Genomic DNA, 57,671 nt, shown 5'->3' on the forward strand with positions numbered 1-57,671 from the left:
GGACCACCGCCGACTTCTCCCCGAGGTCCTGTTGCCACTGCTGCTGATCCTCGGTCACGGGGAGCAGGAACGGCTCCATCATGATCAACCGTGCCCCGTGCTGCGCGGTCTGCTCGAGCACGTGCCGGTAGTGGTTCTCGAACACCTCAGCAGGTGTCGGGTCGTTGCTGTCGAAACGGCGCCACACGTCGTTGATGCCGACCAGGACCGAGACCACGTCGGGTTTGAGGGCCAGACAGTCCCGGGACCAGCGCTCGCGGAGGTCGATCGCCCGGTCACCGCTGATGCCGCGATTGACGAAGCGCACGGGGGTGTGGGGACGGGTTGCGGTGAACCGGGCTGCGGCCAGTGACACGAACCCGTTGCCGAGCGAGTCTCGATCCTCGCGATCACGCCCGCAGTCGGTGATGCTGTCGCCGATGAACACGACGGTGCTGCCGGATTTGAGGGGGATGGTCATCAAGGCTCCTTGAGTCGGATGGGGAGAGGGGGATCCGGCCCTTCGGCTCCGAACGGAAGCCCGGGGTGATCCCCTTGACAGGGATGCGGAGTTCAGAGCAGGGGTACTCGCGCGCGAATGTCACCGAGGCCGCGGGCAACGAGGAGCTCACCGCGCATGAGCGGAGCCCAGGTGCTCGCATTCTCGTCCCAGCGGCGGAAGAGCCGTCGGTCGCAGGCGACGGTCACGGTGACGGCCTTTCCCGCAGGCACGTTCACGCCGGTGTATCCGGCCAGACGTACAGGTTGCGTGCTGTCGGCAGGCGCGAAGTACACCTGGACGGTCTCGTGGGAGTCGCGGGCCGACGTGTTTGCCAGCTCCACTTCAAGTGCCGGGGCCTGGGCAGCGGCGCCGGTGACGAGCCCGGCTGAGTGGTACTCCCACTTCTCCGTAACCGAGGCCGTGCCCGAACCAGAAGAGCGGGGCCGGGGCATGGCCCGCGTAATGGCCGCGGTGGCCGATCGCGGTGCCATCCGTGTAGTCGAGCCCGAAGTCGTCGTCGGGGGTGACGTTCCAGGCGGGGCAGGCCCCGTCGGCCACCGGATAGGTGGTGACGAGACGACCGGTGGGTTGGGTCTCACCGGTGAGCACCGCCGCGATCGCATGGCCGCCTTCCTGCCCCGGCAGACCGGCGACGAGTACGGCGTCGACGTCGTCGATCCAGGGCATGAGCACCGGAGCCGCGGCGTTGACGACGACGACCGTTCGCTCGGCGACCGCGGCCACGCGTCGCACGAGTTCGTCCTGGCGGCCCGGCAGTGCCAGCGTGGACTTGTCCGTTGCCTCGGTCTCGGACTCTTCGGTGAGGCCGACGACAACCACTGCCGTGGCGGCCGTGAGAGCGGCGGCCTCGGCCTCGGCGATGGCCGCGTCATCGGTGCGCGCCACGGACTCAGCGACGAGAGCCACGTACCCGAACGACCCAGTCTCGAGGAGGTGGCTCTCCTCGGCCAGATCGAGGTCCGGGTTGCCGGTAAGAACCTTGCGCCAGTCGATCGGATCAAGTTCGAGCCTTGCGGTCACCGTGACACCGGCAGGAAGGTCAAGCGTCTCGACAAGGAACGGCGGACGGAGCATGGATTGCGCGGGGTCGACGCCTGAGAGTGGCAGATCGGCGGAACCGACCGGGCTCGCGGCGGTGGAGATGCCCCAGCTTCCGGCACCGATGGCGCCCACGACAACCGGCCCGGCGCGATGTGCCAGGGCGGCGGTGAGAACCACGGCAGCGGGCTGCTCGGCCGGTTCGTCGTCCCAGCCGACCGTGATCGCCGTTGCGGTCTCGTGGCGGCTCTCCAACTGTCTGCCGTCGGCGGCGAGGAGCGTGACCCGCACGCCGTGCTCGCCCGTGACCGGATCGGTGACGAATCCCGGGTCCGCGGGTTCGGGGCGGTTGCGGACGGCAACACCGTCGACCACGGTCAGGCGGTGGCCGAGGCGCTCGGCGAGTCCTTCGGCGACGGTGACTTGGTAGGGCGAGTTGACATGGGCGGCGCCGCCGCCCATGGTCTGGGTCGCCATCCCGTGACGGCCAATGAGCGACACGGTGCCCTCCTCTGGGAGGGGCAGGACGCTTCCGTTGTTCTTGGCGAGCACCATGCCGCGAGTGGCGATGCGGCGGAGCTGCTCCTTACGCCGGGCCGAGTCCGGAGCAGGCATGCCCACGGCGAACGGACGGTGGCCCGACTCGTCGCGGTCCAGGCCGCCCGTGCGGTCGGCCAGCAGCAACAGGCGGGCCAAATGCTCGTCGACGGTCTTCTCGGCGACGTCCTGGCGACGGACTGCGGTGGTGAGCCGTTCGTCCCAAGGGCCTTGCGGGCCGGGCATGACGAGGTCGATGCCGCCGTTCGCGGACTCGACCGTGCGCTTGGTGGCGAACCAGTCGCTCATGATGAGCCCGTCCCAGCCCCACTCGCCCATGATGATTTCATTCTGAATGTGGTTCTGCTCGGTGGCGGGAACTCCGTTGATGTCGTTGTACCCCGCCATCATCGACCAGGCGTCGGCGTCCTCGACCGCCATCTCGAAGGGCAGCAGGTACACCTCGCGCAGGGCTGTCTCGGAGACACGGGAGTCCATGAAGTTGCGCAGGGTCCCGGACTCGTTGGCCACGAGGTGCTTGAGGCACGCGGCCGTGCCGCCGCCCTGCATGCCACGTACATACGCGGACGCGGTGCGGCCGGTGAGGTACGGGTCCTCGGAATACATCTCGAAAAGGCGGCCGCCGAGCGGGCTGCGGTGGAGATTGACCGTGGGGCCGAGGACGACGTGGATCTTCTGGCGCCGGGCCTCCTTGGAGAGCATCCTGCCCACCTCTGCGGCGACCTCCTCGTCCCAGGACCCGGCGATGAGTATCGCGTTGGGGAAGGGCGCGACGGCCTCCCCGCCCAGGAAGTTCAGTCCGCGCACCCCCGTCGGACCGTCGGAGAACGCCAGGGGAGCGAGGCCGATCGTGTCGTTGCCAGGCAGTGTGAACGCTGTCTCGCCGGTGAGGAGATGAATCTTGTCTTCGAGGTTCAGGCGCGCGATGAGGTCGACGTAGTCGCAAGGGGCGGTGCAATCCGCCGTGGGCTGAGTCATATGTGTCACTTCACGTTCTTGATCCGGACGATGACGAGAAATGAGCAGGGGATGCGGACAGCGAGACAGCGTGCGCAGACGGCTGTGATGGCCTGCGGATGTCCGACGTCATCGAGGTGACGTATGGAGCAGGTGAGGATGACGACGCCAATGCACTTCGGACAGTGGAGAAGCCTGCGGTGCGCCCCGGCGGCCGGCGCGGAGGGGAGGGGAACCGCGCCGGCCGCTTGCGTCACCGATCCGCAGCCGTCAACTCGACGGGTTGCGCCGGGCGGTCACGGTCCAGTGGTCGAAGTCGTAGACGAGCGACTCGTCGCCGACCGTGGCCGTGAAGATCGAGCCCAGTTTGTCCTGCTGGAGCCACGGCGTGTCGAACAGCTTGAAAGCGTCGTAGCCGATGGGCCGGCCGTTGACGAGGTGCGCGCTCCCAGGGGCTTGCGCCGCCGAGTCGAAGGTGATGTCGAGATCGTTGCCGCGCAGACTGTGATAGACGACGCGAGGATTCGACTCCTCCAAGTGGTTCGTGTCCAGGCGTGTCCCGCTGGTCAGCGCTGCCGCGAATGAGTCCAGGCCAGAGTACTCGGACGCATCCGCGGTCTCCAGTACCCACCCGTTGGTGTCGGCCTGGCTGCGCAGGATGTCGTAGCTGTAGCTCAGACCGGCGGTCGGGTGCAGCTGTGTTGTCGTCTTGACCTTGTTCGGTGGGTCGTTGGGAGTCTGGTGGTACCAGGTTCCGGGCTTGGCCAGCTTGTACGCGAAGTACATCGTTCCGGTGGAGGCGACGGTCCAGCCATCCACCTGACGGCGCTCCTGGATGGAGCCGTTGGCGGGGAACATGGCGTTGATGTAGTTCGACGTCTGGTCGCCGGACGACTTGTAGACGCCCACGGCCGTCGGGCCGTTCTGCATCACGCGCTGGTTGGCAGGCTGGTTGTACGCGCCGATCGAGGCGTTGCCCTGGTCGACGGAAAGCCGGAACAGCGGGTTTGCCTCCTTCGACTGCCAGCGCAGAACGACGGGTGCGTCCTCGATCCAGTTGTCGACCCGGCGGTACTGGACCTCGGTGCCCAGGCCCCAGGTGGGACGCACATAGCTCGTGCGGTAGACATCCATGGCGTGACCGCTGGAGTTCTGCAGGTTGGTCTTGTGTGCTGTGTAGGACTTGTCGGTCTTCGTGCCGATCTCCACTGCGGACTCGGGCGGTTCATAGGTCGAGCCCGGCCAGGCGAGGAGACCGGCGTACTCCAGGTCCGGACGGTAGGCCGAGGGCGCCGGGTTGTCCGACTCGCCCACGCCACCCTGAGCGCGATGCGCCCCGAAGTACGTCCAGGCGAGCGTCGAGTGGTCGGCGGGGCGCCAGGTCGGGTCGTTGACGGACGCCAGGTCGCCCTTGGCCCGGCTCTCCGAGGAGATCATGTAGCCGTTGTCCCAGTCGTTGGCCCACTCGAACCACATCACGTCCATGGCCATCTTTACCTGCTTGCGCAGCTGCTGGTCGTCGGACCACTGGTAGAGGGCGTTGAGACAGAAGTAGGTCATGATGGTGTACTCGGGGCTCTGGTACTCCGCCCAGCCCCGCTTCACCCCCGCCTCCACCATTTCCAGGATGTTGGCCTTGTTGATCTCCTTGAGCTTGGCTCCGGAGTTGCCGTTGAGGTCAACCACGTCCGGCAGGTACTGACCGACCAAATAGCCGGTGACGTAGTTGCTCATGCGCAGATTCTCCGTCTGCGAGAGCTTCTGGTAGCCGTACTTGGCGAAATAGCCGCGCACGTGGTCCAGCATCGCGGGGCTGAACTGATCGCCGGCCATGAGGAAGGCGTACATCTTCGCCACGCTCTTGTACTGCTCGTAGTCGTACCCCTGGAAGAGGTTGTCCAGCTTGGTGAGGTTCGATTCCACGTTCTCGTGGTCGATGAGCTGAGTGGTGTACTGCGCCACGTTGGTGGCGCCGTCCTCTTCCTTCATGGCCTTCGTCTTGTCCCACAGCCACTGGGCGCGCGTCTGCACGGTGCCGGGGTAGGGGGCGGGTGATGTGGGCTCGTACGGGCCGGTCGTGACGTGCAGCGCGGAGCTCATGGGGCTCACGTTGCCGAGCGCGTCCCTCGCCTGCACGGCGAAGTCGTAGCCGGTCGCGGGCATCAGGTTGGGGACGACCGTCGAGGTCGAGGAGCCACTGACGGAGACGACCTTGGTCCCGTCACGGAAGACGTCGTAGCCGCGCACGCCGGTGTTGTCGGTCGACCCCTCCCAGTGCAGCGGCACGCTGGTCGCGGTCACCGTGCCCGCGGCCAGGGACGTCGGTGCCGTCGGGGGCGTGTCGTCGGTTATCTCGCCGGCTTCGTAGACACCGAGATTGTCGACCGTGATCGCCTCGTCGGTGCCGCCGGTGTCGACACGCACCGAGAACCCCAGCTCCACCGTCGACACAAGCCGCTTCCCACCGTTCGGCACGATCGTGAAGCGGTATTCCGCGATGTCGCTGTCGTCGACCTGCTCCAGGGAGCCGGAGGTGCTCTTGTAGGCGGAGGTACTCGTGAGGCTCACGGCAGGGACGGGGAAGCGCGGTACCAGGACGTCGTCGAAGTTGCCGAACTGGATCTGGGCGTAGACGTCTTTGTTGACCGTTTTGTTGCTGGCCGCGCTGCGCTTCAGGTCGTATTTCAGGACGAATTGCCGGGCCGGACTGCCGACGGGCTCGCTGTATACGGCGTTGATGCGGTCCTTGAGAGTGCTGGTGGACCAGCGGTGGTAGAAGTAGCTGGAGAGAGCCGCTCCCTGGGAGGCGTCACGCAGCTCGAGCGCGGTGTCACCACCGGCACTCACGATCTGCTGGGTTCCTCCGGACGAGGCATTGGACAGGGTCAAGGGGCTTGTGCCGCTGTCGAGCCCGGTGTCCATGTCTGCTGCGAGGAGGTTGACCGGCGTGTCATCCGCGGTGACGGCGACGGCGCCAGGGGTTTGTGCCGCGAGAAGCACCGTGACGCACACAGATGCCACAGTTCCGTACCGGACTCGCATGGATCATCCCTTCGTTGGCACTGATTGACTACTTGACGGACCCCGTGACCAGGCCCTTGCTCCAGAACGACTGCAAGGACACGAACATGGCCACGACCGGCACGACTGACAGCAGTGCTCCCGTGACGACGGTGGTGTAGCCGATGGGATACCCCTGCATTTCGCGCCAGCCGACAAGGCCGACGGTCACGGGCTGGAGCGTGGAGTCGGCGAGCATGAGCGAGGGAAGGAGGAAGTTCGTCCAGATCGCCACGAACTGGAACAGGAAGACGGTGACCATCGCGGGGGCCATGATCCGCATCCCCATGGCGAAGATACGCAGCTCTCCCGCTCCGTCGATGCGCCCGGCCTCGATCAGCGCGTCCGGGATCGACGACGCCGCGTAGATTCGGCTCAGATACACGCCGAAGGGGCTGACGATGCTCGGGATGAAGACGGACCAGAAGGTGTTGATCACACCGATGTGACTGAAGAGGAGGTACAGCGGGACGGCGAGCACGGGCGCCGGCAGGAGCACGGCGGCGAGAACGGTGCCGAAGACCGCCTCGCGCCCGGGGAACGGGAGCTTCGCCAGAGCGTAACCGCACATGGCTGCCAGCAGTGTGGAGACGACTCCGCCACCCACGGCATACAGCAGCGAGTTGAGCAGCCAGCGCGAGTAGATGCCCCCCTGGGCCCGGAACAAGGTCTGGACGTTGTCCCAGAGCGCGAAGTGTTCGCCGAACCAGAATCCGTTGCCGGAGAACAGCTCCCCGCTGCCCTTGGTCGCTGAAACGATCAGCCACCACACCGGGAGCAGGAAGTAGATGGCAAAGAGCGTCATCACGGCCAGCACGAACAGCCGCGAGGCCGGGTTCACGGTCGTCAGCGGGCTGCCCTGCGTTCGCCTCGGCCTCGACTTCGCGGGCTTCGCCGTTGTGGGCGTGGGCGGGTGCATGGTGGCGGTCATCAGTCGACCTTCCTGGCCGAGGCGCGGAAGACGGCGACGGACAGCACACAGATCAGCGCGCCGAGTACCACCGACTGCGTGGCCGCGTAGTTGAAGTCGTTGGCCGACAGGGACCGCAGCGCGGCCATGATCGGTGTGTACGTGGACGACAGGTTCGGTGCCACCGATTTCATGGTGGCCGGCTCGTTGTACAGCTGGAACGTGCCGATGATGGAGAAGACCAGGGTGAGCAGGAGCGCCGGCCGGATCTGCGGGACCTTGATGAGGAGCGCGGCCCTCCAGCCGGAGCAGCCGTCCAGCGCGGCGGCCTCCATGGTCTCCTCGGGGACGGCCTGCAGGGCTGCGTACAGGAGGATCGTGTTGTATCCGGTCCAGGCCCAGGTCAGGATGTTCGCGATGGAGAAGGGCAGGGCGCCGTCGGTGACGAAGCCGAAGTCGATGCCGATTGCTCCCAGGCCTCGGGTGACGGGGCTCAGCGACGGCGCGTACAGGAACGACCAGACGAGTCCCGCGATCACACCGGGCAGCCCGTACGGGATGAAGTAGGCGACCCGGAAGAAGCGGCCGCCCTTCGTGGACGCCGAGTCGAGGAGCAGCGCGAGAACGAGCGCGATGCCCAGCATGACCGGCACCTGGATGACGCCGATGAACGCCACCCGCCCGAGGGAGGCGAGAAAGTCCCCGTCATGGAACACACGGACGTAGTTGTCGAAGCCCGCGAATGTGGTTTCCGCGCCACCGAGACCGAGGCCGGAGCGCTTGACGGAGAAGAAGCTCTGCGTCAACGAGTAGCCGGTGGGCAGCAGATATACGACGACGAAGAGCAGAAGGAAAGGGAGTACGAACGGCGCGGCTCGACGAAGCTCGTGAAGTCGGCGCCGCCGATTCGTCACGGAGGACACGGTCACCTTTTCTAGGGAGGAACAGGGGAGGTGCGGGCGTGGGCGCGCGGCTCGCGCCCACGCCGCGGTACTACTTGGCCACGGAGAAGCCTTGGGACTTCAGCGTGGAGACCGTCTCCTTCTGGGCACTGTCGAGAGCGTTCTGAAAGGTCGACTTCTTGGTGGGCACCCTGCCGAGGCCGTCCCCGAGGGCCTGGGCCGAGGTCGACATGACCGGCCCCCAGCGCCAGTCCGGGTTCACCTTGGCCGACTCGTCGCGGAAGAGCTTGTAGATGGGCTGGTTGCTGTAATAGCTCTCCGGCTTGTCGAGGGCCGAGTTCGCGAGCCCGGACTTGGATGCCGGCAGGATGGCGGCGGACTTGATGAGGTTCGACACGGAGCCGGCGTCCGTGGACATCCACATCGCGAACTCGGCGGCTTCCTTGGGGCGTGCGCAGTCCTTCATCACAGCCGTGGCAGATCCGCCCGAGTTGCCGACGGCGTCCGTGTTGCCCCATCGAGGCATGGGCGCCACGGCCCACTTGCCCGCGGATCCCGCCGAGTTGTCGCGAATGAGGGATGCCGACCAGACCGGGCCGACCTCGGCCCAGACTTCGCCCTTGCTCCAGGCCGAGTACAGCGCCGCGTCGAAGGCCGGGTGAGAGGTGAGGAGTCCCTTGTCGGAAAGCCCCTGCCAGTAGGAGGCGATCTTGCTGTTGGCGGCGCTGTTGAACGAGACACCCCAGGCATCGTTCTTGGTGTCGAACCAACGGGCGCCCTCCTGCCAGGCGAACCCGGCGTAGAGGTAGGGGTCCGTGGGAAGGTTCATGATGCGTGAGGAAGGGGCCTTGGCCTTCACGGCCTCCGCGGCCTTCGTGAACTCGTCCCATGTCCTGGGCACGGCAATGTCGGCCTTCTTGAACAGGTCCGCCCGGTAGAACATCGCCATCGGTGCGGTGTCCACCGGCACGCCGTAGGCCTTGCCGTCGACACCGACGTTGCCCCACACCCAGTCGGGGAATTCGGCCCGCTTCTCCTCGACGTAGTTGCTCACGTCCTGCAGTGCTCCGGCTGCGAGGAAGCTGGAGAACGTCTCGTATCCCACCTGCGCCAGGCAGGGAGCCTTGCCCGCCTTGGCGGCCGTGAGCAGCTTGTCGTAGCCGCCGGCACCGCCGTCGGTGATCTGTTCGTACTTGACCTTGATGTCAGGGTGCGACTTGTTCCAGAGGTCAGCGGACTCCTTGTACCCCTGGGCCCAGCCCCAGAAGGTGATCTCGGCGGGGCCGCTCGAATCTGCTTCCGGGGAGCCGCCGCACCCGGTCAGCATGATGCTGGTGGCGGCGAAGATGGCTGCGGCGGTGAGTCTCGTCCTTCGCATGACCATGACGTCCTCTCAGTCTCGCTCAATACAGCGCGGTTCGTAGTGGGTGGAGGGAGGGATCGGTGCTGGCCTCACGGCGAGGTGAGTGTGCCGACCTTGCCTGTGTGCTCTGTCTCGGGGCGTCGGGCCGTCCGAGTCGGCTGTGTAGGCGGCTGCTGGACGGGCGACAAGGAGGGGCGGGGCGGTGCGCGGCAGAGGTCTCGCCGAGGGACGAGACGGGGAATGTGGCCTCGCGCCACTGGTGTACCAGGCCGCAGACGCCTGAGTACGAAGGGGGAGGCCGACTGGTGCGGATGTTCCGGCGACCCTCAAGGGTGACGGTGGCCTACGGGGACGGATCGCACATGCCCGTGGACACTTTGTTTCCCTTCAACGACGAGCTGGTTAATGGCCGGATACTTGCATACAAGTATCCGGCGTGCAACGATCCCGACGTGAATCCCTCTCGACCAGCAAGCATTCAGCAGCAGACAAGGTCCGGCGGTGTCGGGGCTCTGTCGCCGATCACCAGGGACCGCACACGAACCCGTACCTCCGATCGCGTCTACGACGTGTTGGTCTCCGCAATCCGTGAACTACGGCTTGCTCCTGGGGCCTCCCTGTCGGAGACGGACATCGCCGAGCAGCTTCAAGTCAGCCGGACACCGATTCGCGAAGCGATTGCCCGGCTGGCAGACGCGGGACTTGTCCACGTCGTACCGCAGGTGGGCACGCGGGTCGGGCTGATCCGCCTGCGGGACGTGGAAGAGGCACGATTCGTTCGCGAAAGCCTCGAGGTCTCGGCTTTCGAAGCGGCGTGCACCAAGCCCGACTTGGATGTCACGGCTCTGCGCGACCTGCTTGTGCAGCAGGAGTACAGCCATCGCGCGGAGGACTACGACGCGTTCTTCGAGGCCGACGAGGCACTGCACAGCGCAATCTTCGCGCTGAGCGGTTACCCGGGAGCCTGGCAGGCCGTGCAGCGGATGAAGCTGCAACTCGACCGGCTGCGCCGGCTGGCCCAGCCCGACGCCGCCACGGTGCGCGAGTTGATTGACGAACACCGACTCATCGTCGACGCGCTGGAGAACGGCGACGCCGCGGGTGGCCGCGATCTCATCAGCCGGCACGCCCGTCGCGCACTCGATCGAGGACCGGCGCTCCGTACCCAGTACCCGGACTACTTCACTGAATGACCGCGATGAAACCGGTCGAGACGTGATCGGCCCGGGCATCGCTCTACCCAGGACCAGCCCGTTCACCCGGCGGCTGCTGCAGGCACATCGGGTGCGGGCTCGGCTCGAAAGGACGACACCACGTGAGCAGATTCGCCGGACGGACGGTTCTCGTCACAGGCGCCGGATCCGGCATCGGCCGTGAAATGGTGCGGCAGTTCCTTGACGAGGGAGCGAAGGTCTACGCGGCGGACCTCGATCCTGCCGATGTGCCCGAGGGCAGTGTCGCCCTCACTGTCGACGTCACCGATCCCGACTCCTTCCACGCGGCGGTCTCCCGCGCGGCGTCCGAGACGGGTGCGCTGCACGTGTTGTGCAACAACGCGGGTGCCTCCTCCAGCACGGACACGCTGTCCTGCAGCGTCGAAGAGTGGGAACGCACGTTCGCTGTCAACAGCCGGGGTGTTTTCCTCGGCACCAAGTTCGCCCTGCCGCACATGCTCGCCCAGCAGGACGGAGCGATCATCAACACCGCCTCCGCGGCCGGGCTCGTCGGACTCAAGGATCGCGCAGCCTACTGCGCCAGCAAGGGCGCGGTGATCGCCTACACCCGACAGGTCGCCGTCCAGTACGCGGGTACCGGGGTGCGCTGCAACTCCATCTGTCCGGGCACGGTCGACTCACCCTGGGTGGGACGGCTGCTCGAAGCGGCCGACGACCCCGCGCGGGCTCGTGCCCAGCTCGTCGCCCGACAGCCCCTGGGGCGTCTTGGATCTCCGGCGGAGGTCGCGGCGGCGGCACTCTATCTCGCCTCGGACGCAGCGGCGTTCGTCACCGGCACCGAGCTGGTCATCGACGGCGGTCTGCTCGCCGGCTAGCCGGCCCTATCACTGAACGGATCATCATGAAGCTCATGCGTATCGGCCCACTCGGGGCCGAACGGCCCGTTGCCCTGCTCCCCGACGGACGCCACCTTGACCTGTCCGGGCTCACCGATGAAATCGACGGCCGCTTCCTCGCCAGTGACGGCCTGGAAAGGGTGCGTGGTGCGATCGAGGCAGGTGGACTGCCTGATATCGATGTCACCGGGCAGCGCGTCGGATCACCGATAGCGCGGCCGGGGGTCGTGCTGTGCATCGGCATGAACTACGCGGCGCACGCGGCGGAATCGGGTGCTTCCGCGCCGACCCGGCCTGTGGTCTTCTACAAGTCCCCGCACTGTGTGGTGGGCCCCGACGATGAGGTCCTGGTGCCCCGTGGTTCGGTCAAGACGGACTGGGAGGTCGAACTCGCAGTCGTGATCGGACGCAAGGCCCGATATCTCGACTCTCCTGCGGACGCGCTGGCTCATGTGGCCGGCTACACGATCTCCAACGATGTGTCCGAGCGCGCTCTGCAACTGGAGATCAGCGGGGGGCAGTGGTCCAAGGGAAAGAGCTGCGAGACGTTCAATCCGCTGGGGCCCTGGCTCGTCACCCCGGACGACATCGAGTCCCCGCAAGCCCTGGGGCTGCGCTCCTGGGTCAATGGTGAGGCCCGCCAGGCATCCAGCACCAAGGACATGGTCTTCGATGTCGCCACGCTGATCCACGAGCTCAGCCAGTTCACGGTCCTGGAACCGGGCGATGTCATCAACACCGGCACGCCCGAAGGCGTCGCGCTGTCCGGACGATTCCCCTACCTCAAGGACGGCGACACCATGGAGCTGGAGATCGACGGGCTGGGCCGCCAGCGTCAGCAGGTCGGCCAGGCATGACCATACGACTCTCCCTCGGCCACATCGACACCTACGACGCACGGGTTGCGACCTACGCACACCAACTGGGGCTCAAAGGGGTACAGCTTCACACGCCGGACCTGCTGCCCGGCGACGGCGGCTTCTGGAGCCTTCCGGAGCTGCAGGCGCTGCGTGAGCGCTGCGATGCGGACGGCCTCGCCATCGACGGCCTTGAGAACGTCCCCCTGGCTCACTTCTGGAAGATCCAGCGAGGGCTGCCGGGACGCGACGAACAGATCGAGAACTATCAGAAGACGATCCGCAACCTGGCCGCGGTGGGAATCGACCTTCTCGGCTACAACTTCCTGGCCACCTATGTGTGGCGTACAGACATGTCGGCGCAGGGGCGCGGAGGCGCCAAGGTCAGCGCGTTCGATCTGGCCGACGTCTCCCGTGGCAACGCTCTCGCCGGCTATCGGCTGACGCCCGACCAGCCTGCGGACGAGCCGATCACAGCTGACCGGATGTGGGCGAACCACCAGTACTTTCTTGACGCAGTGCTGCCCGTGGCGGAGGAGGTCGGCGTGCGGTTGGCGCTGCACCCCGATGATCCGCCGACCCAGGAACCGCTGGGCGGCATCGCACGGATCTTCACCTCCCCGTCCGCCATCGCACAGGCCCGTCAGCAGGCCGGGAACAGCGCGTCCTGGGGGCTGAATCTGTGCCTCGGAACCGTGTCGGAGATGGCCGGCGAGGAGAGCGTCAACGAGGTCATCGATCTGCTCGGGCCGGCTATCTTCTACGTCCATTTCCGGGACGTCAGCGGAACCGTGCCGAGCTTTCGCGAGTGCTTCCTGGGCGAGGGAAACTTCAATCCGGCGCGGGTGATCCGGCGCCTGGAAGAATCCGGCTTCGACGGGTTCCTCATCGACGACCACGTTCCAGCCATGATCGGTGACATCGACACATGGGGGGACATCTCCTCCGAGGCGTACTGCAGCCGAGGCAGGGCGCACGCGATCGGATATCTGCAGGGCGTTCTCAACGGTCTGGGCCTCGATGATCCGGAGACTCGAGGCGGGGCGCCGACGCTGAGTCGCTCGCCGGTGGAGGCCTGAGCGACCACGACAGGACAGGGGCACCGCGCAACGGGAATGCCAGCTGCCGGAGCCCCTGTCCTGTCGTGCGGAAGTCGCTGCCTGCGGGCCCCACCAGGACCGTTGACCGCTGCCCGTAGCCGTCGCCTGCGGCCGAGTCGTCACGCAGCACGAGCGGTCGAGATCCGGCGTGGTAGCCGCGCAGGACGGAATGCCCTGCTCCATGAGCCCGACCGGCATCGCTCGGTCACCGGTCAGGGACCGCTCCGTCGTACGGCACGTAGCGTCCCGGACCCGTGAGGACGCAGCTCGTCGACTGCGTCGGCAACGAGGGCAAGGGGAAGCTGGTGAGGACCCGGAGCGGAGCGGTCACCGGCTCAGCGAACCTGCTTGAGGACGCGTACGCCCCCTCCGGGGACCTTCACCTCGTCCTCGTGGAGCGATCCGTCCAGCAAGTCGGTCCCCGCGCCGGTGAATGTTGCTTCGCCGGCGCCATGGTTGATGAGGAAGACGTAGCGGTGCTCCGCCGTGGAGCGAGTGACCACGTCCAGCTCCTGACCGGGCGATGCGATCGTTGCCCCGGAGCGCTCGACGAGTGCGGTGACCAGCTGTGAGCGGGCGTCGGGCTCAAGCTCCACACCGACGTACCATGCCTCGCCGGATCCCCGTGGTGCACGGGTGATGGCCGCTTCGCCGGTGAAGTCGCCGTCCGTGTACCAGGCCTCGGCGGTGGCGTCCGTGAGATCGATCTGCTCGTGCCAGGTCGACACCCGCGTCGCCCCGGTCACCCCGTCGACACCCACCGACTCTGTCTCCGTCAGCGGAGCGAACTCTTCCACCCGTACGCCCAGCAGATCGCGGAACGCCCCGGGGTACCCGCCGAGTCGCACCCGGTCGAGCGGGTCGACGATGCCGGAGAAGTAGGTGACCAGTACGGTCGCTCCCGCGTGGGCAGCTGCGGCAAGGGAATCCGCGTCCTGATCGGAGACGAGGTAGAGCAGCGGGACGACTATCAGCCGATAGCGCGACAGGTCTGCCGCCGGTGGAACGACATCGACTGTGAGGCCCGCATCCCGCAGACTCTGATACCAGCTCAGGGCGGTCTCTGTGTAGGACAGTCCGTTGTGCGGATGGGAGTCCCGCTCGGCTGCCCACCACGCCTCCTCGTCGAAGAGGAGGGCGCAGTCCGCAGCCACCTGACTGCCCAGCACTTCGGCGCAGGCCGCGAGCTCGGTGCCCAGGGCTGCAACCTCCCGGAACTTGCGGCTGTCGGCCCCCGCGTGCGGGAGCATCGCCGAGTGGTACCGCTCGGCGCCCGCCCGGGCGGCCCGCCACTGGAAGAAGCAGATTCCGTCCGCTCCCCGGGCGAGGTGCGTGAAGGTGTCCCGCCGCAGCTGGCCCGGACGCTTGGCAGGGTTGACGGGACGCCAGCTGGTGGCGCCGGTGGCTGTCTCCATCAGCAGCCAGGGCGAGCCCTTGGCCAGGCCGCGAGCCCGGTCGGCGGAAAAGGAGAGTTCGGCAATGGCGTCGGACGTCGGCCGAAGGTAATGGTCGCTGGAGACGAGGTCCATGTCGCCTGTCCAGGAGCTGTAGGCCATGTTCTTGCCGGCATCGAAGAGCACCAGATTCGTCGTGACCGGCACATCCGGGGTGATGCGCCGCAGCACGGCGCGTTCCGCCCGCAGCTGCTCCTGCAGCTGATCGGAGCTGAACCGATCGAAGTCCAGGACCTGGGTGGGGTTGGAGTCGGTGAACGTCAGCCGAGGGGGCTGGATTTCCTCCCACGCAGAGTAGGACTGGCTCCATACACGCGTGGCCCAGGCCGCATTGAGCGCGTCGAGCGAGTCTCCGTACCTCTCCCGCAGCCAGCGCCGGAAGGCTTCCGCACTCGCTTCGCTGTAGCAGCGTGAGTTGTGCCCCCCGAGTTCATTGGAGACATGCCACAGGGCGAGAGCCGGGTGGTCGCGGTATCGGGTCGCCATGGTCTCCACGAGAGTGAGCGCGCATTCCCTGAAGATCCTTGACGACGGCGACCAGGCCTGGCGCCCGCCCTGAGACATCGTGCGACCGTCCCGGTCGACGGGAAGAATTTCGGGATGCCGGGAGGTGAGCCAGGGCGGCGGGGATGCGGTGGCTGTGGCGAGATCGACGGCGATGTCGTGCCTATGCAGCAGATCGAGGACACGGTCCAGCCAGTCGAAGTCCCAGTAACCCGGCGCTGGTTGCAGCGCTGACCAGGCGAAGACGCCCACGGTGACGAGACTGACCCCGGCCTCGCGCATCAGCCGGACATCCTCGACCCAGATGCACTCGTCCCACTGCTCGGGGTTGTAATCGCCTCCGAAGGCCACCGGCTCGCCGCCGAACCGGGCCACGACGTTGGCGGGCCATCGAATCCACTGTGCCGTCACGAGTACGTCTCCTCACCGAGCAGGGAACAAAAGAGCATGAAAGGCAATGAAGTCGCCATCGGAGGCGGTCCCGGAGCGAGTGAGGGAGTGGCCACCCGAAATGCCTGGGGAGCGCCGCAGGCGTCACCGTTGCGTGCGTGACGATGACAGACTAGCGGGTCGAGACAACGTTGTTTAGAGTGTGCCCGGCCCCACTCGGGCCGTCGTCTCACCAGACCCTCGCGGTGGAGTGGCCTTCCTTGCTTCACCTGCGCGCCATGTTCTGGTGCGAGGCCCGTTCGGCACATGGTAGGGAGAGAACCGTGGCAGAGTTCGAGGGTAAAGTCGCCATCGTCACCGGTGGATTGAGCGGCATCGGACTCGCGACGGTCCGCCTGCTGACGGCACGCGGTGCCACCGTTGTCGCGGCCGGTATTCCACCGGAGCGCGGTGCCGAGCCGCTACCGACCGGTGTGGAGCAGGTCGAGACCGACGTCACCGACGAGGCCGCAACCGCGCAGCTCATCAAGCATGTTGTCGCCACCCATGGCGGGCTCGACATTCTGGTCACCGCCGCCGGCATCCAGCGCTATGGCGATGTCGCGGAGACCACGGCAGCGGAGTGGAACAAGGTGTTCGAGGTCAATGTGACCGGCGCCTTCCATCCGGTGAAGCATGCCCTGCCGCACCTTCGATCCCGCGGCGCGGGCGCGATCGTCCTCGTCTCGTCGATCCAGGCCTTCGTCACGCAGGCATCGGTCGCTGCCTACACCACCAGCAAGGGAGCACTCAACGCGCTCGCCCGGTCCATCGCGGTCGACGAGGCCAGGCACGGTGTCCGGGCCAACGCTGTCTGTCCCGCATCCGTGGACACACCGATGCTCCGGGCCTCGGCCCGCGAGTTCAGTGACGGCAGTGACGAGGCGGCACAGGGCGTCGTCGAGTCCTGGGGCCGGATGCATCCCCTGGGGCGGGTGGCCCGCCCCGAGGAAGTGGCCGAGGCCATCGCCTTCCTGGCGAGCGACCGGGCCACCTTCATCACCGGCATTTCGCTCCCTGTCGACGGTGGTCTGTTGTCCAAGGCCGCAGTGGTGCTGCCCGAATGACCCCCGAGATCGTGATTCCCGGCCGGGCCGCCGTGGGGGAGGGGCCGGTATGGGACGCCGCGGCCGGGCGGCTGCACTGGGTCGATATCCCGGCGGGACACATTCACAGCAGCGACCCGGTCACCGGCCGGACCGCTCGTCTTGAGCTGCCCACGTCCGTGGGCGCGGCGGTGCCCCGCCACGGCGGGGGCTTTGTCGCTGCGACGGCGGAGGGATTCGCCACCGTCCACTCCGACGGATCGATGACCATGCGCCGCGCGATCCTGCCGTTCGGCGAGCGCATGAACGACGCCAAGTGCGATCGCCGCGGATGGTTCTGGGCAGGTAGCACGACACTCGATTTCCAGCCCGGCAAGGGTGCTCTCCACGTCCTGCTGCCCGATTGGACGACCCGTGTCGTCCTGGAGGGAATGACGCTGCCCAATGGGCTCGACTGGAGTCCCGACGGCCGCACCTTCTATCTGGCCGACTCGATGACCGGCGAGATCTGCGCCTTCGACACCGACTCCGCCGAGCCGCGCATCAGCCGTCGACGCGTACTCATTCGGATACCTGCCAAGGCGGGGTTGCCGGACGGACTCACCGTCGATACGACAGGATGCCTCTGGGTGGCGCTCTGGGGCGGTGACAGCGTGGTGCGGATCTCACCGGAAGGGGACGTGCTCCAGCAGATTCCCATGCCCGTCCATCAGCCATCCTCATGCGCATTCGGCGGCCCTAGCCTCGATGCCCTGTATGTCACCTCGGCACGTGATGGCCTCGAAGTCGCCCCGGACGCTCCCGATGGATCGGTTTTCGCCGTGCGGCAGCCGGGAGCTGCCGGCCTCTCGCCCACCTGGTTCGCGGGATGAGCACGCGTAGTGGCCAGTCGGTGCCCTCCGCGGAGGGCACCGACTGGCCGCACGACGTAACTGACGGAAATGCTCAGCGGTGGCCCGGCGGCGCCGTCGATTTTCGTACGACGAGCTTGCTCGGAACGATGGTCTCGCGGGCCATGTCCGCGCGGCCGTCCAGCATGTCGAGCAGAACCTGGGCCGCGCGTCGGCCCAGATCCGTGCTCTCCAGGGCGACGGTGGTGAGCGGCGGATCGACCAGCGCCGCAGCAGCGGTGTCGTCGAACCCGGAGACCGAGACGTCGTCGGGCACTGCGCAGCCGCGCGCACGAAGCCAGCGCATCGCACCGAAGGCCATGGCGTCATTCAGGGCGAGCAGCGCCGTCGGCGGATCATCCCGGGTCATCAGGTGCTCCGCCGCCCGATGTCCGGACTCAGGGGTGAAGTCCCCCGAGACCACGAGCTCCTTCGGCAGCCCGGCCCGAGCATCGGCCAGGGCCCGGCGAAGACCCCGCTGCCTTGCCTGGACCGCCAACTGATCGTCCGACGGCCCGGCGATCACCCCGATACGCCGGTGGCCGAGCGCGAGGAGATGCTGGGTCACCGCGTATGCCCCGCCCTCGTCGTCAGGGTGGACCGACGGGACAACTGCGGTTGTGTGGCCAATGGCCACCATCGGATGGCCGGCGTCGCGCATGGTCGGCAGCGCACTCTGCCCTGCGCCCATCTCGATGAGCAGTCCGTCCACCTGCCTTCGCCGGGTGAAGGGGCGGAACGCCGACGTGGCATCGCCCGGTGTACTGACAGTCGAGATCAGCAACCCGTAGTCGCGGGCGGTCAGTTGCGCCTGCGCGCCGCCGATCAGCCGGAGGAGATGGTCGTTGGAGAACGTGAATCCGGGCTCATGGGGGATCACGATGCCGATCACCTCGGTGCGGCCGCGCACGAGGGCGCGGGCACCCGCGCTCGGCCGGTAGTCGAGCGCGGTCATCGCTGCTTCCACCCTGCGACGGACAGCATCCGTGACGGTCGGGTCGCCATTGACCACCCGGGACACCGTTTGATGCGACACTCCGGCCTCGGCCGCGACGGTGCGCATAGTCGGACGGACTGCCATTGTTTACCTCGCTCTTCGTGAACGTTCACTCGACCTTGATGCAGCTTAAACTGCGCCCTTTCGGGATCGCGTGCTTCCGGAATGTTGACACTTCCGCGCGGCCCCCTTACTTTCGATCATTGTCACGTGAACGCTCACTCACCTCTCAACGAGTCAAGTCGACCGGCACAGGGCGCTCTCCCGCGCCCGACCAAGGGCCTGGCCGTGGAAGGACAGTGTCTGCGCAAGGCGCAAGACAACCGGAACTCAAGCGCTCGGACGGGGAGCACTTCGTCAATGTGGAAAAAGGCCCCAGGTGCCGTTGTACTGGTGGCGCCCGTAGCGGCGCTTGCGGCACCGGTGGGGTTTCAGCCGGCCACCTGCTGCAGACGGCCGCCACGGCCGCCACGGCCGGCCCGCACGCCCGCCTCCCTGCGGACGCGACGGCCCTGGTGGCCGGCTGCTCTCTCTGTCCGGGGCGTACGGCGTGCGAGGTGATTGGCCTGGACGAGGCAACGTAGGTACCGTCACGACACGTGACAGCGTGCCGCCCCGAGGGGAGTTGACCGACCGATGAGCTCAGCCGGCCGGAAGGATGCCGGTTCCCACCGGCCGACCATGACGGATGTCGCCCGCGTTGCCGGGGTCAGCCTCAAGACCGTCTCGCGTGTGGTCAACCAGGTGCCCACCGTCGACCCCGAGCTGGCCGAGCGGGTGATGGCCGCCGTGTCCGAGCTGGGATTCCGGCGCAACGGTATGGCGCGCAGTCTGCGGGCCGGCTCGACCTCCGCCACGGTGGGACTGCTCATCGAGGACCTGGCCAACCCCTTCTACTCGGCCATAGCCGCCGGGGCGGCACGGTGCGCGCTCGAACACGATTCGATGCTCATCACCGCCAGCTCCGAAGAGGACGCCGAGCGCGAGCGTCGGCTACTGCTCGGAATGTGCGACCGGCGTGTCGACGGGCTTCTCGTGGTGCCGGCGGGCTCCGATCACCGGTATCTGCGCGCCGAGATCGACCTCGGCACCCCAGCCGTGTTCCTGGACCGCCCGCCGGTGAATCTCCGGGCCGACACCGTGCTCATCGACAACGCCCAGGGCGCACGCAGCGCCATCGAAGCCCTGCTGACCCAAGGGCATGAGCGCATCGGGGTGCTGTCGGACTGGCTGAGCATCCACACCATGCGCGAGCGCCTCGGCGCCGCAGAGGCAGCCCTGGAGGAGGCGGGTGTCCCTTACCGCCCGGACCTGGTCCAGTTCGGGCTGCACACCATCGAGGACACCGAGAAGGCGGTCGTGGAGATGCTGACTTCGACTCGGCCGCCGACCGCGTTGTTCGCGCTCAACAACCGTCTGACGTTGGGTGCGTTGAGTGCGCTGAATCGGCATGGGGGCGACACGGTTCTGGTGGGCTTCGACGACTTCGAGACCGCGTCGCTCATGCCCCGGCCGCTCACCCTGGTCACCTACGATGCGTACGAGCTCGGCCGGACCGGTGCGGAGCTGCTGTTCGCGCGAATCCACGGCGACACGTCACGGCCGAAGACCGTCATCCTGCCGACGGCGCTGGTGGAACGCAGTACCTGAGTTCACTGTACGAGTTGGCGTGCGCGGTGGCTCGTGCCGTCCAACAGTAGGGCGCACAACGGAAATTGACGACCCCGGTCCCACGCCCGACCTTGCCGTGCGCGATCTCTAGACAACGATGTCTCACATCGCTACGGTTCACCGCGTTGTCCCCGAGGATCGAAGGGATCCGACGATGGCGGACGTTTCACTGTGGGCCGACGGACAGACGATCCAGGTTCCTGGAGCTGTGATCACGCTGCTGACCGGTGCTCCCGCACTCCATGCCGAACAGGACAGGGACGGCACATCTGTGCACGTCCGGACCACCACATCCGAGACGACGATGGTACGCATCGATGTGCCACTCGGTGACGTTGTGGGCTACTGGCACCCCGCCTGCGCCTGGGATCGGCAACTGCCGGCCGACTGGACCGGGGACTGGCAGTGGCTCAGCGACCTCGGCACCACACCGCTCGGCTGCCTCTACGACAGCACAGGAGCCTCACTTCTGGCCTTCGCCGCGCGGGCACCGGGTGCAGCGGTACGCATCCGCTACGGAGTCTCCGAGGCGCGAGCACGCTTCGGTGTCTGGCTGGCGATCGACACCGCGGATGCCGACTGCCGCATACGGGTCGCGCGGCCACGTCGACGGCCGGCGGCGGCCGTCGTGCGCTCGCTCGCGGATTGGCTGGCCCCCACCGACGCACTGCCGGTGCCCGACGAGGCCCGCGCACCAGCCTATTCCACCTGGGGCGCTGTCACGTTGTTGAGTGTGTGCGTGCCTGACGGTGTGTCGGGTGTGGTGGGGCCGGGTTCCGGCTCCGTGCTCAGGCTTTGGCGGGCAGGCCGGCGGCGGCGGTGGCCTGGTCCCGGATGGCGAAGCGGGTGGTCATCTCGGTGCGGTATTCGGGGGCGGTCATCAGGTGGCGGCGGGGCCGGAAGTGGGGTGGGATGCCGCTGAACGCGGCCAGGAACTGCTGGGCTCTGCCGGCGGAGCGGAAGCCTTTCATGGCGCGTTCGCGCTGTCGGGTGGGCTGGTGGCTGTTCTCGGCCCGGTTGTTCAGGCCCTGGTGGGCACGGTGCTCGACGGAGGGCATCACCTCGCGGTGGGCCGCGCCGTAGAGCGGAGCTTGTCGGTGACGACCACCCTGGGCACCGTGCGGGTCGTCTTGAGCAGTGTGCGGAAGAACCGCCTGGCCGCAGCGGTGTCCCGCCGGTTCTGTACCAGGATGTCGAGCACGTTGCCGTCCTGGTCGACTGCACGCCAGAGGTACGTCTGCTCTCCGTTGATCCTGAGGAAGACCTTGTCCAGGTGCCCCTTGTCGCCCGGCTGCACACGTCGGCGGCGCAGGCCGTTGGCGTAGGCCTGCCCGAACTTCGTACACCAGCGGCGGACGGTCTCGTGGGAGACGAGCACACCGCGCTCGAGCATCAGCTCCTCGACCTCCCGGAACGACAACCTCGCGGAACGACGGCGGGAAGCGGAAGTACAGCCACACACAGTGCGCGATGATCTCCACCGGGTACCGGTGCCCCTTGTACGACGGCGGCGCGCTGTCCACGGACCACCCCTCCCGGCACGACCAACCAGAAGATCATCCCAACCGGTCAGCCAACGTGACAGTGCCCGACGGAGAGCACCTGGCACACGGACCGCTGTCCGCGCCCTCTGTCGACCCGGGCGGGCAGCAACGCCTCGAATGGCCGGAGACGGTCGTGAAGACGATGGCCTCGGTGGGCGCCGGCGAGTATGTCCTGACGTTGGAGGCCACCCTTGCCACTGCGGAAGCGTGGGCCGATGCCGGTCACGTGGTCGCCTGGACACAAGCCTGCATGAAGGTTTCGGCCGCAGCACGCGAAACCGCCCGGCGGCAACGGGCTGCACCGCATTCACCCCGCAAGGACGGCTTGAGCATCGCGCTGGGGGCGGCAGCCTTCGACGCATCGACCGGAAGTCTGCGGCGCATCGGTGACTTTGAGCTGGACGGCCCCCGGGCTGACGTCTGGCGTACCCCGATCGACAACGACCGTGGCTGGATCACGGAAAATACCTCGCTGGAGGATCTATGGCGCCAGGCCGGCCTGCACCGAATGCGACACAAGGTGCTCGGCATCGATACCGAAGCCGGTGGCCTCACCGTGCGCACCCTGCTGTCTCCGGCAGGGACGGATGTCGGGTTGTTCGCGGATTACCTGTGGACAGCGGACAAGGAGAACCCCCAGCGGCTCCGGCTCACGCTCGACGCTCGCCCCAGCCGTCCGTGGCCCTGGCCATTGCCCCGGCTGGGCCTGACCAGGACCTTGCCGACCGAGTTTGAGCATGTGGCCTGGTTCGGTCTCGGACCGGGCGAGGCATACCAAGACAGCTGTACTGCAGTACGGTTGGGACGGTATGAAGGCACGGTCGGCGAATTGCAAACACCATATGTGCGCCCGCAGGGGAACGGGAATCGCAGGCACGTGCGACGGGCGCGACTGAGCCGATCTCATGCCCTGCCGGGCGGCCTTGAGATCACCGGCGATCCGTGGTTCGACCTGACCGTGTGACCCTGGAGCACCGCGGCTCTCGAAGCAGCCCGGCACGTCTCCGATCTGCGGCCCGATGACCGGATTCACATCAACCTGGACCACGAGCAGCACGGAATCGGCAGCGGTTCCTGTGGGCCGGGCGTCCAGCCGCGTTACCACCTTGCGGCCGCCCCGGCCCGCTTTCGGATCGCGCTCGAAGTGTTGTGACCGTAGGTTCCAAGCGCCCGTGAGATGCCGGGTCTCGTCCGAGGCAACCGGGACCCTGCCGAGCAGCTCACGGACCTTGGCCACCGGCCGACCGACCACTGGCACGGTGCTTCCGTGGGCTGGGGCCGGCGGAATTGCTGCCCGCCGACACCGCACCGTGCCGTAGCTGCACCAGTGCATGGTCTGCTGCAACCTTGTGCCCCCGAGGAGGCTTCTTCGTCGCCCGTCCGGTGGTCAGGATCGGGGAGGCGAAGAAGCTCTCCCGCACGTCCGGGCTGCTGCCCGGTCAGGGCTTCCAGCGGTACAACAGCACCTTGTTCCACTGGTCGTCCTCGAGGTTGATGATGTACTCGCCGTTGGAGCGCTTGGTCGCGTTCATGCCGTAAGGGATGTCGACCCAGCCTGTTTGGTTGACTCCGCCGACGTTGCTGCCGGGCTGCCAGGTGCCCACGGCGGAGCCGTCCTTGGCCTTGAAGACCCAGACCTGGCCGCGGGTGGCGATGCCGGACATGAAGATGTAGTCACCGGCCCAGGCGAGGCTGCCCGGGGTGAGAACGGGGTCGACAGTGGTGTCCCAAGGGAGCTTGATGCTCCATGTGGGGGTGGGGTTGCCCGCGCTCCACTTGTCGTAGCGGGTCAGGACCTTTCCGGCCTCCTTCCAATGGGCGTTGTCGAAGACGTCGTCCGCGGTATATCCGGACATGTACATGACGTCAGAGGCCACGTCGTAATGCAGCCGTCGGACGACGGTGAACGGGGCCGGAAGCGGCACTGTCTTCATGCTGGCGTAGGTGTAGATCGGGTTCGCCTGTGAGTCGAAGCCCTGGATGGGGAAGTAGCGGAGGTTGCGGTCGCCGCCCTCCCAGAGGTTGAGTTTGTCGTCGACGAACCAGACCCAGCAGTTGCTGGGGGCGTTTTTGCCGGTACCGGGCGTGGTGAACTCGCCCGCCTCGAAGGCACCGTTGCCGCTGGTGTCCCGCCAGATCCACTCGCCCTGGGCGGGCTGGTTCGGGGGCCAGCCGGGGGCGTCCGTCCACGGTTTCTTGAAGATTGCGCCGGAGGGCTTGGCGATCTCGCCGTCGAAGCGGTAGATCAGCAGATGTCCGGAGTACATGCCGGTGATGTACATGTACAGCTGGTTGTTCATGCGCCGTAGGTACGGCGAGGTTGAGTTGTGGTGGTGGTCGGTGAGGAACAGCCGGCAGTCCTGCGGGTACTTCACCGAGTCCAGGGTGTGGCCGACCCAGGTGGCGTCCTGCCCGGGCGGCTTGGCCGGGTCGATCCGGTAGTGGTTCTGGGTGGTGTAGACGTCCAGCCCGTCGCTGGCCGGGTCGGTGTCCGCAGTCACCACAAAGCCGGCACCCTCGAGCTGCCACACCAGCTTTCCGGTGGGGTCGAACTTTCGGAGCCACACGCCGAACTCGTTGAGTGCGACATAGAGATTGCCCTGGGCGTCGGAGCCCACGCCGACGATGCCGAAGAGCTTCTGTGGGTCGGTGGCGTCGCCAGGAGTACCGGCCCCGATGCCGCCGGCCTTGCCGAAGCTGCTCACCAGCCTGGGGCTGCCGGTGGTCAGGGTGCCGTAGCGGTGCACCTGCCGAAGCGGGCCGTTGTCGCCGACCAGGAGGTTGTCATTGTGGTCGATCGCCAGCGATGTGGGGATCCATGCGGATGAGGGGCCGGTGATGGTGCCTGGCAGTGCTGAGCCGGTGTTGGAGAACCGGAGAACGCGGGCGGGTTTGGTGGTGTCGACCTGCCAGAAATGGGCGTCGCCGGGGTCTCGGGTGATGTTGGAGACCACCCAGATGTCGCCGTTGGCGGCGAGCGCGACGGCGCCGGGCTGGTTGACGGCCCAGCTGTGCTGGAGCGTACCGGTGGCGGCGTCGAAGACCTTGACCTGGTTATTCACCCGGTCCGTGGCGACGACCTGGGTGGCGGAGGCCGCGGCGGCGGCCGGGGGACTGCCGACGTTGAAAACGAGAGAGGTGGCGGCGCCGGCGGCGGTGAATCGGGTGAGGCCATTGCCGACGGTGAGGTAGGCGTACTGGCCGCCGTAGGCCACGGCGTCGCCGTTGGCGCCACTGCAGTTGCCGATGACCTTGGCGTCCTTGTAGATCCCGGCGTACTGATGGGCCTCGTCCCAGAAGCTGACGGTGTATACGGAGCCATCAGGGGAGACGGCGATATTGAAGACGAAGTCCTGCACCCACTGGGATGCGCCGGAGAAGGTGTTTCCGGTCCAGGAGGTTGTGGCGCTGAGTGGGGTGGTGAGGCCGGTGGGCGAGAGAGCTTGTGGAGTCGTCGGGTTGGCGGCGGTGAGCGAGGGGGCACCCGGGCGGCGGGCGGCTGCGGCCTGCTGAGGTGCAACCCCCAGGCCGAGGGCAAGAGCTGCCCCTCCACCCAGGGCCAGGATTTGGCGGCGGGTGGTGTGGGGATTGGGGCGATCCATAGTGAATCGATCCTTTGCGTTCGATGTCCCGTCCGGTCATGGATCAGAGTGACCGTTCACTTGACGCGGAACGTAGAATGTATCCGGCCTCCCGTCAATCCCTTGCGTAACAAGCGGTGTTGGATAGGGGAAACTTTCTGTGGTGCGTCCACTCCGGTGGTGCTCGCCGTCCCTGTCCACGACAATGCCTTCGGCACCGCCCCGTTTCGACAAGGTCGCGGCAGGCGCCGACGCCGTTCCAGCCGGTGGTGGGCGTCGGCCACTCACTCAAGCAGCACCTTCGCGGCGGCGCGGTCACCGATGTCCGCGCTCGTGACCATCACGCCCAGCAGCAGGCCGAGAGTGTCGACCACGACATGCCGCTTGCGCCCGTTGATCAGCTTCCCGCCGTCGAAGCCGCGGCTGTCGGCGCCGACCACGGCGTCCGCCTTGACCGACTGCGAGTCGATCACGCCGAGCGTCGGCGCCGCATCCCGCCCCGCCTCCTGGCGGACCCGGCCATGCAGCCGGTCGTGGAACCCGGCGATCAGCCCGTGCCTCGCGCCAGCTGTGGAGTGAAGTAGGCCGCCGACGAGGTGCCCGTGGCCCGGGTCCTTTTCCGACGGCCCCTTCCCGAACGGTGCGGGCTAAGGGCTGTCCCGTAATCCCCGGTGGATCAGCGCGCGGCGTCAGATGCGGTGCATCGCAAGGCGGAGGGGCGTCCGCATACTGGATGTATTCGGACGTTCCGACAACGCAGCGAGGTGCTGTAGCTGTCGTCGCGCGCCCGCCAGGGATTACGGGACAACCCTTAGCTTCGGATCATTTGCAGCTTGCCGAGCTCAGCTGAGGGCGCGTCTGGACCGTTCCAGCCAACCCAGCGGGTTCCACTGATGTCGGCGACAAGGGCGGAGTCAACGCTCCAGAAGCTGTGGCTGGGTTCTTCGAAGACGTACCAGCCGTCCAGCCAGAGCGGGATTGACTGGTTGGGCAGGGCCGCCGGCTCGCTGGTGGTGGCGAGGTTGCGGCATCCGAAGACCGTTTCTTGGAGCACGAAGCTCGTAAGGAAGTGTTCGAGAGATGGTGTCAGCGGGGTGTACTCGTCTTCCGAGCCGTCGTCCCACATCCAGTGGGCGTTGCTCAGCACGACGGGTGCCGCTGGACTGGCGGCTGTAACACGACATGTCCAGCTGTCCTGGTTCTCGCTGAGGAACTCGACCGTTCCATCGTGAAGGCTCAGGGCCTCGGCGCGTACGAGCACATCTTGTTGTTGGAAGATCCCGGGCGAGTCCGGCAAGTGCTCCTCCGGATTCGGGCCGGGCCAGCGTCCGGCATGACGATACAGGCGTTGGAGCGGCACTGGGAGGAACTCGGGTAGTTCCGTCTCGGTCAGGCCATAGCTCGGTTGACGTGGGCCGTGCCACGCAGTGATGAAGTCCTCAAGCCAATCAACCGAACCATCCGATGCTCGCATGACACCACAATAGACAAATCCCAAGGAGGGCGTGGGACGCGTGAACGGGGCGACGATGGTCACGCGAGTGCAGGGAGTCTCACAGCCAGGTGGTGATCGCTGCCAGGGCCTGTTTCTCGGATCTCCGGACAGGGGTGGGGTGTTGGGGTCAGAACGGTTCTATGGGCCGTGGGGATCTGACGAATGCAAAGTGGGACCGGCTGGAGTCGTTCCTGCCTCGTGGTGGTGTGCCTGGAGGCCGGTGGAGTGATCACCGGCGGGTGATCAACGGAGTCCTCTACCGGGTGCGGACCGGTGTGCAGTGGCGGGACCTGCCGGAGCGTTTCGGCCCGTGGGAGACGGTCTATAGCTGATCATTTCAGGATGAAGTTCGTTGTGAGTGTTGGCAGGTGGGAGGGGCTGGTGTGACTCCGTTCCGGAGAGCTCGTGCTGGTGGCGGGCGGCAGTCTGGACTGTAGATCGTCTGACTGGGAGGTCTTCGCCGGTTCCGGGCCGTCCGCGTGGACGGCCCGGAACCGCTTGGCGGTCACACTCCGATGAAGCTCACCGTTTCTGCCATGTCCGCCCGCCCGGTACGCAGCGGTGGCACGCCTTCCTTCTCGTACCCCACTGCGACACCGCAGAACAGTGCGAGCCTGTCATCGGGTCCGACCAGCTGGCTGACGGTCTTGCGATACATCGTCCACATCACCTGGGGGCAGCTGTGCAATCCTTCCGCCCTCAGCAACAGCATGACCGTCTGCAAGTACATCCCCGCGTCCCCCCACTGTCCGGGCCCCATCGTCCGGTCGAGGTAGCAGAACAGCACGACCGGTGCCCCGAACGCCCCCGAGTTCAAGGCGGCGATCTTCACGGGCCGGTCGGGGTCGTCGCGCTCGATTCCGAGTGCTTGGTACCGCTGGGCGGCCGCGGCGGAGAAGCGGTCCAGATAGGGCGAAGCCAGGTCGGCCGGGTACATCGGATACTCCCGCTCGTCCCCCGGGTCTCCCGCCAGTGCCCTGGCCGTCGTGCGCTTCTTCAGCTCGGCCAAGGGCTCGCCGGTCACGACATACACATGCCACGGCTGAAGGTTCCCGCTCGACGGAGCCCGCGTCGCCGCGGCCAGCACGCGTTCGAGTACCTCCTTGGATACCGGCTCATCGCCGAACGCCCGCACAGCCCGGCGACTGTCCACGGCCTCGTACACATCCACGTCTTCTCGTCCTCTCCCTCGACTGGCAACCACCTCTTACCCTCTTCGGCACGCACACGGAGTTTCATTGGGGGCTCGTGCTGGCGGGTGGCGGGGGCGACTGTGGTGATGGCCATGCCGGGTTTCGCTCGGCTCTCTCGATGGGGCGGGGCCGCAGGGGACGGGTGGGGTCGGCTGTTCGGTGTTCGCACCCGGCCGTGCGCTCTCACTCCTTGAGCGCGCCTGTGTTTCCGCCGCGCACGAAGTGGCGTTGAAAGACGAAGAAGACGATCGCGACCGGAATCGTCGCGAGGAGCGCGGCGGCGAGTTTCAGCGGGTACTGGGTGCCGGCGCCGAGCCCGCCGGAGACGAACTGTGCGAGTCCGGTGGTCAGTGTGGCGTGGTCGGCGGATTGTGTGGTGACCACGAAGTGGGTGAACTCGTTCCACGATCCCTGGAATGACAGGATCGTGAGCGTGATCAGGGCGGGCCTCGCCATGGGCAGGACCACTGACCAGTAGGTGCGCAGGATGCCGGCTCCGTCGACTCGGGCGGCTTCCTCGATTTCGCGCGGCACGGATTCGAAGAACTGCTTCATGATGAAGACACCGACGGCGTCCACCAGCAGCGGCACGATCATTGCGGTGTAGGTGTCGTAGATGCCGAGGTACTGCACCACCAGGAACTTGGGGATCATCAGGACGACACCGGGCACGGCCATCACGGAGATGAGCAGCACGGTCAGCAGTCCTCGGCCGCGAAAGCGCAGTCGGGCGAGCGCGTAGCCGGCCAGCGAGTCGAAGAAGACCCGTCCCGCTGTCACGGTCACCGCGATGAACGCGGAGTTGCTCAGCCACGTCGGGAAGGCGACGCCCTCGCTGTCGCTGAACAGTTCCTGGTAGGACGCCGACGAGAACGGGTGCGGCACGAGGCTGAGCGGTGCGGCGGCGGCCTGTGGATCGGTCTTGAACGTCGTCACCACCTGGATGACGAACGGCATCAGATAGGCCAGCGCCACCACCGACATCACGAGCATGCCGACGAGGGCCGGGGTACGGCGCCGCTCCCGCAGTCGGGTCCGCACGGCGTTCGACGGATGACTTGTCACGGCTGGAGCGGTCATCGGGACGTCCTCCTCGTTCGGCGCCGACCGTGGCCGTCGGACTCGCGCAGCACGAGGCGCTGGATTCCCGTCATCACGAGGATGATCGCCAGCAGCACGAAGGAGATCGCGGCGCCGGTCCCGTACTGCGCGTCCTTGAAGCTCAGGCCGTACGAGAGGAAGGCGGGGGTCAGGGTGGTGTTCGCGGGTTGGCCCTGGCTCATCACGTACACCTGGTCGAAGACCTGCCAGCTCCCGATCAGGCCGAGCGTGATCACCAGGAAGAGGACGGGGCGCAGGGCCGGGAGGATGACGTGGCGCAGTGTCTGCCGGCGGTTCGCGCCGTCGAGGCGGGCGGACTCCAGCTGGGCCTCAGGGATGTCCTGCAGAGCGGCGAGGAACATCAGCATGAAGGTGCCGGAGGTCGTCCAGACCACCAGCAGGATGATGGTGCACATCGCGACGGACGGTCCGGACAGCCAGTCCCACCAGGAAAGACCGAGCACGCCGTGGTCGGCGAGTGCGGAGGGCGGGGTGGCCGGGTCGACGAGGCCGATCCCGGCGAGTGACACCCACACGAGGCCGCGTGGGTCGGTGAACCAGTTCGGTCCCTGGACGCCGACCCACTTCAGCAGGCTGTTGACGGCTCCACTGCTCTGGAACAGGAAGAGGAACACCGTGGACACGGCGATGGAGCTGGTGACCGACGGGAAGTAGAACGCCGTACGGAACGCGCTCTTGCCCTTGAGGCGCCGCTGGTTGACGGCGAGGGCCAGGCCCAGCGCGAGCGCGGTCTGCAGCGGGACGACCAGCAGGACGTAGTAGAGGTTGTTGCGCAGGGACGTCATGAAGAGTGTCCGGGTCAGACCCTGGTCGGTGAACAGGCCCTCGTAGTTGTCGAGTCCGACGAAGTCGGCCGCTCCGGAGAACGGGTTCGACTGGCCGTCCCAGTTCAGCAGGCTCACCCACAGAGCCATGACGACGGGGAGCGCCAGGAACAGGCCGAGGACCGCGACCATGGGGCTGACGAAGATCCAGCCCCAGGTGCCCTGGCGGCCTTCACGGCGCGTGCTGTGGGACCGACGCGGAATGCGGCCCGCGACCGCAGGGGGGTGCGGCCCCGGACCGGCCCCCGGGGTGGTGACGGTGCTCATCGACCGCTGCCGCCCAGGACACTCTCGCCGTTCTTCTGCAGGTCGTTCAGCAACTTCTTCGGGTCGCTGTCGGCCAGTTGGGCGAGGGAGGTGTTGAACTCGGCCATGACCTGCCGCATTCCGGAGGCCGTGACGGGCAGCTGGGCGTAGGTGGCGCCGTCCGCCCAGGCGGCCGCCCGGGGGTTCTGGCTCTTGTACTCGTCGAGCAGGGTCTTCTTCGACGGCATCACACCGATCGTCTTGGCGAACTTCAACTGACTGGTGTCGCTGGTGAGGTGCTCGACCAGATCGACGGATGCGGCGTGGTGCTTGCTCTTGGCGGCGATGCCCCAGCAGTTGGTAAAGGCCATCGTGCCCTTGCCCGCAGGTCCTTCGGGCAGCGGAAGAACCTCGTACGCGGTGTCGGGGTAGTCCTTGGCCATCGCGCCGGCGAGCCAGTTGCCCTCGATGGTCATCGCGGCCTTGCCCTTGCCGAACGCCTCGCCGCCCCACCCGGCGCCCAGGTCCTTGGGATACTTGAGGACTCCTTCCTTCAACAGCTTCTTCACGAAGGTCAGCGCCTTGACGTTGGCGTCGTCGGTGGCGGTCATCCTGGTCTGGTCGGGGTTCGTCAGCCAGGAGCCGGCCTGCTTGAAGAAGGCGCCGATCTCGTTGTAGTCGGGGTTGAAGCTGAGACCGGTGACGCCGCCCCCGGTGAGCTTCTTGGCGGTGGCCTCCAGCTCCTCCCACGTCTTGGGGTGGTCGGCCTCGGTGAGCCCCGCCTTCTTCCACAGGGCGGTGTTCACGGCGAGTCCGAGCGTCGACTGGTCCTTCGGCGCGCAGTACAGCTTGTCGTTGTAGGTGAAGGCCCGGGTGAGGACGGGGCTGAAGTCCGCGCGGTCGTCGAGCTCGCCGCCGTAGGCGTAGAGCGCTCCGCGCCCGGCGTACGTGGAGAACTGGTCGCCGGACGTGTAGAAGACGTCCGGCGGGTTGCTGCCCGCGAAGGCCTGGCCGAGCTGCTGGTCCATGTTCTGCGCGAGGTCCACCGTGACGGTGTTGCCGGTTTCCTTCGCCCATCCTGCGGCTGCCTGCTTCACCGCGGCGGTCTCGGCGGGGCCGGAAGTGGCTATCAGGACCCGGATCTCCTGCTTGCCCGACTCTTCCTGCTCCGAGCCCTTGTCGAACCCGGATGAGCAGGCGGTGGCGAGCAGGGACACCGACAGGGCGCAGGCGACAACAGGCAGTTTGGTGCGGCTCATGAGCGTTCCTTTGGTGAATGCGAGGGTGGGGTGCTGCGAACGTGCGGTACCTGCGGTGTCAGCGGTCCGCCGCAGAGGGGGTGGAGCTGTCCCTGACCACGAGCCGGGGCGTCAACAGCCGCTGCTCGTAGGGGCGCCGGGGGTCGGCGATCCGGGCGAGGAGCATCCGCACGCACTCCTCGGCGGCTTGTTCGAGCGGTTGCTCCACGGAGGTCAGCGGCGGGTCGAGGAGTTCCACGAAGGGAGAGTCGTCGAAGCCGGTCACCGCGACGTCCCTGCCGGGCCGCTGTCCGCGCTCGCGCAGCGCGTCGTAGCAGCCCAACGCCAGGGCGTCGCTCACGGCCACGACAGCCGTCGCCCCCTTGTCCAGCAGGGTGCTCGCGGCTCGGCGGGCGGCGTCGGGCCGGTTCTCGGCGGTTGCGGAGAGCCTCGGCCCGGGTGCCTCGTGGCGCTCCATCGTGCGCCGCCAGCCCTCTGTACGGTCGTCACCGGTGCCGCTGCCGACGGGCCAGCCGAGCAGGCCGATGTTCCGGTGTCCCGCCGCGATCAGGTGCTCGGTCGCGGCCTCGATGCCTGCGGCGCCGTCGATGTCCACCCAGTCGCCGTAGTCCTGTTCGCCCCAGGAGCGGCCGAATGCGACGAAGGGCACCAGCCTGTCGTGCAGCCACTCGTGGCGCGGGTCGTCGTTGCCCGTGCGGTCCAGGACGAACGCGTCGACGGCCTGCTCCCGCAGCAGTTCGTCGTAGCGCTCGATCTCCTCCTCTCGGGAGTCGACCGAGAAGACCAGGAGCCGGTACCCGGCCGCCGCGGCCAGCGCGTGCAGGAACCGGTCGTTCACCGCGTTGGAGCGTCCGGCGACGCTGCGCGCGAGTGCGAAGCCGATCGTCCGTGACTCACGACGGCGCAGGGAGCGGGCCGCCGTGTGCGGCCGGTACCCGAGTTCCTCGATGGCGGCCTTCACTCGGGCCAGCGTCTCGGGACGCAGGAGTTCGGGCTTGTTCAGCGCGTTGGAGACCGTCTGCTTGCCGACCCCGGCAAGGCTGGCCACCTCGGCCATCGTGGGCGGCCTCGAGGCTGATCCGGGACCGGCACCGCGGTCGGCGGAAGCGTTCTCATTCATTTCAGTCCATACAGAACGTCGGGTACGGTGTGGACACGAACCGAATTGGATCGATCCAATACTTGCTTGGATCGATCCAAGCACGAATTTCCGCCACTGTACACGCCCCAGCCGGCAGCAACGAAGGCCAAAGGTCCCGCCTCGATGACACAGCAGTTCTCTCAGCAGACGCAGTTCCCGACGCAGCCACATGACCTCCCCACATCCGCCTCCCAGCCCGGTGGCCAGCCGTTCGTTCACGATGCGGTGCTTGTCCTGTGGGCGCCTTCCTTCGTGGCGTCGCGCCCCGGCGGCGACCTCACGGCACCGGTCGACGGCTTTTACCACGGCGACCGCCGCTTTCTGCGCTCCTTGCGCGTCGCCGTGGACGGGGTGCATCTCGTTCCCACGAATTCCGTACTCCAAGGGGCCGACCGCGCCACGTTCGACGCGGTTCTGCGCGGCGTGGCCCAGCAGACCCCCGACCCGACAGTGACGATGCTGAGGGAACGCACGGTCGCACCGCAGCAGTTCACCGAGACGCTGTCCCTCACCAACCACGGCTCTCTGCACGCCCGGCTGACCGTCCACGTCACCGCCGAAAGCGACTTCGCCGCCATGGACGCCGTCAAGAGCGGGGCCACCACTCCCCTGCTCGAACCACGAAGCGCGCACAACCGTCTGACCTGGTCCGCGCAGGACGCGCAGATGTCACTCACCGCCCGCCCCTCTGACGCCGCCGAGGCCGGTGTCTCGGTCCTCGGCACCTGCGGCACCTTCGCCTTCGAGGTCTCCCTCGCCCCCGGTGAGAGCTGGTCCTGTGTGCTCGAAGGCCGGGCCGTCGGGAGCATCTCCACCCCCTTCGGCCCGGCAGCGCACGAGAACAGCCTCTGGGCAGACCTCCGACTCGACAGTGCGGACAGCGACTTCACCCGACTCGTCGGCCGGGCCGAACAGGATCTCGTCCGGCTGCTGCTCTCCGATCCCGAGGCCCCCGAGGATCTGTTCGTCGGGGCGGGCGCGCCCTGGTACCTGACCCTGTTCGGCCGCGACTCGCTGTGGACGGCGCGCATGCTGCTGCCGCTGGGAACGCAACTCGCGGCGGGCACGCTGCGCACGCTCGCCCGCCGGCAGGGCCGCGTCAGCGTGGCCGAGACCGAGGAACAGCCCGGCAAGATCCTGCACGAGGTACGCGCCGAGACGCAGGAACTCGACGACGGCACACGGCTGCCCGCGCAGTACTACGGCACCATTGATGCCACCCCGCTGTGGATCTGCCTGCTGCACGACGCCTGGCGCTGGGGCATGCCGTCCGCAGAGGTCGCCGAGCTGCTTCCGAACCTCGAAGCCGCCCTCGACTGGATGGTGGAGCATGGCGATCCGGACGGTGACGGCCTGCTGGAATACATCGACTCCACCGGCACGGGCCTGGCCAACCAGGGCTGGAAGGACTCCGGCGACTCGGTGCGCTTCCGGGACGGCTCACTCGCGGAGGCGCCCATAGCCCTGTGCGAGGTGCAGGCGTACGCGTACGAGGCGGCCGTCGCCGGTGCCGCGCTCCTCGACGCCTTCGGCCGACCCGGCGCAGACCGCTGCCGGGCCTGGGCCGCGCACCTTCAGGAAGCCTTCCGTCGCGGCTTCTGGGTCCATGACGAGCACGGCCCCTACCCGGCCATCGCGCTCGACGCGGACAAACGGCCGGTCGACGCCGTCACCTCCGGCATGGGCCACCTCCTCGGCACCGGACTGCTGAACCCGGAAGAGGAGGCCGCCGTCGCCGACCGGCTCCTCACCCCCGGCCTGGCCGACGCCTTCGGGCTGCGCACGTATGCCACGGGCAACGGGGGCTACAACCCGCTCGGCTACCACATCGGCAGTGTGTGGCCGCACGACACCGCCATCACCGTGCTGGGACTCGCCCGCGCGGGATTCCCGGACCACGCGCGAAGGCTCGCGGAAAACCTGATCGCGGCCGGGCCCTCCTTCGACTCCCGACTGCCCGAACTCTTCGCGGGCACCGCCCGTTCGACCTCCGCCGGGCCAGCGCCGTATCCGGCCTCGTGTCGCCCCCAGGCATGGGCCGCCGCATCGTCCGTCGCCCTGATGCAGGCCCTCCTCGGCCTCCGGGCGAACGTGCCGGACGGAGTCCTGACCGTCCGCCCGGTCGCAAGCCGGTTGCTGCCGCTCACCGTCTCGGGCCTCAACGTGGCCGGACACGAGTTGACCGTCTCGGTCACGGCGGAGGGCTCGGTGCGAACGCACACGTCGGCGCCTGTCGGGGTGACCACCGGCCACCCCGCCTGAGCAGCCTCCCTCAAGCCGGGCACGAAGCGCAGCGCACCTGTCCAGGTCCCCGCCGACGCCGCGCTTCGTGCCTGTTCCCCCTCCGCCCCGCCGCCAGCCGCAGTGGACGGCGCGGGTCCCGTCCGGACTTCGGCCTGCGATGAGGTCTCCGGCCGTGCGCGTCCTTGTCCGCGGCACGTCCGGCGTGGCATCGGTCCACTGCTGCCGCACTCAGCGGGAGTGATCTCCCCGGCAGCCTGGACCGGTTCCCCTCACGAACAGCTCGCACTCATGCCCGCTCAACCGCAGCGAGCTTCCACCCAGCCGAAGGTACCGCCGACCGGGCGTGACGGATCGTCGGACCAGGTCCAACAGCTCGGGGTCGGTGGCGGCATAGCGCATGGCTGCGTCTTTGCCCGGCGAGGACCCGGGTGCCAGCGGTTTGCCCAGGGGCCCCGAGCAGCGATTGCCAGTGCCGCGGCAGGCAACGTTCGCCCCGTCGACTACGTCGCGCAGCCGCTCGACGGACGATCCGCAGCAGCCGCTCTCCCTCGCCACCGACCGGTGTCAATGACACAGAAGCGGTTGCCTTCAGGATCGGCGAGCACGACGAAGTCGGCTTCATCCGGACAAAGGTCCAGTCGACGGGTCGGCCCCAGGGGCACCAGTCGCTCAACTTCGGCGGCCTGGGCGGCTGCACCCCGGCACCAGCACCACCCAGCCGTCTTCCATCTCCTCGCGCGGGACGTACCCCAGGGCCTCCGTCCAGAACACGGCCGCACGTGACACATCCGAGACGCCCAGCACATCGGGCTGCGTGTCGGAAGAGGGGCGTCGCACGGTATGCGCCACCTCCGTACCAGGTGTGAACAGACCGGCAGGACAACGAGCTCCCCCGCCCGGTCGGGGATCGGGCGGGGGAGGCTCGGTGGCGGGCCGGGTCAGGGCTTGACGCGGACCACCTGCGGGTCGTGGTCGGATGCCTGGGTGGCGAACTCGCTATTGATGTGGACGACGTCGTAGCGAGTCTGCTGCGGCTTGAACGCGGGGCTGACCAGGATGTGGTCGAGCACCTGCGAGTTGCCCTGGTAGACGTACGAGTAGCGCTCGGACGCGGGCAGTTCGTTCACCAGGTCGCGCAGGACGCCGCCCTCGGTGAGGGTCTGGAGCGCGGGCGAGAACTGGTAGTCGTTGAAATCGCCGAGGGAGACCACCCGGGCGCCGGGGTCGGCGGCCAGGAGTTTGGCGACGAAGGCCCGCTCGATCTCGGCCTGCTTGACGCGCTGCACCTCGGAGCTGCGGGTCGGTGCCTGGAAGCGGCTGTCCAGGCCCTGGTCGCCGCCCTTGCTGTTGAAGTGGTTGGCGATCACGAAGACCGGCTTGTTGTGGAACTTGAACTGACCGACCAGTGGCTTGCGGCTGCTGTTCCAGGCCTCGTCGGCCGGGTCGATCCGGCCCGGGGAGGCGGTCAGCGAGGTGCGCTTGCCGGTGCCGGTCACGTCCACGGCGGTGGTGGAGTCGCCGCCGGGTATGTCGGTGAAGGAGACGCGGTCGGGGTTGAACAGGAACACCTGGCGGATGTTGCCGCCGGGCTCACCGCCGTCCTTGCCGTTCACCGGGTCGACGGAGCGCCAGTCGTAGGCGGGGCCGCCGGCCGCCTTGATCGCCTCGACGAACTTGGCGACGGTGACGTCGGACGTGACCGTACCGTCGTTGACCGGTCCGTTGTCGTCCTGGACCTCTTCCAGGGCCAGGATGTCGGGCGAGCGCAGGTTGGTGACGATGCCGGCCGCCAGCTCGGCGAACTTCTCGTCCGGGTCGCCCGGGTCGAGGTTCTCTACGTTGTACGTGCCGATCGTGAGCTCGCTCGGCAGGCCGGACTGGGTGACCTCCCGCTTCAGCCCGCCCGACTGGACGGCGCCGAGCCGGGTGGCCTGCACCGCGTAACCACCGAACTTGGTGTAGTCCAGGGGGCCTCCGGTGGCGCCGGTGAGCCGGTCGCCGACATCGGCGGCCGGGAAGTCGGCGGCCTCGCCCAGCGACTGGACCATGAGCCGGCCGGCGTTCTGCTGGTCGTAGCCGAGGTACACGGACCCGCCGCGGGACGAACGCGGGTCCTGCTCGCGGGCGTTCACCCACAGCTCGTGGTACGAGTTGCTGGCCTGCGTCACCGGTACCTCGCGGACCTCGACGTTCATGCCCTCCAGCGACTCGTACAGGTCGAGCGCGTAGGTGCCGGGCCGCAGCGGCAGGGACTCGATCGAGCCGCCCGCCGCGTCCGGTGCGTACGCCGCCGGGACGGCCGAGTCGTCCAGCACCACCGGGGCGGGCACCTGGTTGTTCGAGGAGACCACGGTGACCTTGGGGTTGGACAGCTCGGTGAGGGACTGCGAGCCGCCCGAGCTGTTCGGGTAGTACTCGGTGACCTTGGCCGTGACCAGGACCGAGTCGCCGACCTTGACGGCCGGGCCGGCGCCGCCGGTGTAGACGAAGACGCCCTCGCTGGTGGCCGGGTCGGCGTCCGGGTTCGGGTCCTGGATCCAGAAGCCCTTGGTGCCGTACGTACGGACGCCGGTGACGATGCCGGGAACACCCACGACCGTCTTGCCGGCCAACGGCGAGAGGCGGGTGGCGCCCTGGATGTCGTGGACGCGTACCGAGCCGGGCTCGGTCGGGCCGGTGTCGCCCCCGCCGGAGCCGCCCCCAGGGGTGGCCTCACCCTTGCTGTTGACCGGGGTGGGCTCGCCGGCCTGGAAGTCTGCGGCGTTGTCGTCGGTGTCGGCGAGAGACGCGGCGCGGGCCACCGAGGCGCTGTTGGAGGCGCCGGGGGCGGCGCCGGAGCCCTCGTGGACCACGGCGGTGCCGAAGCCCACCAGGTCGACGACGCGCGGATCCGCGGCGCAGTCCGCGGCGGTCTTGCAGGTCAGCGCTTCGGTGCCGTTGACGAGCGCGATGGTGCCCGTGGTGGCGGACAGGGCCAGGCTGCCGGTGGCGTCGGCGGTCGGCAGGTCCACGGTGCCGCCCGTGCCCGCCGCCTCGGCGACCAGGTAGCGGGCGCCTGCGGCGACCGCGCCCCTCAGCGGGGTGACCCCCCACTTGCTGCTGGCGCCGGGGCTGCCCGGCAGGTACTGCACGCTGTAGCCGGCCAGACCGAAGGCGGCCCCGGACGGGTTGGCGAGTTCGATGAAGTCGTTCTTCAGCGTCGCGCCGGAGTTGCCGCCACCGCCGTAGACCTCGGCGATGACCACGCCCGCGGACGGGGTGGCGACCGCGCCGGGCAGCGGGACGAGTACCAGCGACGCGGTGACGGCGGCGGGCAGGGTGGCGCGCAGCAGTGTGCGTCGGGCAGGGAGGGGACTGGGCACCGTTGCGGTACTCCTTACTGGCAGGACACAGCCTGGTCGCCGCGGCGCCAGGGGGCGGTGAGGGAACGTCAAAGTGGTGACGGGGACGCTTGAGGGCGCCTCGCACAGATCCAGAAGCTGAAGATACGCGCGTAGAATGTGGCGTAACAAGGCTTCGGACATGAACTTCTCGTCGCCATGTCCACCTGTCCGGTCGCTGTTTCCGCAGGCCGGGCCGGGACGCGCACCGGAGTCGGACCATCGTCCGGAGGAAAGCCCGCGACGACGGGCCGCGACCCGCGACGACGGGGCAGCCTGGAACGGGGTGACGTCGTCGCAGGCGGCGGGCATCTCTGGGGAGAAGAAGGTCAGCGCCCCGGGCCTCTACGCTGTCGGCCGGCAGATCACCTGCCCCTACACGGTGCGCAACACAGGCGGCACCGCGATGTACGGCTCGTGAACGTCTCGGGCGGTCACCGGTCCGAGAACCGTGATCTCCCCATCGGTCTCGGGTCGCATGCCCACCGGTTCACCCTTGGCTTCCAGCGCCGACGATCTTTCGCACGCTGACGCTGGTGGGCAGGAACCGGCTGATCGAGGGGAGTTCAAGCGTAAGCGTCCTCGACGGCTACTCGTCGCACTGTACGCAGTGTCGACTGGAGACTGTCCAGATCGGTCGAGCCCAGAGCGAGGCGGATCGCTTGCGGTGTGTGCGTCGAGGTGGTGAACGGCTCGGCCGTGGACACCGAGATGTGCTGACGCGCGAGGGCGGCTGTCAGGCGGTCGGCGCGTGCGTCGTCGGGCAGCGGCAGCCATGTGAAGTAGGACGAGGGGTGGCTGATGAGGGGTAGGCCTGCCAGCTCTTGTCCGGCGAGTGCTTGGCGGGTCCTGGCGTCGTCTCGTTTCAGCGCTTCCAGGTGGTCCACCGTGCCGTCCTCGAGCCAGCGGCAGACGATCGCCGTGGTGAGGGCCGGGGTGTTCCAGGTGGTCGCCCGAATCGCGCGTTCGAGCGAGGGCACCGCAGAGGGCGGGGCAACGACGAAACCGACCCGAAGACCGGTGGCGACGCTCTTGGACAGTCCCGAGACGTAGACGGTGATGTCCGGCGCGATCGCAGCCAGGGGCGGTGGCGAGTCCTCCACCAGGTAAGCGTAGGAGGCGTCTTCGATGAGGAGCGGGCCGTACTGTCGAGCGATCTCGACGAGGCGGGTTCGGTCAGGTGCCGGCATGACCCAGCCCAGAGGGTTGTGCAAGGTGGGCATGGTGTAGATCGCGCGCACAGGGCGCGTCGCGCACAGCTTCTCGAGGGCATCGAGATTCGGCCCGTCGGCGGTTACGGGTACGGGTTCCAGGTCGAGATGAAAGGCATGCGCGAGCACCTTGAAACCTGGATAGGTGAGTGCGTCGACCGCGACGACGTCGCCGGCGTTGAGCGCGGCCATGACGGTGATGGCCAGGCCGTGCTGCGCACCGTTGGCGATGAGGATCCGATCCGCGTCAGTGGTGATTCCTCGACGCCTCAGGTGCCGCGCGAACGAGGCTCTGTCCTGGGGACGCCCTCGATGTGGTTGGTAGCGCAGCAGCGAGTCGAGATCACCAGAGGTGGCCACCTCTCGCAGTGCCTGCCGGAGGAGATCGGCTTGCCCAGGCAGCGACGGATAGTTGAAGTTGAGGTCGACCGCATCCGTGGCGACGACCTGTTGATCGATGCCGTGACCGGCGGGAACCGCGATGTCACGCACGAATGTACCGCGGCCTTGTTCCCGGCTCACCAGGCCCATCGTTTCCAGCTCGGCGTACACCCGGGTCGCGGTCACCACGGCGATGCCCTCACGAGCGGCGAGCCCGCGGTGTGTCGGCAGCCGCACGCCCGCGGCGAGCCGCCCGGTCCGGATGTCGCGTGCAAACGCGTCGACCAGCTTTTTGTACCGCGAAGCTGCCATGCATTGGATTGTACGCATGACAATTTTTCGACTGTCCTGTTCGTGGGTCTTTACGGTCAAGACCCACCCACCGGGAAGGACAGCCGCCGTGCACATCGCCATCCTCACCTTCGAGGGTTACAACGAGCTCGACTCTCTGATCGCGCTCGGTGTGCTCAACCGCATCAAGACCGACGACTGGCGCGTCACCATCGCCACCCCAAGTCCCAAGGTGACGTCGATGAACGGAGTGGTCATCGAGCAGATGTCCACTCTTGAGGAGGCGTGCACTGCTGACGCCGTCATCGTCGGCAGCGGCATGGCCACCCGTGAGGTCGTCGAAGACCCGGCGATCATGAGCGTCCTGCGTCGCCTGAACCCCTCGCGCCAGCTCATCGCGGCACAGTGCTCCGGCGCGCTCGTGCTGGCCGAGCTCGGCCTGCTCGACGACATCCCCGCTTGCACCGACTTGATCACCAAGCCCTGGGTCGTCGCCGCCGGCGTCGAGGTGCTCAACCAGCCCTTCTACGCCAAGGACAACATTGCGACCGCCGGCGGCTGCCTGGCCTCGCACTACCTCGCCGCCTGGATCATCGCCCGCCTCAAGGACAACGGCGCCGCCGAAAGCGCGCTGCACTATGTCGCCCCGGTCGGCGAGAAGGAGGAATACGTCGAGCGCGCCTGGCACAACATCACCCCCTACTTGCCCGCTGCCACACCGGTGCTCGCCTGAACGACGAGTCGCAGACAGTGACCGGCCAGGAAGCCGCCCCGGCAGCCGGGCCGGTCGCTCGCGGCCCGATGTGGGAGCCGGTCCGTGGGTGACGACACCTCTCAGCCGTCCCCCGGGCCGCGACCTCACACCAACCCGGCGAACCGTCAACCGGGCGTTGATCAGCGACTCCCCGGCCGGCCGACCGTTCCAACGGGATGCCATGACGAGGCACACTGCCCGTGACGTCGATCGAGACGGAGTGAAGAGGCGAGCAGGCGGATGCTTGTTGAAGTCGAGCGGCTCGGCGCCCGCCTGCTCGGCGCGGATGAACCACTCCTTCATCGGTGCGAGTCGGACAGCCGCCCAGTTGGCATGCCGTCCGCAAGATGGGCCATGACGAAGCACGGACGTTGACCTGTACCCCCCGGGTGCTGACGGGCTGAAGCTCCGCCGGGGCGGTTCTTCGTGTGCTGATCCGAGTCATCCGTCCGGGGACTCCAGTGGTGAAGAAGGCGCATGCACGGCCGGGGTGTGGCACGGTCCGGTCATGAAACTGATCAGCGTCATTGCCGCGACAGTCGCAGGTGCCGCACTCGTGGCCGGGCCGGTGTCCGACGCGTCGGCGCAGCGGTACTGGAACAAGAAGGTGCGGTGCGAGCAGGCCGATCCCGAGGGGCGGGTGATCCCCACCCGGTACGGGAACGGCGATCTCGGCTGGAATCATTTCTCCGGCAAGCACAACATCAAGAAGTGCCGGGTGGTCGACACGGCTCTGGCCGGGAAGGTGGACAAGAAGAACGGGGGGCGCCTGGAGTACTACGGGGTCGCCCGCAACGGCACCCGGCTGGTCGAGGTCGTGGTCATCGTGCAGTACACCCGCCGCACGGCCGACGGTGAGTACGACGCGGGCAAGGGCAAGAAGATCGGCGTGATCACGGCCTACTGCAAGGGCGTCAACAAATGCCCGTCCTGGATCAACCAGTGAACGGCCCGTACGGAGAGACCCCGTACGGGGAGACGGTCGAGCAGCAGGCGTACCTCACGCAGTTCCTCCTCGACTACACGGCGGCGCCTCTCGTCGGCGTCACCTTTCTGCGGGGGGTGCTGCCGACACGGGACGCGGTCCGGGTCGTGACCGGCGCCGGTGACCCCGTGGAACCGGATGCGCCGGTCGCCTACGAGGTGCCGCTGGTGGACGACGACGGAGAGCCGGTCACCGCCCCGCTGGTGCTGGGCTGGGTACGAACACTCGCAGCCGGCACTCCCCCGCGTCCGGACACGTCCGTGATGGGCATGCCTCTGGTCCGGGTGGACACCTCCGTCGTCGAGCCCGCTCCGCCGACGCGCACGGACCGGGTACTGCGCGTGCTGCGAACACTGGCCCGGCCGTTCACCGAGACGCCGCCGGACCCCCCGCTGTGCGGTTTCCTGCTCACCGGGCAGGACAGCATGCGGCTCTACGTCGCAGTCGATGAGGCCGACGGGCCGGTCGCGGTCGATGTGCGCCTCACCGGCGCACTGACCGCGCTGCTCGCCGCACTCCCCGCACTCGTACGCGAGAAGGAACGCCGGACGACCGACGAAACCGACCCGCACTGCGTCCACGCGGTCGACCTCACCGCCTGGTGACAGCCGGCCGACGGCAAGCCCAAGAGAGAGAGGGTAGCCCCCGCTCCTGGGGCCGACGCGCCTGTTCCGGCTCCGGTTGCCGGGGCGGGCGATGACTCTCGGCCTGCCCTTCACCTGACGTCCGGCAGCCTTACGTCACCGGGTCGGGGGCAGGCCCAGAGACCGGTGCAGGCCCTGCGGACAGACCGGTTCGTCTGCTGCGGCTTCGAGGCGCCGCGGGAGTCGGCTGCCTTGCCGTGACGCAATGGCCGTGGGTGAACGCGCGCAGGAAAGTGCCGAGCGTGGAGGGGCACGGATACCGCCGAACACAGTCGGCACCACACCGTGCCGCAGGACGTCGAGGTCGTCGATGCTGTCTGCGCCTGCGCCCATGCCGCCCACGATGCTGGTGGACCTTCACGTCCGCCGCCGCACCCGCGCCGTTCCTCATCCCGGTCGTCCTGACCTTCTTCGCCCCCAGTCGCGGCAGACCACACCGCTCGGCCGGCCGCACCCCCGGGACCAGCCCGGCCCGCACAATCAGATTCGGGTCATCGAACGCAGCGGAGACCGCCTCCGACGTACGGGAAACCTGCCTCTCGGAAGCGCCTTGCTGATTGCGCGTGCCGGAAGCGTGAAGAACTCCCATCATCACAGGCCACATGGCACTCCTTCATCCTCCCAAACGTCATCCCCAGGCATCAGCCGGTGGATCGAGGTTCAACGGGCTGCCGGCCGTCCTGCTGCTGGCACGTACGTGAAAATCCCAACCGGGACGCATGAACACCATCAGGGCCGGGCGACTCAGCGGAAGGCGGCGACATTCTCCGCAACCCACTGGTGAAATGGCCTGGCCGGGGAGCCGGTGACCCTTGAGACCGTGTCGCGTACCGTCAGCAGTTCGTCGTTGACGTGCCCGCCCGTCACATCCAGCACCGCGGCTGCGGCCTCGTCTCCCAAGAACGCGGACATGTGACGGTGGGCCTCCTCCCGGCTGATCTCTGCGAAGGGCACCTCCCGCCCCAGGGCCGCCGCGATGGCCTCCACCTGCTGCCGGGCCGTCACTCGCTCCGGGCCGGTCAGCGCGTACGTCCGCCCCTGGTGACCGGGCTCGGTCAGCGCCACCCGCGCCACCGACGCAATGTCCGCAGGGTGGATCGTGGGGAGCCCGGTGTCTGCATATGGCAAGCGCACCGCTTGGTGCTCGCGGATTGACGCCGCCCACCACAGCGTGTTCGAGGCGAACTGCGTCGGCCGCAGGATCGTCCAGGTCATGCCGCTGTCCTTGAGGAGATGCTCGACAGCCAGGTTCTCGCGGGCAGGGCCCAGATGCGGATGGGTCTGAACGGTGATGGACGACACGAGCACCACCTGCTCGACACCGGCCTGCCGGGCGGCGTCGAGGATGTCGGCATCCGGGCCCATCCGCGACACGAGGAACAGCGAGCGCACCCCGTCCAACGCGGGCTTCAGCGAAGCCATGTCAGCGAAGTCACCCTCATTTACATCGACCCCCTCGGGGAACGAGGCCCGCGCAGCGTCACGAGTGAGCCCCCGCAGTGGCCCGGCGCCGCACGCATGCAGCTCCTTCAACAGAGCACTGCCGATGTTCCCGGTGGCTCCCGTCACGAGAATCATGAGCGCCTTCTCCCCTCGCCAGACGATCAACTGAGGGAAAGGCTAGAATCTCAATCGAACTTGAGGTCAACAAGCCTCCTGACAAGACACCTGTCACCGAGCCCCTCCCTCCGTACTGGGCCGGGCACTTCGCCGAGCACGCAAACACCCCCGCGCGTGGTCACCACAGGGCCGTCATTTCTCTTCAACATTTACGAGCCGATTGACCACCAATTGCCTCCGTAATTCGTTGACAAACGCTGTTCCCAGTACTCTGACGGCATGGGTTCGCCGGGTTGGTGATTGTGGCGGTTGGATGTGCGATGACATCCGGTCCGACCGCTGGAGGCGCGGTGGCCGAGCCCGTCCGCGGGCGCAGACCGACCAGGAGGGGCAACGGCTGCAGCAGCTCGTGCGCCGCGGCAGCACGAGTTCGGTGCGCTACCGGCGCGCGATGATGCTGCCGGCCTCGGTCGGCAAGAACCGGGCGCCAGTGATCGCACAGCTGGTGCAGGCCGACGAGGACACCGTCCGGGATGTGATCCATCGGTTCAACAAGATCGGCCTGGCCTGTCTGGACCCTCAGTGAGCGGGAGGCCGTCCCCGCCAACTCAGCTCTGACGACGAGGCCTTCGTCATCCAGACGGCCACCACCCGCCCCACCGAGCCCGGCCGGCCCTTCACCACTGGTCCCTGCGCAAACTTGCCGCCTGCCTGCGGAAAGTCCACGGTCGGGTCATCCGCATCGGCCGCGAAGCATTACGCTGCCTGCTCGCCCGCCGCAGCATCACCTTCCAGCGCACCAAGACGTGGAAGGAGTCCCCTGGCCCCCGAGCGCGAGGCGAAGCCGGACCGGACCGGACCGAGGAAGTGGTGGGCCGCTTCCCGGACCGGGTCTTCGCCCTCGACGAGTTCGGCCCGCTCAGAATCCGGCCCACCGCAGGCCCCGGCCGGGCCCGCCGGAAACACCCTGACCGGGTGCCCGCCACCTGCCACCGCACCCACGGAGTGCGCTACTTCCACGACTGCTACTCGATCGGCGACAACACCCTGTAGGGGCGTCAACCGCAGCGAGAAGGGCATCCGCTGGGGCGAACGCCCGGTCCCGGAGTACGGCTCGCATACGGGCACCGCTTCTGCGGGACAACCCTGAGGCCGACAGCGTGGTGGAGATCCCGACCACGTGGTGCATGCCGCGGGCGTTCAGGCCGAGCCGGGATGCCGCCGCGTCACCGTATCCGGCGTCCGCGATGGCCAGGGACAGCTCGATGTCCCACGAACGGGCCTCATCGGCCATGTCGAGGGCCGGCTGCCCCTTCTCCGCATGGCCGACGTCGTCGGGGATGCCACAGGCCCCGCGGCGTGCGACCTTGTCCGGGTCCGCCTTCGGCGATGCGGAATCCCAGGTCTGTGGCAGGAACAGCCGCCAGTCGACCGCCACCGAGGCGTGACCGGACACCAGGTGCACCCAGCCCCTTGCGGGCCTTTCTCCGGCCCCGTCGTCAACATCATCGCGCCGACACGTCGGCCGAGGGCCCGGAAAGCAGCCCATGGGTCATCCGCTGTCCGACGGAGCGATTCGTCGGGGCCCGCCTGCATCCGCAGCACCGTGCCACTGAGCCCGGTTCAGTCCGATGCGGCCTTTTCCCCGAGGCCTTCGACGTAGTCCTTTGCCTTTTCGAGACCGCTGTCGATCTTGTCGCTGTACTTGCCGTCTGTCTTTTCGTCGACGACCTCGGCGACCTTTTCCAGCCCCTGGCCGACGGCATCGCCATGCTCGGCGGCCAACTCCACCGCCTTGTCCTTGAGGTCCTTCAAGCTGTCGAACACTCTTCAGTCACATCCTTCCTTGTCGTACTGTCGGCCCGAGGCGGCGCCCATGGCGTCTGCTCGGTCCAGAACAGGTCCTCCGAGGACCTCGCACCGCCACGGGGAACGTCGTCGGGACCTCGCCTCGTCCGGCAAGGCGTCTCCCCACTCCGTCGAGCACCCGGTCGCCGCTGGATCAATCGCGGGACTTGCCGAGCATGGACGTCCGTCTTCTTCCCGTTGACAGGTGACAAGGTGGTCGGGTCAGAGGTGACGGGCGATGGCCGGCATCAAGTCCTGGAACGTACGGCCGTCGGCCGGTTCCCCGATGGCGGACATGCTCCATCCGTTACCCACGCGGTGGACCTTGGCCATGATCTGAGCGGTGCAGGCCCCTCCGCCGGAGAGGGTGTAGCGGGCGAGCTCCTGGCCGCTGGTCTCGTCGATGAGGCGGCAGAAGGCGTTCTCCACCTCCGCGAAGGTCTGGCCGGTGAAGGAGTTGACGGTGAAGACGATCTGGTCCACGTGGACAGGAAGCCGTGGCAGATCCACGAGGATCGACTCGTCGTCCCCGCCCTGTCCCACACCACCGACGAGGTTGTCGCCGGTGTGACGGACCGAACCGTCGTCGCTGACCAGATGCTGGAAGAAGACGACATCCACAGGTTCTCGGCCGGCGAAAAGCACTGCGGACGCGTCGAGGTCGATCTCCTTGGCGGTGAACCTGGCGAGGAAGCCCTTGCGGGGCGCGGCCTGCCAACCCAGCCCCATGCGCACGACGTTCAGCTTCCCGCCGTCGCCCTTGTCCAGGCTGATCTGCTGGCCCTTGGTCAGTGTGACTCCCACCGTGCTCCTCCTTCAGAGCCGAGGTGTGTCGGCTCGGTGCCGCGTCGATTTCTCCCACGAAAATCTACATCACTGTAGAAGTAAACGGGCAGGGTATGTTTCGAGACTCGGACGGAGGGCGGCGAGGCCGGTCCGAGGGCGATCCTTTCCGACAACGCAACGGACAAGATGGAGCAAGTACGGCGCCCGCCTGACGGCTCCGGCTCCGGCTCCGGCTCCGCACAGTCGCCCGATTCAGCCCGCGACCTGCCGCATTGCGCCGGGAACACCGTTCGCCGGTTCTGCGGGCACGAAGGAATCGCGACACGAAGGCCGCCTCGCACTCAGTCCTGCGAAGGGGAAGCGGGTGCCGTGAAGCCCGGCCTGCTGTATCCCGGACGGGAACGCCGACGCACCGTCGGCGGCACGGGCGGGAGCTGCTGCGCTGCGGTCGGCGGCAACCGCAGCTGGTGGCGGAGAAAGGGAAGCAGTCCACGCTCCAACAGGGCTTTACGCCATGCCGCTCGGGCGTGCGCGAGGGCAACGCCATCGGGCCTGCCGGAGGTGGCCCGATGGCGGGCCGCGGTGATGAACAGCCCCACCACGGCGGCCGCCCCCGCGACCGCCGTCACGACGAGAGCCGCCCAGCCGGTTCCGATGAGCGAGTCGGCAAGCGACCGCTCGGCTTCGACCAGCTGGAGGACGTGTCCGAGGAGAAGAAATATGACTGCCGCCGCGGCGGACAGCGCCGGCGTGAGTACGACCAGGGCCGCCAGCAGCCCGTGTCCGGTGGCGGCGGGACGGGCCCGACCGGACAGGGAGCGGGACGCCCGCCCGTCCGCGGCCCGCAGCCGACTCAGGGTGGCGTACTCGGCGGCCGCTTCGGCGGCGATGACATCGGCGGCGGCCAGGGCCCGCGCGCGCAGTTCGCCCGCGGTGACGGGTGCGGTCGGCAGGGCGAGCGCCTGGCGGATGTCCGGGACGGCGAGCGCCTCGTGCAGTGCCTGCTCGAACTCGGCTCCGCCCGCGCCCCCGTTGCGGGCCGACTCGTCATTCATGAGGATCCCCCGGTCACAGGGCGTACCGACCCCACCTGTGAGGCGGAACGGGACGCGAGGCAGGCAAGGCAGTGGATGTCCGCGTCGGGCGGCCCGGAGACCCGGCCAGAACCCAGCCGCAGCGGGGCGGCAGGTCAGACGTGCACGCCGAAGTCGGCGGCGATGCCGGCCAGGCCGCTCGCGTACCCCTGACCGACGGCGCGGAACTTCCACTCGCTGCCGTGCCGGTACAGCTCCCCGAAGACCATCGCCGTCTCCGTCGCGGCGTCCTCGGACAGGTCGTAACGGGCGAGTTCGACGTTGTTCGCCTGGTTGACGACACGGATGAAGGCATTGCGGACCTGGCCGAAGCTGTGACCGCGGTTCTCGGCGTCGTGGATGGAGACCGGGAAGGAGATCCTCGCGATCTCGGCGGGAACGGAGGCGAGGTCCACCTTGATGCTCTCGTCGTCGCCCTCGCCCTCGCCGGTGTGCTCGACCGAGCCGTCGGGGCTCTTCAGGTTGTTGTAGAAGACGAAGTACTGGTTGGAGGCGACCTTGCCGGACTCGTCGAGCAGCAGGGCGCTGGCGTCCAGGTCGTAGTCGGTACCGGTGGTCGTCCGCACGTCCCAGCCCAGGCCGACCACGACGGCGGTCAGCCCTGGGGCCTCCTTGCTGAGCGAGACGTTGCCACCCTTGGCGAGGCTCACACCCATGTCACATTCCTTCGCATGCCGAGGACCGGGCAGTTGGCCCGGTCTGCCGAGTAACGGAATCTGAAATCTACAGCACTGTAGAAGATGGTGAGCGGATCCGGACAGCAGCCGGTCGCGCCCCGGGTCCGGATGGGCATCTCGGGCCGGCTCGACCGCACAGGCCGGCCCCCTCCTCGACGTCGACAACCTCTGATGCCGAGGCCACGGCCGGCGCGGGATGTGCCAGGCCATGTCTCCATGGCCCTCCCCCTCGGCCCGACCCTCAACCCCTGCACACCTTGCCGTGACGCCCCCGCGGAACGCGGTGCTCAGCCGTTCGCCGCGGAACTCTCCCCGGACGACGAGCAGTTCCTGAAGCTTCTTCCCGGCACCACGGCAGGGCGGGGAAACCGGTCCCTTCCTTCGAGCGGGGGCGTACCCGATTCGTGCGGTCCTCGTGGAGGCCGGGAAAACGGGGAGGGACGGGCAGGTGGCGGGTCAGTACGATGAACCGGTCCCAGCGGCAGGCGGGGCAGGGAGGCGGAAGGTCGACGGCATGACGGACCACAACAGCGAGCACACGACGCGCCGACGCGGCCAGGGGGAACTGGAGACGCAGGTGCTTGCCGCGCTGCGCCAGGCACCTGAGCCGGTCACCGCGGCCTGGGTTCAGGAACGCCTCGGTACGGGTCTGGCCTACACCACGGTGATGACCATCCTCACCCGGCTGCAGGCCAAGGGCGCGGTGGTGCGCGAGCGCGCAGGCCGCTCCTTCAAGTGGACGGCGGTCGCCGACGAAGCCGGTCTCGCCGCGCTGCGGATGCGGAAGGTCCTGGACTCCGAGGCGGACCGCGAGGCCGTGCTGGCAAGTTTCGTGACCGTGCTCTCGCCCGGCGACGAGCGGCTGCTGCGGGACCTGCTCGCGCAACCGTCGGCGGAGGAGGAAGACTAGCCACATGGGAGTCTTCGTCTTCCTGCCGCTGGTACTGCCCTTGACGGCATGGCCGATCGCCCGCCTTGCCGAGCAGCATCTGCACCCCAGAGCCGCGACCTGGTTGCTGACGGGTGTCGCGGCCGTGCTCGCGGTGTGCAGCACTCTGTGCCTGGCTCTGCTGATGGTGGTCGGAACCGCGCAGCTGCCCGGCAACCCGCTCCCGGACGGATGGTCGGACCCGGAGGTGCGCGAAGCCGTTCCCTACGACGAGGTCGCCGGCCGAGCCGCCATTCCGGCCCTGCTCGCCGTGCTCGCCACGTGCACACAGGTCGTGTGGCGGCACCTTCGGGTGCGCCGCCGGGCCGAGCACGCCCTGTCGGGTCTGTCCGACAAGTCCGTGGCGGTGCTGCCCGACCACGTCCCGTACGCCTACGCCCTGCCCGGCAGGCGGGACAGGATCGTGGTCACCACCGGGATGCTGGCCGGGCTGAGCGGACCCGAGCGGCGGGCCCTGTTCGCCCACGAGCGGGCCCATCTGACCCGCCGCCACCATCGCTTCCTGCTCACCGTGCAGCTCGCGGCGCGTGCGAACCCGTTCCTGCGCCCGCTGCGCACCGCCGTCGCCTACTCCGCGGAGCGATGGGCCGACGAGGAAGCGGCGCTCGCGGTCGGCAGCCGCCGAACCGTGGCCGTGGCGGTCGGCAAATCCGCGCTGTTCTCCCGGGGCGCGCCCGTGGCGACGCTCGCCCACTTCGCCGCCGCGGGGCCGGTACCACGGCGGGTTGCCGCCCTGCTCGGGCCGGCCCCCACCACGCGGATCTGGCCGCCGGTGTTCACCACCGTCGGGCTGGCCGCCTGGGGAGCCGCGGCGGGCACGGCCGTGTCGGCCCTGGCCTCGGCGAACGCGGCCGTCACACTCGTCCTCATCCTGCACGCGGCCACCCCCATCTGACCGGTTCGTACCGGAAAACAAAGGAGGGTGACGTCACCGGGTGGCGACGTCACCCCCTTTGTTCCGATCGGCCGGTCAGGAGCGGGAATTGAACCGTTCCGAAGCGGCGACGGTCATCCACAACACGCCGATCCGCCTTGCTCACGAAGCGGAAGGCCCCTGCGGTTGAGGCACGGTGCTCGACGAGTTGACGGATCCAGCCATCGACCCGGGAGTTCCAGTCGATCTGCTCGACGCCGGGGTGAGCGGCGGTGAACCGGCTCAGCACGCCGTGCCCCTCGGAGAAGAAACCGCCGCGCCCGTCGGCCTCCGGTGTGATCTCCGTCCCCGCCGGGCCTGCGAGGAAGGTCACCTCGATCCCGTCGACCTGGTGTGCGTACCGCGGCGCCGGGCGAGTTCCGCCTCCCGGTGGAAGGGCAGCTGTTGCCCCGCCCCTCCGATGCGACCGAGTTCGAGGTCCGCCGGCTTGAAACCGAAAGCGAGCCGAGCGGGCGTTTGAACACCATGAGCCGTTCGCTCCCTCAAATCGCGTGTACGGTTCAGCACTTCGGGCCGTATACCCTCGATCCATCTACATGCATGTAGAAGCACAGGGGCGGGAGGACCGTCCCGGGACGAGCCGGAGCCGGGCAGAGCGCGCACATTCGGACAGCGCGCGGCGCCGTCGGCCGGAGAGGGGTACGAACAGGTGACGGCGGACGACAAAGGCGCTCTCGGGGATGCGCCCGACGAGACCCTGGAACAGGCGGCTGCGACCTTCGGCCTGCTGGCCTCCCCGGCGCGGCTGCGCATCCTCCGGGCCCTGGCGCAGGGCGAGGCCAACGTGACGAACCTCTTGGACCAGGTCGGCGGGGCGCTCTCCACGATCAGTCAGCACCTTGCCGCCCTCAAGAGGTCCGGGCTCGTCGGCGCCCGCAGGGACGGACGGTGCCAGGTGTACTTCATCGAAGACCCCACCATCCTCACCGTGATACGACTCGTGGTCGAACAGCTCTCCGCACACACTGCGGTACAGCCTGCGCCGACAGGCGCTCCCCACCGGAACACCCTCTGACCGCAGAGCGCCCGCGCCGCGACACGGCGGCTCCCTCGACCTCAGGGGCTCGCCGGATCGAAGGCGTATCGCAGCCCCTCGGGCTCATGACCGTTCCGCCGGTAGACATGGAAGGCGGCCGCATGCATACGGCTCTGCGGGGGCTCCATCTCGCACGGACGGATCACCTGAATCACGTCGGGGCGCCCCGCCACACGGACGCGCACACCATCAGCGGGTCCGCCGCCGGGCAGGGCGGTTTCCCATACGGCTTCATCGATCGGCACGGTCGGCACCTCGGGGGCGTAAACGGATCGCAGCCTTTCCGGTACACGCCTGCCGACCGGCCGTGGACGGCAGCGGTGCCCCCGCAAAAGGCGGAGGGCACCTACGGCAACCGCCAGGGCTACTTGGGGGCAACGTCGAGCGCGGCAAGCGCCTGGGCCCAACGTACGTACTTCAGTTCCGCGAGATCGGAGACCGTCTTGACCCCGAACGCCTCCTGAAGGAGTTCGCCGTCCCGGTCGGACACCCCCTTGAGCGCGGCGACCGGAGCCGCGAGGATCTCGGGCAGACCCTTGTCCGCCCACGCCTTGTCCAGCACCTTGTCCAGGTCGATCGAAGCCATGACACCCTCCCAGAAGTAATGGACGAGCACGGGGAACCGGAACACGCATGCGCCCCGCCCCGCATTCTCTACACAACTGTAGAAGAACAGCGGTGAATACCTCAACCGCAGCGCGCCGCAAGGGGGTTCGAACGCGCCGTCCGGAACGAACAGGCGGATGGCTGCCGGGGCGGCTCCCGCCACGAGGAAGGCCGAACGGCGACGGACGAGCCGCGGAACATCCGCTCCACTCTGCGGCTGCTCCGGCTCGCTCGCGTGCTGCGGGCCGCCCGTTTCCTTCCTCAGTTGCGCATCGTCATCGTCGCGGTCGGCAAGAGCCTGCCCGGCACGCTGAGTTTTCTGATGGTGGGCAGCCTGCTCCTCTACGTGTACGCGATGATCGGCCGGGTCTTCCTCGGTGCGAACGATCCCGAACGCTTCGGGTCGACCGGACGCGCCGTCCTCACTCTCTTCCTGCTCATCACCCTCGACGGACTGGGTGACGCCGTACGCATCGGCCTGGAGATCTCCCGCTGGACCATCCTCCACTTCGCCGGCCACGTCCTCCTCGGCTCCTTCGTGCTGGTCAACCTTCTCGTCGGTGTCGTGCTCAACTCCCTTGAGGAGGCCCGTGCGCTCGAAACGTCATCACGGCCCGTGCAGGCACGGCCCGCCCCGGAATCGCCCGCGCCACCCGATGCCGAACGGCTGAGGGACCGGATCGACCCGGCCCGCAGGGCACTCGACGCCCTGGAGACAGAGCTCGCCGCCCTTCCGTCGCCCCGCGCCCGTCCCGAGTCGCGTACCGCCGACCTCCCCGTGCCCTGACAGGGAGCCGCGCCTTCGGCTCTCGATGCTCGTTTCTCTTTCCTTTACAGTGGTGTAGAAATTTGTGCGACTGCCTGGCCACTGATTTCGTTCGAGGACGAGAAGGAGGGAGCGACCCGCAATGGGTGAGCCTCCCGCTACCAGCTGTGCCGCCGCTCCGGCCGCGTCGAGCCAGGGAGCGGGTGTGGCGCGGTGACCGAGCCGCTTCTGGCCCTGGCTCTCACGCCTGCGTGTGCGGTGTTCGTGGCGGTCGAGTTCTCGCTGACCACCGTCGAGCGCGGTGAGCTGAAACGGGCCGTCGAGGTCGGGGAGCGCGGCGCGGAGAGTGCGTTGCGTGCCGTCCGGCAGCTGACCGTGCAGCTCTCCGGCACCCAGCTGGGCGGCACCGTCACCTCACCGGTCATCGGCCCGGCCGCCACCGTTCTCGGCTGCGTGACGACGGAGGACCTCCTGGAGGAGCTGGTCGGCCCCGCCGCCGCATGAGCCCGCGCGGCCCGCCGCGTACCCGCAGATACTCAGTTCTGATCACCGCTCTGATCACCGCCCCATGAAGGAGTACCTCCTTGTCCGCCAGATCGACGCGCCCCGAGACGACGGGGGGCGGCAGCCGATGAACGCCGTTCTCGGCCTGCTGGCCGTCCTCGTCCTGACCGCGGGCACCGGCTACTTCGTCGCCCAGGAGTTCGCCTACGTGGCCGCCGACCGTCTCGCGCTCGCCCGTGAGGCCGAGGCGGGCGACAAACGGGCCGCCCGCGCACTGAAGGTGCTCGAACGGCTCTCCTTCATGCTCTCCGGGGCCCAGCTCGGCATCACCGTCACCGGCCTCGTCGTCGGTTTCCTCGCCGAGCCGTCCGTCTCCGCGCTGCTCGAACCCGCTCTGGGGGGAACGGGCCTGTCCAACGCTGTCGTCTCGACAATCTCCGTCGTGCTCGCGTTCGTCGTCGCCACCGTCCTGCAGATGGTGCTCGGCGAACTGGCGCCGAAGAACCTGGCCCTCGCCGTGCCCGAGCGGCTCGCCAAGTCGCTGGCCGCCTCGACCCTCGTCTACCTCAAGATCGTCGGCCCCGTCGTGCACGTCTTCGACGGCGCCGCCAACAAGCTGCTGCGCAAGGTCGGCATCGAGCCGGTCGAGGAACTGCACCACGGCGCCACCCTCGAAGAGCTCAGCCACCTCATCGGCGAGTCCCACGAGCGGGGCGAGCTGCCCGCGGACACCGCCGAACTGCTCGACCACGCCATGGAATTCTCCGAGCGGACCCTCGACGAGGTGATGGTGCCGCGCGCCGATGCCGTCTTCGTCCGCAAGGACGCCGCCCTCGCCGAGGCCGTCGACCTGATCGCGGAGCACGGCCACTCCAACTACCCCGTCCTGGGCGACCATCCCGACGATGTCGCCGGGGTTCTCGGCGTACGCGAGCTGATGCGGGTGCCCGTGGAGCGCTTCCAGGACCTCACCACAGGAGAGAAGGCCCGGCGCCCTCTCCTCCTTCCCGACACCCTGCCGCTGCCGCAGGCCGTCGCCCAGATGCGCGAGCGCGACGACGAGTTCGCCGTCGTCCTGGACGAGCACGGCGGTGTCGCCGGCATCGTGACGTACGAGGACATCGCCGAAGAACTGGTCGGCGACATCGCGGACGAGAACGACAAGGTCGTCGCCCTCGCCGTCCCGGACGTCGACGGCTGGCGGGTCGACGCCGGGCGCCGCCTCGACGAGATCGAGGAGGCCACCGGCATCGCACTGCCGGAGGAGGACGACTACGACACCGTGGCCGGCCTGATCATCGACCGGCTCGGCCGCTTCCCGACCATCGGCGACCGCCTCACTGTCGACGGCGTCCGCATCGAGGTCCTGAGCCTCGACCGTCACGTCCCCGAACGCGTCCGCATCGAACGCGTCGCAGCCACGGAGGAGACGCAGGCATGAGCTTTCCCATGGCTCTCTTCATCACCGTCCTGTTGCTGATCGGCAGCGGATTCTTCGTCGCCGCCGAGTTCGCGCTCGTGGCCGCCAAGCGGCATCGCATCGAGAAGGCCGTCGCGGACGGGCAGCGCGGCGCCAGAGCCGCGCTCGCCGGCATGCGCGAGCTTTCCCTGATGCTCGCGGGCGCCCAACTCGGCATCACCATCTGCACCTTGGGGCTCGGCTCCATCTCCAAGCCCGCGATCTCCCACGAGCTCGACCCGCTCCTGGTGAAACTGGGCCTGCCCACGGCGCTCAGCTACGGCATCGCCTTCGCCGTGGCCATGATCATCGTGGTCTTCCTCCACATGGTCGTCGGCGAGATGGCCCCCAAGTCCTGGGCCATCGCCCACCCCGAACGCTCCGCCATGCTGCTCACCCCTCCCTTCCGGGCCCTGGTCAAGACCGTGCGCCCGCTGCTCTGGCTGCTCAACAGGGTCAGCAACGCGCTCGTACGCATGTGCCGCGTCCAGCCCCGCGACGAACTGGCCGCCGTCCACAACCGCGAACAGCTCACCCACCTCGTGGCGGAGTCGGAGCGGCTCGGCCTGATCAACAAGACCGACTCCCAGCTGATCACCCGCTCCCTCACCGAACCCCAGACCCCGGTGGCGGACCTGCAGACCCCGGCCGCCCGCATCGTCACCGTTCCGGCCGACGCCGACCTGGACACACTCCTCGCCCAAGCCTCCGAGGCCGACCGCTCGCGCCTCCTGGTACGGGACGGCGATCGCTTCCTCGGCTCGGTCCACGCCCGCGACGCCCTGGTCGCCCGCACCCGCGGCCGGGCCCTCACCGCCCGCGACCTCGCCCGTCCCGTGCCCGAGCTGCTCACCGGGACCACGGTGTCCGAGGCCGTCGAACAGTTGCGACGGCGTCGGGCCTCCCTGGCCGTCGTACGGGACGGACAAGGGGAACTCACCGGTCTGGTCAGCCTCGACGACCTCCTCGTCCGGCTCATGGGGCCTCAGGCGGTCTGACGCCCGCAGGCCGGGCAGCAGCCACCCGGGGCCCGCCCTTGCAACCTCTGAAACTTCTCGGGCAGACCCGGATCAGTCAGTCGGGCAGCCGGGCCACGGCAACGTGATCCGGCTGCCCGACTTGGAACTCCTGACGAAATGAGTGATGGGGGGGAGGCCAAGGGTTGTCCCGCAATGCCCGGCGGGCGCACGACGACAGCCACTTCCCCGAGCTCCCGGCTGCGCTCGGGCAGAGGAGGCCCCGTCCTCGCCGCGTTGTCGGAACGCCCGAACACATCCAGCATGCGGGCACCCCTCCGCCTCGCGATGCACCGCATCCGACGCCGCGCGCCGATCCACCAGGCATTGCGGGACGACCCTTGGGCTCACTCGGCATGAGTCGGAGTGGTTCGCAGGCGGCAGCCTTCTGGCGAACGCGCGCTCCACGACCCAGCGTTGAGTGCCGAGCCCGGATCCGTGTTCGGTTTCCCGGCGGGCGATCCGCGGTTTCACATCGAGGCCCCGGACCAGACGGCGGTACTTGTCGCAGTCGTGGCCGCGGTCGCCCAGGACCACGTCCGGACGGCGCCGGAACCTGCCGCGTTTGCCTCGCACGGACGGCACGGCCTCAAGGAGGGGGATCAGCCTGCGCGACATCATGGACGCGATCTTGTACGTGGACCGCACCGGGGCCCAGTGGCGGTACCCCCGCACGACTTCCCGCATCCGCAAGGCGTGGGTCGGCGGCGGTTCCCGCCAGCACCTCGTCGAGCATGCCGCCACCCCCGGCATCGACATGGAGATCACCGCCCGCAAGCCTGGGAGCAGGGGCTTCACCCCGATCCCGAAGCGGTGGGCGGTCGAGCGAACCTACGGCCGACTCATGCTCCACCGCCGCCCGGACCGCGACTGCGAAACCTTGCCCACCCGCTCCGAGGCCGTGATCCACATGGCCATGACCGACCTCCTGGCCCGCCGCCTCACCGGCGAGAACACCATCTCCTGGCACTACCCGAAGAAGGGTACAGAGCATCCCGTCCCGGGATGAAACGTCGGACGAAAGCGACCTCTAAGCCTTGATCGATGCGGCCGACCTGGCGGCCTGCTCGATCTTCGCGCAGTAGGCTGCACGGGCTTCCTCGTCGATCTGCTGCTCGTGTTCGGCGCGCAACCCGGTCCGGCCGTCGAGGCCCTCGCGCAGGATGTCGGCGTGCCCGGCGTGCCGGATGGTCTCGCCGAGGACATGGACCATGACGGCGAACAGGTTCGTGTCGGCATAAGGCTCCGGCCACCACGGCACGTGGCCGGGGGCGTCCAGGGGAAGCTCGTCGATCGTCGCGTCCGAGTGTTCCCACGTGCGCCGGTAGAACCCGATGATCTGATCGCGGGTCTCGCCCTCGGCCGCCCACTGATCGCTGCCGTCGGAGTCCTGCCACCGGGGCAGCGGTTCCGGGGAAGGGCGGTCGAAGACCTCGCCGAAGTACCTGGCCTCGACGGTGGCCACATGTTTGACCAGGCCGAGGAGGTTGGTCCCGGTCGCCGTCAAAGGCCGACGGGCGTCGTACTCGGACAAGCCGTCGAGTTTCCAGAGCAGCGCCTCGCGGTCCCGCCGCAGTCTTCCGTGCAGGTTGTCCTTCGCGAATTCATCGATCATGCGGCATGAACCTTCCATGGGTTGTTCGTGGTCTCAAGATCCCGTATGGGGTCCACAACGACCGGCAGAGCCGGGGCTTTGGACTCCTTGCACAATGAGCCACCGGGAGTGACCGACTGTCAGTTACTGAGGTTTTCGGGTTGTCGTCGGGTAGTGACGGTTCATGATCCCTGCGATATGCCGGTGGTATGCGTTATCCGGAGGGTGGGGGCTTGAC

At 68.0% G+C, this 57,671-nt stretch carries 43 protein-coding genes and 12 pseudogenes (1 of these 55 only partly in view); 23 read left to right on the forward strand and 32 right to left on the reverse strand.

Annotated elements, in window-relative coordinates; genetic code table 11:
• The 7 genes from ACWCXX_RS21795 to ACWCXX_RS21825 all read right to left on the reverse strand — a co-directional run.
• Positions 1-460, reverse strand: partial view of an SGNH/GDSL hydrolase family protein gene (locus tag ACWCXX_RS21795; RefSeq protein ID WP_451129628.1) — the 5' portion only. The gene continues 242 nt to the left of window position 1, outside the view; only the first 460 of its 702 coding nucleotides appear in the window; it begins with the start codon at positions 458-460; its stop codon lies beyond the left edge, outside the window.
• A 92-nt stretch (positions 461-552) separates the two neighbouring features.
• Positions 553-822: a fibronectin type III-like domain-contianing protein gene (locus ACWCXX_RS21800; protein ID WP_451129630.1), complete on the reverse strand. Its 270-nt coding sequence runs from the start codon at positions 820-822 to the stop codon at positions 553-555.
• Between the two features lies 1 nt (position 823).
• Positions 824-3,076, reverse strand: coding sequence for a glycoside hydrolase family 3 protein (locus ACWCXX_RS21805; RefSeq protein WP_451129632.1), 2,253 nt, complete (start codon positions 3,074-3,076; stop codon positions 824-826).
• Positions 3,077-3,325: 249 nt separating this feature from the next.
• The gene (locus ACWCXX_RS21810) at positions 3,326-6,076 is read right to left on the reverse strand and encodes a fibronectin type III domain-containing protein (protein WP_451129634.1); all 2,751 of its coding nucleotides are present in this window, start codon (positions 6,074-6,076) and stop codon (positions 3,326-3,328) included.
• A gap of 49 nt (positions 6,077-6,125) precedes the next feature.
• On the reverse strand, positions 6,126-7,046 hold the full coding sequence (locus tag ACWCXX_RS21815; RefSeq protein ID WP_451129636.1) for a carbohydrate ABC transporter permease: 921 nt from the start codon (positions 7,044-7,046) through the stop codon (positions 6,126-6,128).
• On the reverse strand, positions 7,046-7,939 hold the full coding sequence (locus ACWCXX_RS21820; protein ID WP_451129638.1) for a carbohydrate ABC transporter permease: 894 nt from the start codon (positions 7,937-7,939) through the stop codon (positions 7,046-7,048). Before ACWCXX_RS21820 ends, ACWCXX_RS21815 begins: the two co-directional genes overlap by 1 nt.
• A gap of 79 nt (positions 7,940-8,018) precedes the next feature.
• Positions 8,019-9,305, reverse strand: a complete 1,287-nt coding sequence (locus tag ACWCXX_RS21825) for an ABC transporter substrate-binding protein (RefSeq protein ID WP_451129640.1) — start codon at positions 9,303-9,305, stop codon at positions 8,019-8,021.
• Between the two features lie 353 nt (positions 9,306-9,658).
• Here ACWCXX_RS21825 and ACWCXX_RS21830 point away from each other — a divergent pair, with 353 nt between their 5' ends.
• From ACWCXX_RS21830 to ACWCXX_RS21845, 4 genes are all read left to right on the forward strand, one after another.
• On the forward strand, positions 9,659-10,483 hold the full coding sequence (locus tag ACWCXX_RS21830) for a GntR family transcriptional regulator (RefSeq protein WP_451129642.1): 825 nt from the start codon (positions 9,659-9,661) through the stop codon (positions 10,481-10,483).
• Between the two features lie 122 nt (positions 10,484-10,605).
• Positions 10,606-11,340, forward strand: a complete 735-nt coding sequence (locus ACWCXX_RS21835) for an SDR family NAD(P)-dependent oxidoreductase (protein WP_451129644.1) — start codon at positions 10,606-10,608, stop codon at positions 11,338-11,340.
• Between the two features lie 26 nt (positions 11,341-11,366).
• Positions 11,367-12,218: a fumarylacetoacetate hydrolase family protein gene (locus ACWCXX_RS21840; RefSeq protein WP_451129646.1), complete on the forward strand. Its 852-nt coding sequence runs from the start codon at positions 11,367-11,369 to the stop codon at positions 12,216-12,218.
• Positions 12,215-13,297: a mannonate dehydratase gene (locus tag ACWCXX_RS21845; RefSeq protein WP_451129648.1), complete on the forward strand. Its 1,083-nt coding sequence runs from the start codon at positions 12,215-12,217 to the stop codon at positions 13,295-13,297. Before ACWCXX_RS21840 ends, ACWCXX_RS21845 begins: the two co-directional genes overlap by 4 nt.
• 356 nt (positions 13,298-13,653) lie before the next feature.
• Here the strand turns inward: ACWCXX_RS21845 and ACWCXX_RS21850 are convergent, their stop codons facing one another.
• Positions 13,654-15,687 (reverse strand): beta-galactosidase, encoded by a 2,034-nt coding sequence (locus ACWCXX_RS21850; protein WP_451129650.1) that lies wholly within the window; start codon positions 15,685-15,687, stop codon positions 13,654-13,656.
• Positions 15,688-15,989: 302 nt separating this feature from the next.
• Between ACWCXX_RS21850 and ACWCXX_RS21855 the strand changes: the two genes are divergently transcribed.
• Together ACWCXX_RS21855 and ACWCXX_RS21860 are read left to right on the forward strand one after the other, a co-directional pair.
• Positions 15,990-16,772 carry an SDR family NAD(P)-dependent oxidoreductase gene (locus ACWCXX_RS21855; RefSeq protein ID WP_451129652.1) on the forward strand — a complete coding sequence of 261 codons (783 nt, stop codon included), beginning with the start codon at positions 15,990-15,992 and terminating at the stop codon, positions 16,770-16,772.
• On the forward strand, positions 16,769-17,623 hold the full coding sequence (locus tag ACWCXX_RS21860; RefSeq protein WP_451129654.1) for an SMP-30/gluconolactonase/LRE family protein: 855 nt from the start codon (positions 16,769-16,771) through the stop codon (positions 17,621-17,623). Before ACWCXX_RS21855 ends, ACWCXX_RS21860 begins: the two co-directional genes overlap by 4 nt.
• 73 nt (positions 17,624-17,696) lie before the next feature.
• Here the strand turns inward: ACWCXX_RS21860 and ACWCXX_RS21865 are convergent, their stop codons facing one another.
• Positions 17,697-18,704, reverse strand: a complete 1,008-nt coding sequence (locus ACWCXX_RS21865; RefSeq protein ID WP_451129656.1) for a LacI family DNA-binding transcriptional regulator — start codon at positions 18,702-18,704, stop codon at positions 17,697-17,699.
• Positions 18,705-19,319: 615 nt separating this feature from the next.
• Between ACWCXX_RS21865 and ACWCXX_RS21870 the strand changes: the two genes are divergently transcribed.
• Positions 19,320-20,288 (forward strand): LacI family DNA-binding transcriptional regulator, encoded by a 969-nt coding sequence (locus tag ACWCXX_RS21870; protein WP_451129658.1) that lies wholly within the window; start codon positions 19,320-19,322, stop codon positions 20,286-20,288.
• An 809-nt stretch (positions 20,289-21,097) separates the two neighbouring features.
• Here the strand turns inward: ACWCXX_RS21870 and ACWCXX_RS21875 are convergent.
• Positions 21,098-21,832 (reverse strand): annotated as a pseudogene (locus ACWCXX_RS21875) (IS6 family transposase).
• On the opposite strand from ACWCXX_RS21875, the pseudogene ACWCXX_RS21880 reads away from it, so the two are divergent.
• A pseudogene (locus ACWCXX_RS21880) lies at positions 21,780-23,006 on the forward strand (beta-galactosidase small subunit family protein). The pseudogenes ACWCXX_RS21875 and ACWCXX_RS21880 sit on opposite strands and share 53 nt — an antisense overlap.
• Before the next feature lie 286 nt (positions 23,007-23,292).
• Here ACWCXX_RS21880 and ACWCXX_RS21885 read toward each other — a convergent pair.
• From ACWCXX_RS21885 to ACWCXX_RS21895, 3 genes and pseudogenes are all read right to left on the reverse strand, one after another.
• On the reverse strand, positions 23,293-25,455 hold the full coding sequence (locus tag ACWCXX_RS21885) for a hypothetical protein (protein WP_451129660.1): 2,163 nt from the start codon (positions 25,453-25,455) through the stop codon (positions 23,293-23,295).
• 266 nt (positions 25,456-25,721) lie between these two features.
• Positions 25,722-25,946: pseudogene (locus ACWCXX_RS21890) on the reverse strand (transposase); the annotation flags it as partial.
• 299 nt (positions 25,947-26,245) lie between these two features.
• Positions 26,246-26,971, reverse strand: coding sequence for a hypothetical protein (locus ACWCXX_RS21895; RefSeq protein ID WP_451129662.1), 726 nt, complete (start codon positions 26,969-26,971; stop codon positions 26,246-26,248).
• A gap of 98 nt (positions 26,972-27,069) precedes the next feature.
• Between ACWCXX_RS21895 and ACWCXX_RS21900 the strand changes: the two are divergent.
• Positions 27,070-27,255: pseudogene (locus ACWCXX_RS21900) on the forward strand (transposase); the annotation flags it as partial.
• A 179-nt stretch (positions 27,256-27,434) separates the two neighbouring features.
• Here ACWCXX_RS21900 and ACWCXX_RS21905 read toward each other — a convergent pair.
• The 5 genes from ACWCXX_RS21905 to ACWCXX_RS21925 form a co-directional block, all read right to left on the reverse strand.
• Positions 27,435-28,100 (reverse strand): nitroreductase, encoded by a 666-nt coding sequence (locus tag ACWCXX_RS21905; RefSeq protein ID WP_451129664.1) that lies wholly within the window; start codon positions 28,098-28,100, stop codon positions 27,435-27,437.
• A gap of 205 nt (positions 28,101-28,305) precedes the next feature.
• Positions 28,306-29,202 carry a carbohydrate ABC transporter permease gene (locus tag ACWCXX_RS21910; protein ID WP_451129666.1) on the reverse strand — a complete coding sequence of 299 codons (897 nt, stop codon included), beginning with the start codon at positions 29,200-29,202 and terminating at the stop codon, positions 28,306-28,308.
• Complete coding sequence (locus ACWCXX_RS21915) at positions 29,199-30,335, reverse strand: carbohydrate ABC transporter permease (protein WP_451129668.1); 1,137 nt, start codon at positions 30,333-30,335, stop codon at positions 29,199-29,201. The genes ACWCXX_RS21910 and ACWCXX_RS21915 overlap by 4 nt, the downstream gene beginning before the upstream one ends.
• Complete coding sequence (locus ACWCXX_RS21920) at positions 30,332-31,573, reverse strand: sugar ABC transporter substrate-binding protein (protein WP_451129670.1); 1,242 nt, start codon at positions 31,571-31,573, stop codon at positions 30,332-30,334. Before ACWCXX_RS21920 ends, ACWCXX_RS21915 begins: the two co-directional genes overlap by 4 nt.
• A 58-nt stretch (positions 31,574-31,631) precedes the next feature.
• A complete protein-coding gene (locus ACWCXX_RS21925; RefSeq protein WP_451129672.1) occupies positions 31,632-32,630 on the reverse strand; it encodes a LacI family DNA-binding transcriptional regulator in 999 nt (332 codons plus the stop codon).
• A gap of 336 nt (positions 32,631-32,966) precedes the next feature.
• Between ACWCXX_RS21925 and ACWCXX_RS21930 the strand changes: the two genes are divergently transcribed.
• Positions 32,967-34,976 (forward strand): glycogen debranching N-terminal domain-containing protein, encoded by a 2,010-nt coding sequence (locus ACWCXX_RS21930; RefSeq protein ID WP_451129674.1) that lies wholly within the window; start codon positions 32,967-32,969, stop codon positions 34,974-34,976.
• Between the two features lie 482 nt (positions 34,977-35,458).
• Here ACWCXX_RS21930 and ACWCXX_RS21935 read toward each other — a convergent pair.
• A pseudogene (locus ACWCXX_RS21935) lies at positions 35,459-35,762 on the reverse strand (VOC family protein).
• A gap of 134 nt (positions 35,763-35,896) precedes the next feature.
• Positions 35,897-38,320 carry an endonuclease/exonuclease/phosphatase family protein gene (locus tag ACWCXX_RS21940; RefSeq protein WP_451129676.1) on the reverse strand — a complete coding sequence of 808 codons (2,424 nt, stop codon included), beginning with the start codon at positions 38,318-38,320 and terminating at the stop codon, positions 35,897-35,899.
• Positions 38,321-38,456: 136 nt separating this feature from the next.
• On the opposite strand from ACWCXX_RS21940, the gene ACWCXX_RS21945 reads away from it, so the two are divergent.
• On the forward strand, positions 38,457-38,759 hold the full coding sequence (locus ACWCXX_RS21945; protein ID WP_451129678.1) for a hypothetical protein: 303 nt from the start codon (positions 38,457-38,459) through the stop codon (positions 38,757-38,759).
• A gap of 145 nt (positions 38,760-38,904) precedes the next feature.
• Here the strand turns inward: ACWCXX_RS21945 and ACWCXX_RS21950 are convergent, their stop codons facing one another.
• Positions 38,905-40,242, reverse strand: a complete 1,338-nt coding sequence (locus ACWCXX_RS21950) for an aminotransferase-like domain-containing protein (RefSeq protein WP_451129680.1) — start codon at positions 40,240-40,242, stop codon at positions 38,905-38,907.
• An 88-nt stretch (positions 40,243-40,330) separates the two neighbouring features.
• On the opposite strand from ACWCXX_RS21950, the gene ACWCXX_RS21955 reads away from it, so the two are divergent.
• The 3 genes from ACWCXX_RS21955 (at position 40,331) to ACWCXX_RS21965 (ending at position 42,565) form a co-directional block, all read left to right on the forward strand.
• On the forward strand, positions 40,331-40,954 hold the full coding sequence (locus ACWCXX_RS21955; protein ID WP_451129682.1) for a DJ-1/PfpI family protein: 624 nt from the start codon (positions 40,331-40,333) through the stop codon (positions 40,952-40,954).
• A gap of 529 nt (positions 40,955-41,483) precedes the next feature.
• Positions 41,484-41,921 carry a hypothetical protein gene (locus ACWCXX_RS21960; protein ID WP_451129684.1) on the forward strand — a complete coding sequence of 146 codons (438 nt, stop codon included), beginning with the start codon at positions 41,484-41,486 and terminating at the stop codon, positions 41,919-41,921.
• The gene (locus ACWCXX_RS21965; RefSeq protein ID WP_451129686.1) at positions 41,918-42,565 is read left to right on the forward strand and encodes a hypothetical protein; all 648 of its coding nucleotides are present in this window, start codon (positions 41,918-41,920) and stop codon (positions 42,563-42,565) included. Before ACWCXX_RS21960 ends, ACWCXX_RS21965 begins: the two co-directional genes overlap by 4 nt.
• Positions 42,566-43,348: 783 nt before the next feature.
• Here ACWCXX_RS21965 and ACWCXX_RS21970 read toward each other — a convergent pair.
• Positions 43,349-44,182, reverse strand: coding sequence for an NAD(P)H-binding protein (locus tag ACWCXX_RS21970; protein ID WP_451129687.1), 834 nt, complete (start codon positions 44,180-44,182; stop codon positions 43,349-43,351).
• 295 nt (positions 44,183-44,477) lie between these two features.
• Between ACWCXX_RS21970 and ACWCXX_RS21975 the strand changes: the two are divergent.
• Positions 44,478-45,242, forward strand: a pseudogene (locus tag ACWCXX_RS21975) (helix-turn-helix domain-containing protein); the annotation flags it as partial.
• Between the two features lie 135 nt (positions 45,243-45,377).
• Here the strand turns inward: ACWCXX_RS21975 and ACWCXX_RS21980 are convergent.
• The 5 genes and pseudogenes from ACWCXX_RS21980 to ACWCXX_RS22000 form a co-directional block, all read right to left on the reverse strand.
• Positions 45,378-45,713 (reverse strand): annotated as a pseudogene (locus ACWCXX_RS21980) (transposase); the annotation flags it as partial.
• A 74-nt stretch (positions 45,714-45,787) separates the two neighbouring features.
• Positions 45,788-45,991 (reverse strand): antitoxin, encoded by a 204-nt coding sequence (locus ACWCXX_RS21985; protein ID WP_451129689.1) that lies wholly within the window; start codon positions 45,989-45,991, stop codon positions 45,788-45,790.
• Between the two features lie 243 nt (positions 45,992-46,234).
• Positions 46,235-46,816, reverse strand: coding sequence for a TerD family protein (locus ACWCXX_RS21990; protein WP_451129691.1), 582 nt, complete (start codon positions 46,814-46,816; stop codon positions 46,235-46,237).
• A 323-nt stretch (positions 46,817-47,139) separates the two neighbouring features.
• Positions 47,140-47,853, reverse strand: coding sequence for a hypothetical protein (locus ACWCXX_RS21995; RefSeq protein WP_451129693.1), 714 nt, complete (start codon positions 47,851-47,853; stop codon positions 47,140-47,142).
• A 134-nt stretch (positions 47,854-47,987) separates the two neighbouring features.
• The gene (locus ACWCXX_RS22000) at positions 47,988-48,548 is read right to left on the reverse strand and encodes a TerD family protein (RefSeq protein ID WP_451129695.1); all 561 of its coding nucleotides are present in this window, start codon (positions 48,546-48,548) and stop codon (positions 47,988-47,990) included.
• 535 nt (positions 48,549-49,083) lie between these two features.
• Here ACWCXX_RS22000 and ACWCXX_RS22005 point away from each other — a divergent pair.
• On the forward strand, positions 49,084-49,479 hold the full coding sequence (locus tag ACWCXX_RS22005) for a BlaI/MecI/CopY family transcriptional regulator (RefSeq protein ID WP_451129697.1): 396 nt from the start codon (positions 49,084-49,086) through the stop codon (positions 49,477-49,479).
• A gap of 4 nt (positions 49,480-49,483) precedes the next feature.
• Positions 49,484-50,413 (forward strand): M56 family metallopeptidase, encoded by a 930-nt coding sequence (locus ACWCXX_RS22010; RefSeq protein WP_451129699.1) that lies wholly within the window; start codon positions 49,484-49,486, stop codon positions 50,411-50,413.
• A gap of 166 nt (positions 50,414-50,579) precedes the next feature.
• Here ACWCXX_RS22010 and ACWCXX_RS22015 read toward each other — a convergent pair.
• Positions 50,580-50,899: pseudogene (locus ACWCXX_RS22015) on the reverse strand (sporulation protein); the annotation flags it as partial.
• Positions 50,900-51,101: 202 nt separating this feature from the next.
• On the opposite strand from ACWCXX_RS22015, the gene ACWCXX_RS22020 reads away from it, so the two are divergent.
• Positions 51,102-51,467 carry an ArsR/SmtB family transcription factor gene (locus tag ACWCXX_RS22020; RefSeq protein ID WP_451129701.1) on the forward strand — a complete coding sequence of 122 codons (366 nt, stop codon included), beginning with the start codon at positions 51,102-51,104 and terminating at the stop codon, positions 51,465-51,467.
• 41 nt (positions 51,468-51,508) lie between these two features.
• Here ACWCXX_RS22020 and ACWCXX_RS22025 read toward each other — a convergent pair whose 3' ends face one another.
• Entirely contained in the window at positions 51,509-51,733 is a 225-nt protein-coding gene (locus ACWCXX_RS22025) for a hypothetical protein (protein ID WP_451129703.1), read from the reverse strand.
• Between the two features lie 119 nt (positions 51,734-51,852).
• Positions 51,853-52,074, reverse strand: a complete 222-nt coding sequence (locus ACWCXX_RS22030) for a hypothetical protein (RefSeq protein ID WP_451129705.1) — start codon at positions 52,072-52,074, stop codon at positions 51,853-51,855.
• Between the two features lie 213 nt (positions 52,075-52,287).
• Here ACWCXX_RS22030 and ACWCXX_RS22035 point away from each other — a divergent pair.
• The 4 genes and pseudogenes from ACWCXX_RS22035 to ACWCXX_RS22050 all read left to right on the forward strand — a co-directional run.
• Positions 52,288-52,881 (forward strand): annotated as a pseudogene (locus tag ACWCXX_RS22035) (ion transporter); the annotation flags it as partial.
• A 192-nt stretch (positions 52,882-53,073) separates the two neighbouring features.
• A pseudogene (locus ACWCXX_RS22040) lies at positions 53,074-53,298 on the forward strand (CNNM domain-containing protein); the annotation flags it as partial.
• Between the two features lie 193 nt (positions 53,299-53,491).
• Positions 53,492-54,805 carry a hemolysin family protein gene (locus tag ACWCXX_RS22045; RefSeq protein WP_451129714.1) on the forward strand — a complete coding sequence of 438 codons (1,314 nt, stop codon included), beginning with the start codon at positions 53,492-53,494 and terminating at the stop codon, positions 54,803-54,805.
• Positions 54,802-55,821, forward strand: coding sequence for a hemolysin family protein (locus ACWCXX_RS22050; protein WP_451129706.1), 1,020 nt, complete (start codon positions 54,802-54,804; stop codon positions 55,819-55,821). The genes ACWCXX_RS22045 and ACWCXX_RS22050 overlap by 4 nt, the downstream gene beginning before the upstream one ends.
• Positions 55,822-56,229: 408 nt before the next feature.
• Here the strand turns inward: ACWCXX_RS22050 and ACWCXX_RS22055 are convergent.
• A pseudogene (locus ACWCXX_RS22055) lies at positions 56,230-56,448 on the reverse strand (IS5/IS1182 family transposase); the annotation flags it as partial.
• A gap of 76 nt (positions 56,449-56,524) precedes the next feature.
• Here ACWCXX_RS22055 and ACWCXX_RS22060 point away from each other — a divergent pair.
• Positions 56,525-56,848, forward strand: a pseudogene (locus tag ACWCXX_RS22060) (IS5 family transposase); the annotation flags it as partial.
• 21 nt (positions 56,849-56,869) lie between these two features.
• Here ACWCXX_RS22060 and ACWCXX_RS22065 read toward each other — a convergent pair.
• Entirely contained in the window at positions 56,870-57,454 is a 585-nt protein-coding gene (locus ACWCXX_RS22065; protein ID WP_451129708.1) for a DinB family protein, read from the reverse strand.
• Between the last annotated feature and the right edge of the window lie 217 nt (positions 57,455-57,671).

The sequence above is a fragment of the Streptomyces sp. NPDC001732 genome (genome assembly GCF_053596315.1).

What these genes read in the sequence shown, in the direction of transcription:
- ACWCXX_RS21805 (WP_451129632.1), bottom strand. Translation starts at nt 3,076, where the DNA reads ATGACTCAGCCCACGGCGGATTGCACCGCCCCTTGCGACTACGTCGAC.
- ACWCXX_RS21815 (WP_451129636.1), bottom strand. Translation starts at nt 7,046, where the DNA reads ATGACCGCCACCATGCACCCGCCCACGCCCACAACGGCGAAGCCCGCG.
- ACWCXX_RS21825 (WP_451129640.1), bottom strand. Translation starts at nt 9,305, where the DNA reads ATGCGAAGGACGAGACTCACCGCCGCAGCCATCTTCGCCGCCACCAGC.
- ACWCXX_RS21840 (WP_451129646.1), top strand. Translation starts at nt 11,367, where the DNA reads ATGAAGCTCATGCGTATCGGCCCACTCGGGGCCGAACGGCCCGTTGCC.
- ACWCXX_RS21845 (WP_451129648.1), top strand. Translation starts at nt 12,215, where the DNA reads ATGACCATACGACTCTCCCTCGGCCACATCGACACCTACGACGCACGG.
- ACWCXX_RS21860 (WP_451129654.1), top strand. Translation starts at nt 16,769, where the DNA reads ATGACCCCCGAGATCGTGATTCCCGGCCGGGCCGCCGTGGGGGAGGGG.
- ACWCXX_RS21865 (WP_451129656.1), bottom strand. Translation starts at nt 18,704, where the DNA reads ATGCGCACCGTCGCGGCCGAGGCCGGAGTGTCGCATCAAACGGTGTCC.
- ACWCXX_RS21870 (WP_451129658.1), top strand. Translation starts at nt 19,320, where the DNA reads ATGACGGATGTCGCCCGCGTTGCCGGGGTCAGCCTCAAGACCGTCTCG.
- ACWCXX_RS21885 (WP_451129660.1), bottom strand. Translation starts at nt 25,455, where the DNA reads ATGGATCGCCCCAATCCCCACACCACCCGCCGCCAAATCCTGGCCCTG.
- ACWCXX_RS21910 (WP_451129666.1), bottom strand. Translation starts at nt 29,202, where the DNA reads ATGACCGCTCCAGCCGTGACAAGTCATCCGTCGAACGCCGTGCGGACC.
- ACWCXX_RS21915 (WP_451129668.1), bottom strand. Translation starts at nt 30,335, where the DNA reads ATGAGCACCGTCACCACCCCGGGGGCCGGTCCGGGGCCGCACCCCCCT.
- ACWCXX_RS21920 (WP_451129670.1), bottom strand. Translation starts at nt 31,573, where the DNA reads ATGAGCCGCACCAAACTGCCTGTTGTCGCCTGCGCCCTGTCGGTGTCC.
- ACWCXX_RS21925 (WP_451129672.1), bottom strand. Translation starts at nt 32,630, where the DNA reads ATGGCCGAGGTGGCCAGCCTTGCCGGGGTCGGCAAGCAGACGGTCTCC.
- ACWCXX_RS21945 (WP_451129678.1), top strand. Translation starts at nt 38,457, where the DNA reads ATGTGGCGTAACAAGGCTTCGGACATGAACTTCTCGTCGCCATGTCCA.
- ACWCXX_RS21950 (WP_451129680.1), bottom strand. Translation starts at nt 40,242, where the DNA reads ATGGCAGCTTCGCGGTACAAAAAGCTGGTCGACGCGTTTGCACGCGAC.
- ACWCXX_RS21960 (WP_451129684.1), top strand. Translation starts at nt 41,484, where the DNA reads ATGAAACTGATCAGCGTCATTGCCGCGACAGTCGCAGGTGCCGCACTC.
- ACWCXX_RS21970 (WP_451129687.1), bottom strand. Translation starts at nt 44,182, where the DNA reads ATGATTCTCGTGACGGGAGCCACCGGGAACATCGGCAGTGCTCTGTTG.
- ACWCXX_RS21995 (WP_451129693.1), bottom strand. Translation starts at nt 47,853, where the DNA reads ATGAATGACGAGTCGGCCCGCAACGGGGGCGCGGGCGGAGCCGAGTTC.
- ACWCXX_RS22000 (WP_451129695.1), bottom strand. Translation starts at nt 48,548, where the DNA reads ATGGGTGTGAGCCTCGCCAAGGGTGGCAACGTCTCGCTCAGCAAGGAG.
- ACWCXX_RS22005 (WP_451129697.1), top strand. Translation starts at nt 49,084, where the DNA reads ATGACGGACCACAACAGCGAGCACACGACGCGCCGACGCGGCCAGGGG.
- ACWCXX_RS22010 (WP_451129699.1), top strand. Translation starts at nt 49,484, where the DNA reads ATGGGAGTCTTCGTCTTCCTGCCGCTGGTACTGCCCTTGACGGCATGG.
- ACWCXX_RS22030 (WP_451129705.1), bottom strand. Translation starts at nt 52,074, where the DNA reads ATGGCTTCGATCGACCTGGACAAGGTGCTGGACAAGGCGTGGGCGGAC.
- ACWCXX_RS22045 (WP_451129714.1), top strand. Translation starts at nt 53,492, where the DNA reads ATGAACGCCGTTCTCGGCCTGCTGGCCGTCCTCGTCCTGACCGCGGGC.
- ACWCXX_RS22050 (WP_451129706.1), top strand. Translation starts at nt 54,802, where the DNA reads ATGAGCTTTCCCATGGCTCTCTTCATCACCGTCCTGTTGCTGATCGGC.
- ACWCXX_RS22065 (WP_451129708.1), bottom strand. Translation starts at nt 57,454, where the DNA reads ATGATCGATGAATTCGCGAAGGACAACCTGCACGGAAGACTGCGGCGG.